Source organism: Marinobacter sp. L-46, assembly GCF_056859535.1.
In genome coordinates this window covers 1-53520 of the sequence record NZ_JBSXOP010000090.1, presented here as the reverse complement: position 1 = coordinate 53520, position 53520 = coordinate 1, and the positions used below count along the sequence as shown (strand labels likewise).

The 53520-nt window shown below is 59.0% G+C and carries 61 protein-coding genes, 4 tRNA genes and 3 other RNA genes (1 of these 68 only partly in view); 18 read left to right on the top strand and 50 right to left on the bottom strand.

Annotated elements, in window-relative coordinates; all coding sequences use genetic code 11:
• The 38 genes from AC13DJ_RS16590 to AC13DJ_RS16405 form a co-directional block, all read right to left on the bottom strand.
• A protein-coding gene (locus AC13DJ_RS16590) for a hypothetical protein (RefSeq protein WP_482933818.1) crosses the window boundary here: on the bottom strand, positions 1-2547 show its 5' portion. It extends 1062 nt beyond the left edge of the window; 2547 of the gene's 3609 nt are visible here — the first part of the coding sequence; its start codon is at positions 2545-2547; the stop codon falls past the left edge of the window.
• Positions 2548-2549: 2 nt separating this feature from the next.
• Complete coding sequence (locus tag AC13DJ_RS16585; protein ID WP_474540614.1) at positions 2550-2876, bottom strand: DUF1799 domain-containing protein; 327 nt, start codon at positions 2874-2876, stop codon at positions 2550-2552.
• A gap of 20 nt (positions 2877-2896) precedes the next feature.
• Positions 2897-3220: a hypothetical protein gene (locus AC13DJ_RS16580; RefSeq protein ID WP_482933817.1), complete on the bottom strand. Its 324-nt coding sequence runs from the start codon at positions 3218-3220 to the stop codon at positions 2897-2899.
• Positions 3221-3233: 13 nt separating this feature from the next.
• On the bottom strand, positions 3234-4169 hold the full coding sequence (locus tag AC13DJ_RS16575) for a phage tail tube protein (RefSeq protein ID WP_482933816.1): 936 nt from the start codon (positions 4167-4169) through the stop codon (positions 3234-3236).
• A 3-nt stretch (positions 4170-4172) separates the two neighbouring features.
• Positions 4173-4307 carry a hypothetical protein gene (locus AC13DJ_RS16570; protein WP_482933815.1) on the bottom strand — a complete coding sequence of 45 codons (135 nt, stop codon included), beginning with the start codon at positions 4305-4307 and terminating at the stop codon, positions 4173-4175.
• On the bottom strand, positions 4304-4771 hold the full coding sequence (locus AC13DJ_RS16565) for a phage tail terminator protein (protein WP_482933814.1): 468 nt from the start codon (positions 4769-4771) through the stop codon (positions 4304-4306). Before AC13DJ_RS16565 ends, AC13DJ_RS16570 begins: the two co-directional genes overlap by 4 nt.
• Positions 4771-5193 (bottom strand): gp436 family protein, encoded by a 423-nt coding sequence (locus AC13DJ_RS16560; RefSeq protein WP_482933813.1) that lies wholly within the window; start codon positions 5191-5193, stop codon positions 4771-4773. Before AC13DJ_RS16560 ends, AC13DJ_RS16565 begins: the two co-directional genes overlap by 1 nt.
• The gene (locus tag AC13DJ_RS16555; RefSeq protein WP_482933812.1) at positions 5190-5435 is read right to left on the bottom strand and encodes a hypothetical protein; all 246 of its coding nucleotides are present in this window, start codon (positions 5433-5435) and stop codon (positions 5190-5192) included. Before AC13DJ_RS16555 ends, AC13DJ_RS16560 begins: the two co-directional genes overlap by 4 nt.
• Positions 5436-5446: 11 nt before the next feature.
• A complete protein-coding gene (locus AC13DJ_RS16550) occupies positions 5447-6358 on the bottom strand; it encodes a Mu-like prophage major head subunit gpT family protein (protein ID WP_482933811.1) in 912 nt (303 codons plus the stop codon).
• Positions 6355-7383 (bottom strand): phage protease, encoded by a 1029-nt coding sequence (locus AC13DJ_RS16545; protein WP_482933810.1) that lies wholly within the window; start codon positions 7381-7383, stop codon positions 6355-6357. The genes AC13DJ_RS16550 and AC13DJ_RS16545 overlap by 4 nt, the downstream gene beginning before the upstream one ends.
• 240 nt (positions 7384-7623) lie before the next feature.
• The gene (locus AC13DJ_RS16540) at positions 7624-8109 is read right to left on the bottom strand and encodes a phage virion morphogenesis protein (RefSeq protein WP_482933809.1); all 486 of its coding nucleotides are present in this window, start codon (positions 8107-8109) and stop codon (positions 7624-7626) included.
• A 2-nt stretch (positions 8110-8111) separates the two neighbouring features.
• Positions 8112-9440 (bottom strand): phage head morphogenesis protein, encoded by a 1329-nt coding sequence (locus AC13DJ_RS16535; protein WP_482933808.1) that lies wholly within the window; start codon positions 9438-9440, stop codon positions 8112-8114.
• On the bottom strand, positions 9424-10995 hold the full coding sequence (locus AC13DJ_RS16530; RefSeq protein ID WP_482933807.1) for a DUF935 domain-containing protein: 1572 nt from the start codon (positions 10993-10995) through the stop codon (positions 9424-9426). The genes AC13DJ_RS16535 and AC13DJ_RS16530 overlap by 17 nt, the downstream gene beginning before the upstream one ends.
• Positions 10989-12542, bottom strand: coding sequence for a hypothetical protein (locus AC13DJ_RS16525; RefSeq protein ID WP_482933806.1), 1554 nt, complete (start codon positions 12540-12542; stop codon positions 10989-10991). The genes AC13DJ_RS16530 and AC13DJ_RS16525 overlap by 7 nt, the downstream gene beginning before the upstream one ends.
• Positions 12542-13090, bottom strand: a complete 549-nt coding sequence (locus tag AC13DJ_RS16520) for a DUF3486 family protein (RefSeq protein ID WP_482933805.1) — start codon at positions 13088-13090, stop codon at positions 12542-12544. The genes AC13DJ_RS16525 and AC13DJ_RS16520 overlap by 1 nt, the downstream gene beginning before the upstream one ends.
• Positions 13091-13092: 2 nt before the next feature.
• Positions 13093-13392 carry a VpaChn25_0724 family phage protein gene (locus AC13DJ_RS16515; protein WP_474540627.1) on the bottom strand — a complete coding sequence of 100 codons (300 nt, stop codon included), beginning with the start codon at positions 13390-13392 and terminating at the stop codon, positions 13093-13095.
• Complete coding sequence (locus tag AC13DJ_RS16510; protein ID WP_482933804.1) at positions 13389-13775, bottom strand: hypothetical protein; 387 nt, start codon at positions 13773-13775, stop codon at positions 13389-13391. Before AC13DJ_RS16510 ends, AC13DJ_RS16515 begins: the two co-directional genes overlap by 4 nt.
• Positions 13775-13999, bottom strand: a complete 225-nt coding sequence (locus AC13DJ_RS16505) for a TraR/DksA C4-type zinc finger protein (protein WP_474540629.1) — start codon at positions 13997-13999, stop codon at positions 13775-13777. The genes AC13DJ_RS16510 and AC13DJ_RS16505 overlap by 1 nt, the downstream gene beginning before the upstream one ends.
• Before the next feature lie 4 nt (positions 14000-14003).
• Entirely contained in the window at positions 14004-14501 is a 498-nt protein-coding gene (locus AC13DJ_RS16500; RefSeq protein ID WP_482933803.1) for a 3TM-type holin, read from the bottom strand.
• Positions 14501-14992: a D-Ala-D-Ala carboxypeptidase family metallohydrolase gene (locus tag AC13DJ_RS16495; RefSeq protein ID WP_482933802.1), complete on the bottom strand. Its 492-nt coding sequence runs from the start codon at positions 14990-14992 to the stop codon at positions 14501-14503. The genes AC13DJ_RS16500 and AC13DJ_RS16495 overlap by 1 nt, the downstream gene beginning before the upstream one ends.
• Before the next feature lie 125 nt (positions 14993-15117).
• Positions 15118-15603: a hypothetical protein gene (locus AC13DJ_RS16490; protein ID WP_474540632.1), complete on the bottom strand. Its 486-nt coding sequence runs from the start codon at positions 15601-15603 to the stop codon at positions 15118-15120.
• 77 nt (positions 15604-15680) lie between these two features.
• Positions 15681-15905 (bottom strand): hypothetical protein, encoded by a 225-nt coding sequence (locus AC13DJ_RS16485; RefSeq protein WP_474540634.1) that lies wholly within the window; start codon positions 15903-15905, stop codon positions 15681-15683.
• On the bottom strand, positions 15902-16288 hold the full coding sequence (locus AC13DJ_RS16480) for a Mor transcription activator family protein (RefSeq protein ID WP_474540635.1): 387 nt from the start codon (positions 16286-16288) through the stop codon (positions 15902-15904). The genes AC13DJ_RS16485 and AC13DJ_RS16480 overlap by 4 nt, the downstream gene beginning before the upstream one ends.
• Positions 16285-16788: a hypothetical protein gene (locus AC13DJ_RS16475; RefSeq protein WP_474540636.1), complete on the bottom strand. Its 504-nt coding sequence runs from the start codon at positions 16786-16788 to the stop codon at positions 16285-16287. Before AC13DJ_RS16475 ends, AC13DJ_RS16480 begins: the two co-directional genes overlap by 4 nt.
• Positions 16785-17378, bottom strand: coding sequence for a gp16 family protein (locus tag AC13DJ_RS16470; protein ID WP_482933801.1), 594 nt, complete (start codon positions 17376-17378; stop codon positions 16785-16787). The genes AC13DJ_RS16475 and AC13DJ_RS16470 overlap by 4 nt, the downstream gene beginning before the upstream one ends.
• Positions 17375-17785, bottom strand: a complete 411-nt coding sequence (locus AC13DJ_RS16465; protein WP_482933800.1) for a hypothetical protein — start codon at positions 17783-17785, stop codon at positions 17375-17377. The genes AC13DJ_RS16470 and AC13DJ_RS16465 overlap by 4 nt, the downstream gene beginning before the upstream one ends.
• Before the next feature lie 238 nt (positions 17786-18023).
• Positions 18024-18088, bottom strand: an RNA gene (locus AC13DJ_RS16460) — hammerhead ribozyme type II.
• A gap of 14 nt (positions 18089-18102) precedes the next feature.
• Positions 18103-18273 carry a hypothetical protein gene (locus AC13DJ_RS16455; RefSeq protein WP_482933799.1) on the bottom strand — a complete coding sequence of 57 codons (171 nt, stop codon included), beginning with the start codon at positions 18271-18273 and terminating at the stop codon, positions 18103-18105.
• Positions 18274-18294: 21 nt separating this feature from the next.
• Positions 18295-18357: hammerhead ribozyme type II (locus AC13DJ_RS16450), an RNA gene on the bottom strand.
• Positions 18356-18607, bottom strand: coding sequence for a hypothetical protein (locus tag AC13DJ_RS16445; RefSeq protein ID WP_482933798.1), 252 nt, complete (start codon positions 18605-18607; stop codon positions 18356-18358). The genes AC13DJ_RS16450 and AC13DJ_RS16445 overlap by 2 nt, the downstream gene beginning before the upstream one ends.
• A gap of 16 nt (positions 18608-18623) precedes the next feature.
• An RNA gene (locus tag AC13DJ_RS16440) (hammerhead ribozyme type II) lies at positions 18624-18688 on the bottom strand.
• Positions 18687-18983, bottom strand: a complete 297-nt coding sequence (locus AC13DJ_RS16435; protein WP_482933797.1) for an HU family DNA-binding protein — start codon at positions 18981-18983, stop codon at positions 18687-18689. Before AC13DJ_RS16435 ends, AC13DJ_RS16440 begins: the two co-directional genes overlap by 2 nt.
• 57 nt (positions 18984-19040) lie before the next feature.
• The gene (locus AC13DJ_RS16430) at positions 19041-19658 is read right to left on the bottom strand and encodes a DUF3164 family protein (protein WP_482933796.1); all 618 of its coding nucleotides are present in this window, start codon (positions 19656-19658) and stop codon (positions 19041-19043) included.
• Between the two features lie 11 nt (positions 19659-19669).
• Positions 19670-20017, bottom strand: a complete 348-nt coding sequence (locus tag AC13DJ_RS16425; RefSeq protein WP_482933795.1) for a hypothetical protein — start codon at positions 20015-20017, stop codon at positions 19670-19672.
• Positions 20014-20376: a hypothetical protein gene (locus tag AC13DJ_RS16420; protein WP_482933794.1), complete on the bottom strand. Its 363-nt coding sequence runs from the start codon at positions 20374-20376 to the stop codon at positions 20014-20016. Before AC13DJ_RS16420 ends, AC13DJ_RS16425 begins: the two co-directional genes overlap by 4 nt.
• A complete protein-coding gene (locus tag AC13DJ_RS16415; protein ID WP_482933793.1) occupies positions 20376-21002 on the bottom strand; it encodes a hypothetical protein in 627 nt (208 codons plus the stop codon). Before AC13DJ_RS16415 ends, AC13DJ_RS16420 begins: the two co-directional genes overlap by 1 nt.
• Before the next feature lie 2 nt (positions 21003-21004).
• Entirely contained in the window at positions 21005-21724 is a 720-nt protein-coding gene (locus AC13DJ_RS16410) for an AAA family ATPase (protein WP_482933792.1), read from the bottom strand.
• A 43-nt stretch (positions 21725-21767) separates the two neighbouring features.
• Positions 21768-23855: a Mu transposase C-terminal domain-containing protein gene (locus AC13DJ_RS16405; protein ID WP_482933791.1), complete on the bottom strand. Its 2088-nt coding sequence runs from the start codon at positions 23853-23855 to the stop codon at positions 21768-21770.
• Between the two features lie 87 nt (positions 23856-23942).
• Between AC13DJ_RS16405 and AC13DJ_RS16400 the strand changes: the two genes are divergently transcribed.
• Positions 23943-24230 (top strand): hypothetical protein, encoded by a 288-nt coding sequence (locus AC13DJ_RS16400; protein ID WP_482933790.1) that lies wholly within the window; start codon positions 23943-23945, stop codon positions 24228-24230.
• Between the two features lie 15 nt (positions 24231-24245).
• Here the strand turns inward: AC13DJ_RS16400 and AC13DJ_RS16395 are convergent, their stop codons facing one another.
• Both AC13DJ_RS16395 and AC13DJ_RS16390 read right to left on the bottom strand, forming a co-directional pair.
• Positions 24246-24683 (bottom strand): hypothetical protein, encoded by a 438-nt coding sequence (locus tag AC13DJ_RS16395; protein ID WP_482933789.1) that lies wholly within the window; start codon positions 24681-24683, stop codon positions 24246-24248.
• 2 nt (positions 24684-24685) lie between these two features.
• Positions 24686-25021: a helix-turn-helix domain-containing protein gene (locus AC13DJ_RS16390; protein ID WP_482933788.1), complete on the bottom strand. Its 336-nt coding sequence runs from the start codon at positions 25019-25021 to the stop codon at positions 24686-24688.
• Between the two features lie 162 nt (positions 25022-25183).
• Here AC13DJ_RS16390 and AC13DJ_RS16385 point away from each other — a divergent pair, with 162 nt between their 5' ends.
• Positions 25184-25903, top strand: coding sequence for an XRE family transcriptional regulator (locus AC13DJ_RS16385; RefSeq protein WP_482933787.1), 720 nt, complete (start codon positions 25184-25186; stop codon positions 25901-25903).
• Positions 25904-26110: 207 nt separating this feature from the next.
• Here the strand turns inward: AC13DJ_RS16385 and AC13DJ_RS16380 are convergent, their stop codons facing one another.
• Positions 26111-28549, bottom strand: a complete 2439-nt coding sequence (locus AC13DJ_RS16380; RefSeq protein ID WP_482933786.1) for a hypothetical protein — start codon at positions 28547-28549, stop codon at positions 26111-26113.
• 483 nt (positions 28550-29032) lie between these two features.
• Between AC13DJ_RS16380 and AC13DJ_RS16375 the strand changes: the two genes are divergently transcribed.
• The 3 genes from AC13DJ_RS16375 (at position 29033) to AC13DJ_RS16365 (ending at position 32448) form a co-directional block, all read left to right on the top strand.
• On the top strand, positions 29033-30547 hold the full coding sequence (locus AC13DJ_RS16375) for a fumarate hydratase (protein WP_482933785.1): 1515 nt from the start codon (positions 29033-29035) through the stop codon (positions 30545-30547).
• Positions 30548-30760: 213 nt separating this feature from the next.
• Entirely contained in the window at positions 30761-31519 is a 759-nt protein-coding gene (locus AC13DJ_RS16370; RefSeq protein ID WP_482933784.1) for a type IV toxin-antitoxin system AbiEi family antitoxin domain-containing protein, read from the top strand.
• Positions 31520-31527: 8 nt separating this feature from the next.
• The gene (locus AC13DJ_RS16365; protein WP_482933783.1) at positions 31528-32448 is read left to right on the top strand and encodes a nucleotidyl transferase AbiEii/AbiGii toxin family protein; all 921 of its coding nucleotides are present in this window, start codon (positions 31528-31530) and stop codon (positions 32446-32448) included.
• Between the two features lie 7 nt (positions 32449-32455).
• Here the strand turns inward: AC13DJ_RS16365 and AC13DJ_RS16360 are convergent, their stop codons facing one another.
• A complete protein-coding gene (locus tag AC13DJ_RS16360; protein WP_022989346.1) occupies positions 32456-32779 on the bottom strand; it encodes an MGMT family protein in 324 nt (107 codons plus the stop codon).
• A 23-nt stretch (positions 32780-32802) separates the two neighbouring features.
• Positions 32803-33564, bottom strand: a complete 762-nt coding sequence (locus AC13DJ_RS16355; protein WP_475422429.1) for an SDR family oxidoreductase — start codon at positions 33562-33564, stop codon at positions 32803-32805.
• A 70-nt stretch (positions 33565-33634) separates the two neighbouring features.
• Between AC13DJ_RS16355 and AC13DJ_RS16350 the strand changes: the two genes are divergently transcribed.
• The 6 genes from AC13DJ_RS16350 (at position 33635) to gspD (ending at position 40121) form a co-directional block, all read left to right on the top strand.
• Positions 33635-34105: an FxsA family protein gene (locus AC13DJ_RS16350; RefSeq protein WP_094625359.1), complete on the top strand. Its 471-nt coding sequence runs from the start codon at positions 33635-33637 to the stop codon at positions 34103-34105.
• Between the two features lie 197 nt (positions 34106-34302).
• Positions 34303-34590, top strand: coding sequence for a co-chaperone GroES (gene groES, locus AC13DJ_RS16345; RefSeq protein ID WP_022989343.1), 288 nt, complete (start codon positions 34303-34305; stop codon positions 34588-34590).
• A gap of 76 nt (positions 34591-34666) precedes the next feature.
• On the top strand, positions 34667-36319 hold the full coding sequence (gene groL / locus AC13DJ_RS16340) for a chaperonin GroEL (protein WP_058341198.1): 1653 nt from the start codon (positions 34667-34669) through the stop codon (positions 36317-36319).
• Between the two features lie 166 nt (positions 36320-36485).
• Positions 36486-37277, top strand: a complete 792-nt coding sequence (gene gspN, locus AC13DJ_RS16335) for a type II secretion system protein N (protein ID WP_273133922.1) — start codon at positions 36486-36488, stop codon at positions 37275-37277.
• A gap of 1 nt (position 37278) precedes the next feature.
• On the top strand, positions 37279-38133 hold the full coding sequence (locus AC13DJ_RS16330; RefSeq protein ID WP_482933782.1) for a type II secretion system protein N: 855 nt from the start codon (positions 37279-37281) through the stop codon (positions 38131-38133).
• A gap of 32 nt (positions 38134-38165) precedes the next feature.
• Complete coding sequence (gene gspD / locus AC13DJ_RS16325; protein WP_482933781.1) at positions 38166-40121, top strand: type II secretion system secretin GspD; 1956 nt, start codon at positions 38166-38168, stop codon at positions 40119-40121.
• A gap of 69 nt (positions 40122-40190) precedes the next feature.
• Here the strand turns inward: gspD and AC13DJ_RS16320 are convergent, their stop codons facing one another.
• The 6 genes from AC13DJ_RS16320 to purE form a co-directional block, all read right to left on the bottom strand.
• Positions 40191-42176: a M48 family metallopeptidase gene (locus AC13DJ_RS16320; RefSeq protein ID WP_482933780.1), complete on the bottom strand. Its 1986-nt coding sequence runs from the start codon at positions 42174-42176 to the stop codon at positions 40191-40193.
• Between the two features lie 10 nt (positions 42177-42186).
• The gene (locus AC13DJ_RS16315) at positions 42187-42774 is read right to left on the bottom strand and encodes a LemA family protein (protein ID WP_232903013.1); all 588 of its coding nucleotides are present in this window, start codon (positions 42772-42774) and stop codon (positions 42187-42189) included.
• Between the two features lie 29 nt (positions 42775-42803).
• Complete coding sequence (locus AC13DJ_RS16310; protein WP_482933779.1) at positions 42804-44864, bottom strand: putative bifunctional diguanylate cyclase/phosphodiesterase; 2061 nt, start codon at positions 44862-44864, stop codon at positions 42804-42806.
• 253 nt (positions 44865-45117) lie between these two features.
• Complete coding sequence (gene sodB, locus AC13DJ_RS16305) at positions 45118-45696, bottom strand: superoxide dismutase [Fe] (protein WP_022989335.1); 579 nt, start codon at positions 45694-45696, stop codon at positions 45118-45120.
• Between the two features lie 71 nt (positions 45697-45767).
• Complete coding sequence (locus tag AC13DJ_RS16300) at positions 45768-46886, bottom strand: 5-(carboxyamino)imidazole ribonucleotide synthase (RefSeq protein ID WP_482933778.1); 1119 nt, start codon at positions 46884-46886, stop codon at positions 45768-45770.
• A gap of 167 nt (positions 46887-47053) precedes the next feature.
• The gene (gene purE, locus AC13DJ_RS16295) at positions 47054-47545 is read right to left on the bottom strand and encodes a 5-(carboxyamino)imidazole ribonucleotide mutase (RefSeq protein ID WP_482933777.1); all 492 of its coding nucleotides are present in this window, start codon (positions 47543-47545) and stop codon (positions 47054-47056) included.
• A gap of 182 nt (positions 47546-47727) precedes the next feature.
• On the opposite strand from purE, the gene AC13DJ_RS16290 reads away from it, so the two are divergent.
• The 5 genes from AC13DJ_RS16290 (at position 47728) to AC13DJ_RS16270 (ending at position 50185) form a co-directional block, all read left to right on the top strand.
• Positions 47728-48681, top strand: coding sequence for a hypothetical protein (locus AC13DJ_RS16290; protein ID WP_474540357.1), 954 nt, complete (start codon positions 47728-47730; stop codon positions 48679-48681).
• Between the two features lie 126 nt (positions 48682-48807).
• Positions 48808-49689, top strand: coding sequence for a DUF2846 domain-containing protein (locus tag AC13DJ_RS16285; RefSeq protein WP_288370139.1), 882 nt, complete (start codon positions 48808-48810; stop codon positions 49687-49689).
• A gap of 206 nt (positions 49690-49895) precedes the next feature.
• Positions 49896-49971 (top strand) — tRNA-Val (locus AC13DJ_RS16280).
• Between the two features lie 50 nt (positions 49972-50021).
• Positions 50022-50098 (top strand) — tRNA-Asp (locus AC13DJ_RS16275).
• An 11-nt stretch (positions 50099-50109) separates the two neighbouring features.
• Positions 50110-50185: transfer RNA gene (locus tag AC13DJ_RS16270), tRNA-Val, on the top strand.
• A gap of 47 nt (positions 50186-50232) precedes the next feature.
• Here the strand turns inward: AC13DJ_RS16270 and AC13DJ_RS16265 are convergent.
• Positions 50233-51639, bottom strand: a complete 1407-nt coding sequence (locus tag AC13DJ_RS16265) for a 3-oxoacyl-ACP reductase (RefSeq protein ID WP_482933776.1) — start codon at positions 51637-51639, stop codon at positions 50233-50235.
• A gap of 187 nt (positions 51640-51826) precedes the next feature.
• Between AC13DJ_RS16265 and AC13DJ_RS16260 the strand changes: the two genes are divergently transcribed.
• Together AC13DJ_RS16260 and AC13DJ_RS16255 are read left to right on the top strand one after the other, a co-directional pair.
• Positions 51827-53164 (top strand): acetyl-CoA C-acetyltransferase, encoded by a 1338-nt coding sequence (locus tag AC13DJ_RS16260; RefSeq protein WP_482933775.1) that lies wholly within the window; start codon positions 51827-51829, stop codon positions 53162-53164.
• A gap of 102 nt (positions 53165-53266) precedes the next feature.
• Positions 53267-53343, top strand: a tRNA-Met gene (locus tag AC13DJ_RS16255).
• The last annotated feature ends 177 nt before the right edge of the window (positions 53344-53520 follow it).

The following is a 53520-nucleotide window of genomic DNA, read 5'->3' as shown; positions in this document are numbered from 1 at the left end:
TTCGCCCAGGCCCTCGCCAGCGCGCTGAAAATCCTCCAGGAACGGAATGGCGGCACCGGCCAGGTCATCGAATACCGTGCTGAAATAGGCCTCCAGCTCGGCCTGCTGTTCTGCGGCACTGAGATCTTCCAGGCTGATCCGCTGAGTCCGAACGGTGAAGTTTGCCAGGCGCCGGTTGGCATCAATGCCCAGGGCGCCGGCGCTCTGTTCTACAGCGTTGTAGATGGACTCGAACGCCAGCGAAAACTGATTTGTGGCAATGTTCTGGAAGCGGTCAAAACGCTTATCGCTGCTGAACCAGCCGCCATCCTCTTTAATAGTGGCGTAGGCCTGTACCAGCGTTCGGTTCACCAGATCGTTGATGTTGCCGCCAATGATCCGGATGCCTTCATCCACCACCTTCTGGTCACCACCAAACACCGAGCTGCCGATATCGGACAACAGGCCAAACGTTATGTCATCGAGAAATTCAGCCGCGTCAGTTAGAGCCCCGCCCAAAACCCCATCAATAGCCTCAAATGCCGGGGCGAGAATGTCGCCGAAAACCCCGGCGCTCCCAAACGTCACAGCCGAAGCCAGGCCGGCGGCGGATTGCTGCCCGCGGGTTAATTTCCCGGGGGCCGAAAACTCTATACCGGCCCGCTGCCGCGCAACCATATCAACCGCGCCACCAATGCCCAGCTGTAGGGTTTGTAGGGCCTGAAGCATGCCCTGGTTGATGCCTACCAGCTGGCCGATACCGCTCTCCGAGCCTTCCACGGCACGGCGAATGCTCTCTGATTTTGCGTTGATATCACCGAGTACGGTGCCGGTGCCCTGGCGCGCCTGGCGGTCTTCGGTTGGGTCCCAGTCGTCGCCGGAGAGCCAGTCGGAAATCTTGTTTACAGCAAGTCCTGCAATGCCGCCGGCAACCGCCCCGGCAATGGGGCCAAAAATCCCAGCCGCGGCTTGGCCAGCCATCTGCTCAGTCAGGGCATCCGTAACCATGCCTCCGATCGCTCCAGCTAGCGCCCCACCAATGCTGGCACCGATTCCATCCCAGTCGCCGGAGGTGATAGCGCTCTGCAAACTGCTGGCTACACGCTGGCCCGCAGCAGACATTTGCTTTTCCACTTTCTCAGCGAAATCTGCGCCGCCTTCATCGCCGGCGTCGGCCATGCCTTCCACCAGGTTGGCAATCAGAGTGTCACGATAGGACTCTGAGATATCTCCGTTTGCCGCCGCCTCGATTAGGAGCTGCTGCTTTTCGTAAACAGACTCAAACTCAGCGCCAAGAGGGTCCAGCTCGTTCACCAGGGCCATGACGGACTGCTGATATTCGCGCTGCGCGCGAGTAAGCTCCCGCTGCGCCTCCTCCTCTTTCTTGGTGGCGATCGCCGCCTGCTCGTGCTGGTAGATTTGGTCGTAGTAGGTATTGATCAGCCCGATCTTTTCTGCGCCAGCCTTTGCGTCCCGCGCAGCGGCAATGTCCACCTGGCGGTTGTACTCAATCATCTCCAGGGTGCTCTTGCCCTGGGTTTCGGCTTGTACGCGAAGCTTTCCGATCAGCTCATCAACGGCTTCAACGGCATCGCCGCCTGCGGCTCCCGCCAGATCCGAAAGCGTATCCCTTAGGAACTGGGCTCGCTCTTCTGCAGTGCGGGCAGAATCAAAGAACTCTCCAATGCTGCCAACCAGATTCTGCAGCGGATCACTCTCGCGCCCCAAAGTAGTGGAGATTTCCGCCACGGTTTGTTCGAGAACGCGGAAGTTTTCGATAACCGGGTTTGCATCTAACGTTCTCAGGGCAAGGAAGATCCGGCGTGCAGCCTCGACACCTTCATCGCCCGCAAGCCCAAGCGAGTCACGGAGATCAATGACCGCGCCACCAACTGCCCGCCCAAACGGCGCACCCTCGAAGAAGTCCGATAGGTCTGAAAAGCCAACAGTGTCGGCAATATCATCAAAAGAGTCTCGAATGGCGCGGGCTGACTGGCGGGATGCCTCCTCGGCTGCCGCCATCGCGGATACGATGCGCGCACGAGCGGCCACCTCGCTTTCCCTGGCAAGATCTCTGATCTCTCGGGTAAGCGTGGGTATGCCATCGTTATCCTCGATGGTTTCATCCAGGGACTTCATGGCTGCATCAAGGGCCTTGGTGGCATCCTCGCCCTCGCCCATAGAAGCAACTAGCGATCCACCAATAACGCTGCCGATGGCGAGCACAGCACCAAGTAACGCGCCACCGGGCCCCAGAATTCCGAGCAGCTGAGAGCCTTGCTGACCTAGCGCGACAAACGCGCTGGTGCCAGAGCCGACTTGTACAAAGAAGTCCTGAAACTGATAGCCAGCCTGCTGAAGCGAGCCCTTCTGAAGGCGGAACATCCGGTTGGCTTCTTGCCCGGCCGTGGTCAGGCCCGCCATCTGGCGAGTGTTGGCCTGGGCGGCAGTGGCGGTACCTGTCAGAGAACCCTGAAGGCCACGGACTTCCCGGGCGGTCTCCCGCACAGTGCCGCTTACACCTTTGTTGTTTGCCTTGATGGCAAGCGTCAGGTTCATCTGTTCCATGGTCAGTCCTGTTGCTCCCGGAACGCTTCCAGAGCGCCGCTTTCAATCGTCTGGAGCTGGCTGAACGTTCTGGCCGGATCGTCCAGGTCGCTCATTCGGATCACCACATCCACGGCGGTGTAATCCAGCCCCGTTCTTACGCCTGCCATCCCTGCATATCGCCACTGGGTTGCACACTTGAGAAAAGTCAAAACTGCATCCCAGTTTTCCGGCAGGACCAGGAACTCCCGATCCCCATCCCGGTGCAGCGATTCGGTGTCCACTCCCTGGATACCGAAGGCCTGCAAATCCGACTCAAGGCCGCCAGGATCTGCCTGACGACCTTGCACCCAGAACCGGCCTGCCGCCCTCAGGTTCTCGGTCGGTTCTTTTTTGTGATGGACTCCTGGTATGCGTTAACCAGGGCTGTACTCACGGAGGGGTCTGCCTTAAGCGCAGCCAGAAGTTCGTCACCCTGCAACGGCTTGCCGTCAGCCCCTGAAACCTCCACGCCATCCACGCCAACCAGCACAATGTCCAGCAGGCGCTTGTTTTCGTTCTCGGGGTGCTTCAGATCAGTGGCTGACGCCACCTTAAACTCGGCGGTGAACTGGCCGGTAACCTCCTTGTCACCGTCGAAGATCACCACGGAAACCGGGTACCGAAATGTGCGACTGGGGTTGAGCTTGAACATAAGGGAGGGCTCCTTACTTAACAGTGATCACCAGCTCATCGTTGCCGGTGTCGGGGTTGATGGTGAGCGGCAGAGACAGCATCTGTACGCCGTTCTTGTCCTGCTCGGTCGGGCTGCCAATGCCAACTGCCGGAGCGGAGATCTCAATGATATTTCCCGCCACCTTGCCGTGGGTCACGCTGAGCGCTCCGCGGGCAGATGTCTTGGCCTTTTCGTACAGGTCGATCACCGCCAGGGCCGGCTCTTCTACCACGGCGGTGCCAGTCGGCTGCCGGTCCGTGATCTGCATGGACGTTTCCCGGCCCACCAGCTGGTGCTTCACCGTCTCCACGCCGATGTCAAAGCTCAACTGGTCAAAGCTCAGGTTCGAGCCAAACAGGCTCAGCGCGGTTGTGTTCGCGTTGGTGACGGGAGCTGGCATGATCCAGCCGCTGGTGTCCGCCTGCGGGATCTGGGCGTTACTGATCGGCCCCAGGATCCCCATGAAGTTGAATGTGAAGTAGGGGATGTTGTTGGTAGACATGCTGAAGCTCACTGTGCCCCGGCCGCCCACAAACTTGTGCAGCACTCCGTCCCGGTGAATCCAGCAGGTGATGGACTCCTCGCCGCCGGTAATCGGGTTGTACGATACCGAGACGCCCACCTCTTCCGTCTCAGCAAAGCCGCAAGCGCGCAGTAAAGGCCCCCACTTGGGTGCGGTGCTGGCAGAGCCGGATCCGGCCAGCTCAACTTCCAGCTGCAGCTCCACATGCTTTTCGCCGGCAACCTCTTCGGAGTTACCAAAGTGGCCTCGAATCAGGTTGCGCTGGATGTTCTCGCCAGCCAGCGGCGTCACCTGCACGGTGCGCGCCAGGATAGCGTTAGCCGATTCGGTCGGCGCTGCATCAGTGCCGTATGTGGTCTCTACGCTTGCCAGCACCACGCGCCGGCGCATCTTGAATCCAGACATGCGTTACTCCTTCTTCCCGGAGGTCTTCTTGATTCCGTCGTCCCGGGTCTCCGGCTCGGCGGTCTTGGGTTTGGGCGCGCCACCTTTGGCCCGCTGGTACTGCCCGCCGCGTTGCGGCAACTTCACACGTTTACTCATGGCGTCCACCAATACTCCGTTCGAAATGCATCTACCCAGTACATGGCGTTGTCGCTCATAGACAGCAGCTGGCCGCCATGCCAGGCCACCTCTGTGTCATAACTCAGCACCGGAAGCGTGAAATAGTCGTACCAGCTGCGGCTGGGCGTTGATGTGCCGAACGGCGGCGGCATCCAGTCCACCAGGCGCTGCAGAACCGGCCTGCGCACTCCTGAAAGCTGATCAACCATGGGGCCGCCCAGGGGCTGGTTGCCCCGGCTAACCCCGGTAACCACCAGCACCTCAACCACAATCTTGTGCCTGGAGCCCTGCGTCATCGGCACAACGGTGACCGCCTCACGGCCAGGAACCACCACCACAGAGGGCAGCGTCCTGGATTTTCTGGCCGCATCAACGTCGGCCGCCAGTGACGCCTGCACTTCAGCGGTCGAAATCCTTTCAGCCCAGGCGGTCAAGTCCAGCATCAGATAAACCCTTTGCTGTCTGCGCGATCCCACACGCGGCCGCCAGACTGGATTTCAGCGCCATCGTTAGAAGTGGGCTCGTCGCCAGCATCACTAACGCCCAGGGAAACCCGCCCCATAGACACCTGGCGCAGCAACTCAACCGCCGCCTTATAGCGCGTCTCCACCACCTCCGGGATGTGATCGTCGTGCAGGTGGTACCGAGCCATATCGGAGCACACCCGAACCAGAACGGTCGGGGTGCTTGTAAGTGGCAACTGGTACCGCGCAGCGAGATAACCATCTATCTCGGCGGTTGCGTCAGCCAGGGCGCGATCAAGCACGACGGCATCGATCGCTCCGGCATTACTCCGATCGGTGAGCTGAACCATCTCCCGCTCACTGAACCGGCTGATCATGTCGGCCTGGCTGGCGTAACTCATGCGCGCTTCACCCTGATATGCGGGTCAGCTTCCAGCAGGGCAGCAGTTTCCTCAGAGACCGCAACGGTTTGCGGCTCCTGGGTAACCACCACGCCTGCGCGGATCCGGCGCTCCAGCCGCGTATACACCTCCAGCGTTACCTCGCCGGAGGAGGTGCCATCCTTGGCAGGCCCCCGCTCCTTGCTCTTGTCGTCAGGCTGCTTGGCGGCAGACTGGTCGGTTTGCTTTTTCGGAGTGGCCATCAATTACCTCCTCAGCTCAGCCAGGGTGTTACCAGCAGCTCCGCAGAGTTCTGGTACACGTTGGTTGCGCCGTTGGCGTCGCGCTCGGCCTTCAGCACCTCAAAGCCGGCCTGCTCAAGTGTGGGCGGCACCACCAGCAGGGTCGGGCGCACGCCCATCGGGCGGCCGCCATCAGCCTTGAAGTTCATCATGGCGGTGCGCGCTTTGGCGTAGTTCTCCTTGGTGAGCGGCTGCTGGCTCTTGTACGCCATCTGCCAGAAACCAAAGCCAACGTTGGAGCGGGCCCGCACGCCGTAGCGATATTCATCGGCGGTGAACACATGCTCGTCGTCGTTCTTGGTCATCTGCTGCAGATCCGCCGGGATGCGCTCCTGGTAGATCAGCGGCTTGATGGCGCGACTGACATCCAGCAGGTACCAGGCAGTACCAGGATCAGTTGCCGGAATATCCTGGTTGGCCACCAGGGTAGCCGCGCCAGTGCCATCCACTTCGGGGTAAACCGGGTGCTCGTTGTCGAAGAAGTTCTGGCCGTCGTAGCACAAAGTGCTGCCGCCAGAGGCCAGCAGGGCAAATACCAGCTCATCGGGGTGGATATTGGCTGCGCGGCCCATTTCCTGGAACAGCATGGCGTAGGCGCCAATGTTGTCGTCTTCGATGTCGGTGCGCGCAACACCCACCGTGGACTCAAACAGCTTGTTGGTGATCTCGTAGCCGTGAGCCTTCATGTCTTTGATGACACGATCGCCCACCCACTCACGGAAAGTCGGGAACTGGCCCAGCCAGCCGTAGGTGTTGCCCTTGGACGAACTGGTCACCCGGCTGGCCACCATGTTCCACTTGGGGTCTGCCATGGTTTGACCAGCCTGGTACTCTTTCTTGAAGCTGGTCATCAATGCGGTAAGCAGTGACGGAGTAATGATCATGCCTTGGTCTCCTCAACCTTGACGCCCTTGGCTTTGAGGAACTCCTCTGGCGTCTGATTCATGTGGCGGCACACGGCCAGCTCTTCTTCGGTCAGCTGGTTGTCGCCCTGGGGCGGCTGCTTGCCGTTGGTTTGCTGGCCTCGCAGTGCCTCAATGGGCTGGGCGCTACCCAGGAAACCGCGCAGTGCTGCAATGTCCTTTTTGCCCAGGTCTCGGGCCCAGCTCTCCAGCGAGGGCATCAGGCGGCCATCCTCCAGGCCATCACTGACCAGCTTGTCCACTTCGCCAGTAGTCAGCTGGGTAGACAGCGCTGTCACGCGGTCATGCAGGTCATCGAACGCAGCTTTGGGCACATACTTCTGCGGGTCTGGCTTGCCCGCCTGAGCGCGAAGCGCGGCCATGTCTTCATCGGTCTTTGCGGCTTTGTCCATCAGTGCCTGAACAGCCGCTCGAACCTGCTCAGGGGTGGCGTCTTCGCCCAGCCCGAGCAATTCCAGCAGTTCTTTATCCACGGGTTTGGTCTCCTCGTGTGGTTGGTGCAGGTAACGGGCAGCCGCCACATCGGCGATCCCATCAATGGCCGGGTTATTGGTCACCGCCGCCATAAGCAGCTCGGTAACCACACCGGAATTCGGGTCAAACTTGAAAACAGGGGAAAGGTAGCGGTACTCATCGCCAGTAATCAGCGCGGCGGCCCGCTCAGTCCAGCGCACATCCACGGCGTACAAGCCGTCGCCTTCGCGCCACTCCAGCGTGGTGAACCAGGCAGCGGCCGGAGCCGGGTTGCCGGAGGTCTCGGCGTAGAGGGTCTGGTGCTCGTAATCGATCACGAACGGGGTCTGGCGCTCGGTGGCCAGGGCCACCAGCCGGCGCGCGGCGTCAGCGTCCAGGCGCCAGCCTGCCACTCCCTCGGGGCGGCCGTCCCGGGCACGGAAAACGCCAGCCGGGAACAGCTGGATCTCCGATCCGGGCTTCCGGAGCCGGGTGGTGCAGGCAGCGATGTGAGTGCGGGGTGATGTTTTCATGGGGCCAGTTTGGGAGCTGGCGCGCATGGCAGGAACGCGAATGGATTCGGGCAGTGATCCGGAGGTGGGCGCGGGAGGAAAATTGCACCTGGCGACGGGGAGAATACCCCTACGGGGTGGAGCGGCTCAAGTATTGCGCGTTAGACACGCGTTAGAATCGCCGCCAGCATGCCTATCTGGTTTTACGTGCCCCGTTGGTGCTAATAAGGGTCAGAATCGATTAGAGGCGATCTGAGGCGGTCACTCAAAAGCGCCGGCAAGATGCTCGGCAGCGATCTGCAGTATATCGCGTTCATCCTCCGGCCCGATACCCAGAAACGGGCGGGCGGGGATATCGCCCCAGGGGATGGGGCCGCCACGGCTGGTGGTGCCGAACTCGCCCTGCTTGGCGCCGAAGTGGTGAGTGGGCCCGTAGACCACATTGGTGCCGATCTGGGCGAAGTCCCGGCCGTAGTCGGTATCGATGGAACTGCGCAGGCGGCCGCTGTCCTGCAGTAGGTCACCGCCCTGGCGGTACGGCCGCAGGGCCAGCGTGACCTCCGAGAGTGGATCCCAGGCCACGCCGGTGGCCGGGTCGGATTCGGTGGCGAAGGCGCGGGCGGTAGCCTCTTCCAGCACCCCGGCGATCCGCTTCATCGCCGGGGCCGGATCCTCCACGCGATTGACCAGGCGATTCAGCGCCTGGAGCACCTCATCACTGTTGTGGGTGATCTCGATACGGCTCATGACTACAGCAGCCCCTCCAGCGTTCCTTCCAGCAGTTCGTACCGGGCGCGATCCGCAAGCTCGGTAATGCGCACAACAACCGGCTGCAGGTTCGATGCCAGCGGCGCAGCAGAGGTGCTCGCCAGCGGGTAAGGGGCCCGGATAACGCTCACGGTGCTCTGTTGTGCCGCGCCAGCCACATACACCAGGGCATGATCAGCCGAATCCCACAGGACCGCCTGAGGGCGGTGCAGCAGCTGCGGGATGGCCCGCCAGAACTCCAGGGCGGTGATGCCGCCCTGAACCTGGGCGCGGCGGAGAATCTCGCCCTCGGAGAGCGCCATAAGCCGGCCCGGAGCGCTACCGGTAAGGCGAAGCACTGCATCTGCCAGGGCGTCCGGCAGCAGGCCGGCGGCGGCCCGGCCCTGGCCGGTGGTTTCGCCAGCAGCCACCTGGTCCACCCACCGGGCGAAGCTGTCGTTGCGCAAGTCGCTACTGTTGAGGTCCCGGATCACCTGGGTGCGTACCTCCGAGTTACTGATCTGGCCGAGCTTCTCGGCAATGCTTGCGTCCGTGCCGAATGCGCTGGCGCCGGGGTTGTGGCCCCAGCCCAGATCCGGGCTCATGGTGCGGCCATCCGGCAGGGTGACCACCGGGTGATTCACGGTCATCACCTCGCCGGTCTGCATGTTGGTGCCAGTCTCCCGCGTGACCATCTGAATGTAGTCCGCGCCGCTTTCGACCGTTAGACCCTCCCGCTGCAGGTTGCGCTCGGACAGATTTCTAACGCTGCAGCGACAGCCCCAGCCGTTGGGCGGGTAGATGAACTGCCAGATGGGATCATCCCACCGGAACACCTTGCCGTGCAGCGCGGCGTGGCTTGGGCGAGTGCGCGAGTCCAGGATTGCCTGGTACATCCAGTACGGGCGATCGTCCACCAGCGCCAGCTGCCGGCGGTACCGGCCGGCCATGTACGCCGTGGAGGTGTTGGCCCGGAAGATAGTCTTCAGCCGGTGCACACTCCCCAGCTGAACTTCCCGCTCATTGCCCTGGGCGTCTATCCAGGTCTCTTTCCCCCACCAGCCCTTTTTCTTCAGGGCCGGCGCCAGGCGGTTGACGAACTCGCGTTCGGTTATCCCTTCGGAGATCGCCGCATCGGTGGCCTCGCGGATATCTTCCAGGATATCCATGCGCATGGCCTTGGCCACGGTGAAGGCCTTGGCGTGAGCGGCTCCGTCCATCTCCTGCCACTGGTCAGTAATTCGAAAGCCCTTGGCACGAAAGAACGCCACAGCGTCCTTCGGCTCCATGCTGAACGCGGCCAGCAGGTCTGCCTTATTCTTCTTCGGCATCGATGCTACCCCACAGCTCTACGGCAAACATGGCGCGCCTCAGGCGCTCCTCCAGCCCAGAGGTATCCATATCCGGGTAAAGCTCGGCCAGCATGCCCAGCAGCACGTCCGGCCCTTGCTCGGCAGCCTCCATGATCGGCGCAAGCACTGGCACCATCTCATCATTCAGATCGCCAGAATCCAGTGCGTCCAGCGCTTCGTCTACCGCCTGCAAATCCGGGGCGTCATCCAGCGGGTCACGCGCCTGCGCCCGCAATGCGGCAGTGGCCTGTGCGGCCACCGGTGCTGGCGTCGCAGCCAGCCGGGGCGTAAAGTCCAGCACTTCCTCATCTGCCTCCGGCTGGGGAATGCCCAGTTTTTCGTAGGCCCAGCGGGCCGGGATTCTCAAGGCCCGCCCCAGTTTGGGCAGGGCGTCTGCATACAGCTTGATGTCTTCTGGCTGCTCAGTCTCAAACACAAACGACGGCAGTCGTCGCATGGGTGTGTTGAGTCGCGTGAGCGGATCCACCAGGTGCTGGGTGATGGAGCGCGCAATCTGGCGGGCATCACTAACCAGGATGTCGTGGCGCACCTCGTTGTGTACCTGCCCCAGAGCATAGGCTCCACCGCCACTTTCGCTGGTCTGGCTGGTGAGAGTACCGCCCAGAATAGCCTTGCTCATGCTGGCCTCTGCCCAGCGCATCATAGCCATAAAGGGCTCGGAGCTGCCTTTGGCCGCCTCCTGGAACTCAATCTCCATGCCCTGAGGGATGATGCCGGCCGCGGCATGGCCGATGTTAACCACCGCCTTCATCAGGGTGGATTTCTCGGTGTCGCTGGCGCCGGCCGGATACTTGCCCAGCCGAAGAGGCAGGCCGTGAATCTCCAGGAACTCAGCCAGATCCCTGGCGGAGTAGTTGCGGAACAGGTACGGCCAGGCGAGGATGCGGGCCAGGCCGCCCCGCGTCAGGTAGCCAGATTTTGCTTTGTGCACGTGCACCAGCCAGCCCCACTGGCGCAGCTGCTCGCCACGGCCGTCGAGCGTTCGCAGCACCAGCGTGTCTCTGTCGTTCTGGGGCGTCATAAACCAGTCTGGCTGCCGGTAGTCGGCAGATTTCAGGCGCCACTGGCCCTCAGTGCGCTCCCAGTTGTACTCCAGGCAGGCATAGCCGTAGAGGATGGCGGCAGATGCGTCATACACGATCTCCTCCCAGTCCAGGGCCCGCACAATGCGCTCAATGCGGCTGGTCCACTCCTTCTCCTGGCGCGTGGCCTCTTCCGGAGGCCGGAGGTGCCAGTTCAGCCCCAGCAAAGCGCGCCGGCGCTTGCTCAGTTCCGAGAACAGATGGGCGTCTTTCTCCTCCATGTCTTCAGCCAGGCGCGCCTGGTCTTCCAGCCGGCCGCGTTCGCCATCTTCCAAAATGCGGGACAGTTTGGCCGGGGTCAGGCCGCGGCTTGGGTGGTCTGCAAACTCGCGGTACAGATAGCCAACACTGGCAGTTTGCGGCTCCACCGTTGGGCCGTTGCGGGTTTTTCGGGGCATGGGCTCCCCGCGGTGGTCAAGTATCTCTACCATGCGCCTGTCTCCTGAATGGGCAAGTCATCGTCGTCGCCCCAGCTGTTCTCTACGGCATCCCAGCGGCTTTTGGGGCTGGGCGCTGCGGTGTACTCAATATCGACCGGATCCTGCCGGCTGGCCGCGTAGGCCAGCGCCAGGGCAATGGCAAAATCCCCATGGCGCCCATCCTTGCGAGAATTGTTTGGCACTTTCGCCACGCCGTTGATGGTCTGCACGGCGCGCAAGTCGTCTACCAGGTAACTGTCTGCCGGCATCTCCAGCATTCCGTCTTCAAAGGCAGCCTTCAGGGGCGGCATGTTCTCCCGGTACCAGCCTTCAGACAGCATCACCTCCTGCACCCGGTGGCCGCCGTATGCCTGGGCAGTCACTTCTGCCAGGTAGGCGCCGTTACCGGTCGCATCCATTGCGCCGCCCTGCAGGCGGGGCACTCTGTCCAGGATGTAGTGCAGAATCTGTCGCTGCTGCTCAAACGGCACGTTGGCCAGCTCCACCACAAAGGGCGTTCGGCGCACCAGGTCCTGGCCGATCAGCAACGGCACAATCACCGTGAGGTCCATCCGGCGGGCAAAGTCTTCGCCAAAGGCCAGCCAGAGATCCGGCGGCAGGTTCATCAGTAGCGGTTTCAGGTGCTCTTCGCACCAATCCCGGATTTCGGCCTCACGCATGGCCGTTGGCCACTGCTTGAATGCGTCGTCCAGCTTCAGGCGCAGCACTGGGATGTCTTTGCGGGTTCTGTCCTCCACCAAGGCCCTGGGCAGCCAGTTGCCAGAGCCCTCGGCAGGTATGGCGTCCAGCTCTTCGTCTGCGGCTGCGCCGTAGAAGTCGTAAACCTCTGCCACCCATGCATCCTCGGCGGCTTTGGTCCAGGGCTTGCCCAGCCGCATACACACCCGTTCATACAAGCCCTGGGCTACGGCCTCCTTGAACGTGATCCGCTGCACCGAGCCCTTACGCCGGCCGGCGCGGATGTCGTTGATCAGCAGATTGAAGGGGTTCTTGTCGCCATTGTGGGTGCTGATCACGCGGACCTTGCCGCCCCAGATCAGCAGCGCCAGTGCGGCCTTCAGCAGTTCGCCGAGCTGGTCGTGGAACGCGGCCTCATCGATGACCACCACGCCCTGCTTACCCCGAAGGTTTGCGGGGCGACTGGACAGAGCCACAATCCGGTGGCCGCTGTCGGGAAACCGGATGGTGAAGGTCTTGATGTGCTTATCGTCGCTGTCGTCTTCCCACAGGCCCTCTTCCACGGCACTGGCCGCGTGGTTAAAGACTCTGGCCCACAGGGCGCAGGCCTCCACGTATTCAATGGCCATGTCCTGGTTGTAGCCGATGTAATACACGTTCTGGCCGCCGGCGCCCTTGGCCGCCGCTGCGATCAGCACATCGTCGGCAGACTCGGCCCAGGTGAGGCCCGTTCGCCGGCTCTTTTCGCTGACTTTCAGTTGGCTGTCGTCAGCAATCCAAGCCTGCTGATAAGGCAACAACACCGGCGGCGGAGCGTCGGCGTTGGCGGCTGGAACGTTAGAAAGCGGGTTATTTGGCACTACGCAATCCCCAGTAATTCCCGGCGCAAATCGTTGACCACCTCGGCAGACAGGCCGCCTCGCTTGGCGACTTCTGCCGCTTTCTCGGCGGCCTCACGGGCCACTTCCTTGCGGACCTCCCGCGCCCACTTCTTCTGGTTGATGGTCATCCGGCCCAGATCAGCGAGGGCATGGCTAACGGTGGCCATATGCTTGGCGGCCTTCTCCGGCTCGTGCTCAGCCTTGCTGAGCGCCAGGGTGATCTGCATCAGCTGGTTTTGAACCATCTGGGAGGTGGCGCCCATCAGCGCTCCTTTTGAGTCTTCGTCAGACTCTGCCCAGGCCTTGGCCATCTCGGTGCTTTTGCGCACCGCACTCATGGCTTCGTCGAACTCTTCCTGCAGGGCGCTGCCGTAGCGGTGCACGGCGGAGCGCGAGAGCTTAAAGCCGTTCTCGGCCAGCCACTCGGTCAAGGCTTCGTAGCCCTGAAAACCGCTGGTAACCAGCCGTTCGTTCAGCTCGTCTCGCAGTTCCTGGGGCAAGTCGTACACCTTTGAGCGCGGCGGCATGCTTATACCTCCGGCCGGGGCGCAGCAACACCGGGCTGCCTGGCGCGGCCTTCCGCCACGTCATTGCCTCGGGTGGTGAGGGTGATCAGCCAGCCGGCCCGGGGCTGCTGGCACATAACCAGTCCTTGCTCTTCAAGCCAGGACAAGTCGCTGTGCAGCAGATCCTTACTGACGTGATGGCCGTAGTTGCCGGCCAGTTCGTCGTTCAGGCTGTACTCGTTGGCGGTGAACATGTTGCGCCGGGAGAGGATCCGTAAGATCCCGAGCCGGCGGCCTTCGGTCTGGAAGTCCTGGTAATTCACTGGCCCTGGCCTCCTTTGTTGTTGAGCAGGTACGTGTTAACCATCGATAACTGGTGAGAGAGGCCGCGCATCTGGCCGCCCACTGAAGATAAATCCTCCGCCACGTCGTTCAGGCGGTCGTAAACCTTGGATAGGTCGGCGTGGGTTGGCGCATTATCCATGCGACTCTCGAACACATCCTGCCGGCGCTCCGCCCGAGAGATTCGCTCTTCCAGGCGATCCTGCGAGTCTTCCAGGTCCGTGCGAACTTTGTTGATGGCGCTGGCGTTGGCCTTGGATTTACTCGTGAGGTGTTGGTATACCCCCAGCGCCACCAGGCCGCCCAGCTGGGCAATGTCCAGGGCCAGCTTGGCGTAGGAGGCATCAAACTGCGAAAGATCCATCAACGGTGCCTCCGGTCGTGGTCGTTCTGACAGTCTACGCAACGCACTGCCCGAGGGTTGGCGCTCAGCCTGGCCATGGCTATCTCGTCGCAGCAATCAAGGCAGAACCGCCGGCCGCTCATCTCCATTGGCGGCTCAAGGTGGCACTGCATGGCCTGCTCAATGCCTGCTTGGGTCAGGCGTTCGGTGAGGGCTTGCGCCTGCTCAAACTGCCTTTCATCCATGGTGTTAGCCCTTCCCTTTGACGAGCTTTTCTAACAGACCACTGCCGGTGGCGTGCTGGGTGATCTTTTCGGCAGAGCGGCCAATTACGTAGCCACCCAGGCCCAGCTTCATCAGCCCGAAGAGCGAGAGAATGGACTCTTCAGAGAGATTGGGCGGGGTGTAGCCGAACCAGTAGCCGCCGATCAGCACGCCAAACCAAAGCATTGTGAGCGGCCGCCAGTTACGCTGCAGCCAGCTTTCGCCTTTGGCTTCTGCCTGCACCACTTGGCCCCGCGTCTCGATGCGGGCTCGTTCCAGGTCTGCCTCCAGCCCCTTGAGCTTCAGCAGTGCGGCAGGATCCCGGCGCAACTCGGCCTCAATGGCGTCCGGCGATTCCTCGACGCCCAGGGCCTTGGCGATCAGGCCGCCAACGGCCCCGCCGGAAGGGCCACCCAAAGCCGCGCCCAGCATGGGCGCGGTGTTCGAAATCAGGCTTTTGACGCCATCCCAGCTCCAGCCCATCAGGCCACCATCCTCAATGCGTCTTCCACTGAGTGAATGCCATACACGTACTGAGTCCGGCCCGGTTTGCGCACGGCGGTGAGCAGTTGCCGGCGCGGCTCTGCGCCCGGTTTGGCCATGCCGACGTGTACCCACTGGCCGAACTCGTGAATGACCTGGTCAAAGGGGATTTCGCTCTCGGCAAACCACTGGGCGACCTCCAGCGGGCTGCGCCCGACCACGGAGATGTCCGCCGCGCAGCCATGCACGTGGGCGCTGGTGCGGCTGCCGCCGATGGCGGTGTTCAGAGCTTCAGGACGGTAGCCGGAGCTGATAAAGATCGGTCCGAGAGCGTCCCGGGCCGGCTGCAGCGCCACGCAAGCCAGGTGTTGAAGGTTTGTGAACACCTCGCTTCCCTCTGGCGCCTCAATCTCGATGCCAAGGCGGGCGGCCGCCTGGGAGCGGGTGAACTCGTGAAGATAGAAATTGGGAGAAAGCTGTATTTTTTTCATGCTCCCAGAGTAGGGAGCGGGCCGGGAGGCGGGAACCGGAAAGGGTTCGGGGTGTTGCTTGGGCGTGAGCAGGAGAACAATACGGCAGGCTTGAAAGGTTGGCAAGGGGCGGCGCGCGCCCCGTCTCACTCCTGAATCATGGTGAGCACGCCGCTCTCAATGAACGCGATACGATCATCAAACATGATCTGCTCCACAACCATGTCTTTGGTGATAGTGCGTTTTGTGTTGTTTGGCTTTCCCCATGCAAGGTAAACGGCTGCCTTGGGTGAGCCTATGGGAGCCTCTCCGCTAAGCAGTCGCTCCCGGCGCTCTTGGTTCATTGTCGCCATTGCTTTTTTCAGGGCGGCGATAGCAGCCTTTATCTCCGGGGTGTTGCGAGCCTTTTGGCATAGAGACTCTATATCTGCCTTTTCCTCGAACGCTCCGCCAGCAAGTGCTACGGCGCACGCATGACGAAAAGCCGGCTTATCCTTCTGGATTTTCCAGTAGAACGCATCCTCTTCGGTCATTTCTGACCAATTGATGCCGGGATCAAGGTCAGAACTCTCAGCCACGGCGTGGAAGGACAGAGCAAGCCCAAATACAAATACTGCCAAAAACTGCTTCATAGCCTTACCTCCATTGTTTGGTCTTAACGATGGCTCAAAAATCGTAACCGGTAAACCCACGACTGGGTGCGCCCATGCTACCGGCGCCTTTTGCGGTCGGCGCCGCTCAGCCGGGCTTTGTTTTTTATGGCGTTCAGTCTGCGGCGCCAATCATCTCGCTCCGCCTCATCTTCGATTCTACCGAGCCAGGCGCGGATCTCTGGCGGGCGCATGGTGCGAATCATTTGCCAGGCCCTGTGCCAGCGCTGCTTATCTTGCTCAATCTCTGCGCGCTGACTGTCTGGCATGGTGGCCAGATTCATTCAAACAGGTCTCCCTGGTTGTCGTCTTCCGGGTTGGCGTTCAAGATCTTCATCACCTGCCGATCGGTCAGCTCGTACTTCAGCGCCAGCTCGGACAGCTTGGCACCGCCATTCCGCTCCCGGCGGATAGCGCGGTTGCGGATCTCGGTCTTCAGGTGCTTGCCCCTGGGCACTTTCAGTCGCTCGCCGGCCATATACTCGCTGAGGGTTTGGGCGGCCTCTGCGCCTACGGCGTCCACCAGCGGGTGGTGGTGAGGCATTCGCTGGGGCACCCAGAACTCGGTGCCTCCAAATGCGTCCATCAGCTTCAGCACGGCAGGCAGGCCAATAACCTCCGCAAGATCGGCCATGGAGGCCGGCAGCAGTTCAGCTTCAGCGGTCATTTCTTCACCTTATACTGGTTGGGGTCTACACCAAGCCGGCGCATATGGGCTTCCCACTTGCGCTGGGCCTCCTCGGGGCTTTCCTCCATGCCCTGCTTTTTCTCCGTTACCGTCGGCCGGCCGCCATCTGCCTCGGCGGCTGGCCTGCGGGCGTCAGGTGCCACGCTGGCCAGCACCTGCTTCAGGTAGTTGTGGTTCTTGAGCGGGTGGTTTTCGCCTCTCTGGCGTTTCTCATGCAGGCTGCGGACTGTGTCCTGCAGTGCCGCCACCAGGCTGTCACGGTCGGCAATGGCCAGCGCCTCCTGGGCCAGCTTCAGGGCTCGGGCATTACTGAGGTCTGACTTTGCAGGACGAAACAGCGCCAGGTATTGCACCAGCGGCCTAGCCAGGGGCCGACCGAGGCCGGACAGCAGGCCCAGCAGCTCACTGCCGGCGTCGTCCTGGATCAGCGCATCCAGGTGCAGGTGGCTATGGCAAACGGGGCAGCGGCCTAGTTTCATATTTCCGCCCCTTTCCGGTGCTCTTCCAACCATTGGTCCGAGCCCATGTAGTGGGCACACAACCGAGCCAGCATCCTCCTGTTTCTTCGCCAGTTCTTCGGCAGGCCAGAAAACTGTTTTTCTGCGTCTTCAAGCGTTAGATTCTGATCTTTCAGACAGCGCTCTAACGCACTCAGCAGGCGGCGCTTCTCCAGCTCTACATCGAGGGCGGCAATCACGCCGGTGTGCTGCTCAACCGTTTTCAACCAGGCCACGCGCTCGATCTTGTATTGCCGTTTGGCAATCGCATCGGCGTAGCTCCAGGGTGCCTTCAGCTCTGCCAGCAGGGCCTCGATCTTCTGCAGCATGGGCTGGGCGTCCAGGTTGTGCGGCTTGCCTGGGTGCTGCGCCACGCGCTTCCGAGGCTTCGCCTTGAAGCCGCGCTCCTTCATGTGCTGCACGATCTTGTGCAGCTCGGCCACGTTGCAGTCAGAGCAGGAGCGTTTGCCGCCGGTAACGGTGGCGATCATCTGGCGGTATGTGTCTTCGTCCAGGGCCAGCTCTTTACGGGCAATGTGGATCTGGGCGAGTACGCCTTTGCGGTTGCTCATTGGCCTGCCAGCTCCTCACGCTCCATGATTTCCAGATCCGGGAAGTGCTTTTTCAAGTGTGTCACGGCGGCACCTTCGGTCCCAAAGTCCGGAACAAACCCAATCACCCTGGGCGTCACCATTCGATCAGCTTCCTTTTTCCCAAAAGCCCTTTTGAACTGGTTGTACCCCTTCCTCCTGTACATAGCGCGTTTCAACGGACGCCAGAATCGGGCCTCCGAATGAACTGGCTTGCCGTCCTTCTCCTCGGTCCACTCGCCTCTTTGGTAGTCGTCCACGTAAACCACCACAAAGATTCGTTTTCCGTCATGAACCTTTCTCAGGGTTACCTTGTGGCCGTCAGCCCTGAGATTCACAGATCCGCCCAGATGCTCCAGTCGACTCTTAATCTCGTTCCACTTATCCATAGCTCGACACCTCGGCGTTTGTCAGGGGACTAAACTCACAGTCCAAGGCGACTACGAAGTTTGCCCCGCCAAAATGGTTTTCCCCTTTGAGGGTTTTGCACCACGCCTCAAACTCGTGGTAACCGCGTATCTGGCAAACTCCCTCGAAGATGCCGCCGCGACAGTATTCATATCTGCAAATGGTTCCTACGGGCGGGAAGCGCCCTGCAATCCACTCTCTTTGACTCATGCATCCTCCGATTGGCTGCTCATCAGTACCGGGCCACCACGCCCGGCAGACGCCCCGACTGGGGCGTTTCGCTTAGTGGACTTTTCCCTCAGGTGAACATGAAGCAACTGATGGAGACGGCTACTACGGCTCCGAATGCAACGCACCAGGCGGCTTCTTTTCTGGCGAAGTACTTGCCGGCATTGAACCCACGAGCCCAGGCTTTGTCCTCCGGGGTCTTCGCCAGATCCACGCGCAGTTCGTCAATTAGTCGCTCCATGTCAGGCATCGTATTTCCTCGCTTTGGCTGCTCATCAGTACCGGGCAACCACGCCCGGCAGACGCCCCGGAGGGCGTTTCGCTTATTCTTCTTCCACCTCATCAACGCTGAAGGGCAACTTCCCAAGGGTATCCAGCGCAATCCCGACGCCAAATCGGATTCCCTTGGCAATGTCACTGTCAGGCTCGATCTCCTTGTCACCGATTTTCAGTCGAGCGTCTTTGTGGTCCAGAATCAGCTGCAGGCTTTCAACTCGCTCACCGTGCCAATCCAGAAGCTTCTGCAAAAACTCATTCAGCTGCTGCGGATCGTCGATATCCATGTTTTCAGGCATTGCATGTCCTCTCGTTATTTGGCTGCTCATCAGTGCCGGGCCACCACGCCCGGCAGACGCCCCTCGCGGGGCGTTTCGCTTAGGAGTTGAGGGCGTCCTTCAATGCCTTGGAGGGCCGCAGCTTGGCGCTGACGCTGCCCGGGATGGTGATGGTTTCGCCGGTCTGCGGGTTGCGGCCTGGGCGGGCGGCGCGCTCCACTGGTACCAGTTTGCCGACACCTGGCAACGGCACTTCGCAGCCTTCGGCCAGGCGGTCCTGGATGATTGCGCCCAGGGAATCCACCACGGCTTCCATATCGGCCTTGCTGATCTGGTTGCTTTCGCGGCGGCTGTGGTGGCCGTCAATCAGGGCATCAATCAGGCTGCTTTTGGTCATGGTTTTCTCTTCGCGCGTCATGGTTTAACACCTCTTTGGGTTGGGTTTACGGGTTGGTTAAAGGGCCGCTACGTCGAGCGGAATTTGGCGGTAAGGCCCATCAGAGCCAGAGCGCTGGTAAAAGCGCAGGTAGCTCTTGGAGCCGGTGATCTGGATGGAATCCATGATGGCCTGCATGGCCTTCTGCCACTCGTCGTCCTGAATGTTCAGGCTGCGCAGGGCTAGGATGCGGCCGGTGTTGATCTTGCCTTCCTTATCGGTCTGGAAAGCGTGCTCTACCAGCGCCTGTACCTCGCTGCGGCTGCCCGCTGTCCAGCGGTGAATGCAGTTATCAATCAGCTCCTTGGCCACCTGCAGGCGCTCATCAAAGGCGATGTGGTCCGACACGGCGCGCTTGATCTGGAACTCGCCATCAAAGCTGGCCAGGGTCACGTTGCCTTTTTTGCCGCCGTAGTGGGTGTCGTACTCCCGGGCGCTCAGCTCCAGGAAGGCTTCCACTTCGCTGGCAACGTCTGCCTTGAAGCGGGCCATTTCCTCCTGCAGCGCTTTGACCTTCTCAATGACGTTGTGCACCAGGTCATCACGCAGCCGGTCGATGTCTTTGATTTGGTCCACCGGTACCCAGTGGCCTTTTGCGTTGCGGCGGAACTTATCCGCCTGGGCTACTTCGCTCATAACTCAGAACCTCACGTGGTTTGGGGTTGCGGACGGGTGGTGCGCTTGAAACAGCTCAGCCTGCCGCGTCTTTTGGGGTGCCTCAGGTGGCGCAGGGGCTCGAACGGCCGCACATTGTTGCGCGGCAGGTCGTCCAGCTCCCGGGTGATTTCTTCGGCCCGCTCTTGCAGGATTTCTTCCCGAATGAGCCTCACGCGGACCGTGGTTTGTGCTGGCATCAGCGGGAACGGAGCGCCCAACAGGTGCTCATACCGGGCCGGATCGGCCAGATACTGGTCCAGGCTTACGCCGTGTTTGTAGAGCATGTTGGCGGCGTACTTGTCGGCGTAGTGCTCCAGATAAGCAGTGGGGTGCATCATTTCTGCTGGCCTCCGTCCGGGTTGTTTGGGCAGTTCTGGCATACGCGCCATACGCGCATGGACATGGGGTTGTGAGTGGGCGCCGGGCGATCTCTGTATTCCCGGCACTGCTCGGTGCTGATATTGATGCCCTGGGCTGGGCAATGAATGCCGTCCAACGCTGCCAGTATTCGCTTCTCCATTCGGGCGGTGCTGGGGCTTGAGTAGCGATTGGCCAGCAAAAGGGACACCGCCGTGCGGCTGATCCCGATGCGATCGCCAGCAGCTGTGCGGCTGGAAGATTCAACTTCCTTGGCCAGTAGCTGAACCCAGTGGGGCGGTTGCTCGCCCCAGTTAGAGATATCCACTTTCCTGGTCATTACTCGCCTCCCTCGGTGGTTGCGTGGCGGCGGTAAACCACCTCCCCGGTGTTGGGGTCGTACAGCTGCTTCAGGCGCTGAATCATGGGGGCGCGGGGGCCAGTCCATCGACTCTGAATGAGGCGGTAGCGCGCTGGCACTCCGGGGCTGCCGGGGCGGACCGTTGCCAGGTACTCGGCGCCAACCAGCATGATGCAGTAGTCTCTTGCAGTGCTTTCGGCCACCGGAAACTCCGGAGTAGAGGCTGCCTGAGCCAAATCCCGGGCGGTAAAGTCGCCAATGATTTTGATGGTGCGCCACATCTGTTCACGGCCTCGGCCCTGGGTAACTTCGGTGCCGTCCTTCCGGACGCGAGGGGCTTCTATTCCGCAATCCTTCACGAGCTGGTAGGTCGTTGCGTACCCTGGATCTTCATGACGCTTCTTCAGGTACCCGGCGGCCACCAAACCGGTGATGTAATCGCGCACGCGGCCTTTTGGACTGCCGCCCGACGTGAGCTGCCAAACGTCTCTCACAGTGAAGTGGCCGGCGCTTTTGTGCAGTGCGCGCATGCTTTCCCACATGAACTGCCGATCGCCTTTTGGGCCCTGAGCCTCTAAATGAACAGGCTTGCGAGTGACTGCCATGCTTACGCCCTCCGCGCCGGTGGCTGGCCGGTGTGGATGTTGCGATCGCCCCAGACTTCCAGATCAACACGCGTCCAGTTGTTTGCCAGGGCCTCGCTGTAAATGCGGTAAAGGTTAACGGCTACCCGGCGCAAGCAGCCCTTCACGCGGGTGCGCACCATGTCCAGCAGGTCGTCTGCAATTTCGATGTCGGGGTAGCTGGATTGCGCCAGTTCTTGCACGTCATCCAGGCTCGCAGCTTGGGCGGGCACCCATTCCAGAACCCGGTTGTGCAAGCGCTCAAGGCGGGCCATGGATGCGGGCACGCGCTCTTCGCCGATCAGAATCAGGGTGCCTTGGCTGGCGTTGTAGATGTCGGTCAGCACGTTAGCGGCGGTTTTGTCGATCACGTATTGAACGTCATCGATGATGATCGGGCGGCCGGAGCGGCTAAGCTGCTCGGCCACTTGGTCAACCATCTCGCTGAGGGTTTTCATAGGGATGATGCCCATCTCGCGAAGAATGGCGGTCAGGAAGGCCTTCTTCGTCCAGCTTTCGCGGCATTCCACGTAATAGGCACGATGCAGGTTGGCCGCGTATGCCGCTGCCAGGCTCTTGCCGTAACCACTGGGGCCGTACATTACCACCAGGCCGGGCAGCTCTGGTGGGCGGTTAGCCGCGCTTTCGACGGCTCGGGCCAGCAGGCCGACATTGGTCAGTGGTACAATGGTATTGACGCTCATATAACTTCCTTTCGTTTGTTGCTTGGGTGTCATGGCCATGCGCTCACATGGCCCTGCGGGCGCTAACGGTTTTGCCGTTGGCGCTCGCATCCATAACGCGCTTGATGGCGCGGTATCCGTCGGTAGTGGGGTAGCGCTCCCACCACATCTGCTCTTTCTCGCTCAGCTCTTCCCCTGCCGTTACTCGCTTATCCAGCTTCTGCCACAAGCGGTACCGGGCCATTGGGTCTTCTGGGATCACAAAGGCATCTGTTTTGGCGGCTGCCAGAAGCTTGGCCTTTGCGCGGCCGGCCTCTATCTGGCGCTGGGTGTCGTCGTCGTTAGCGACAGGTTCAAGCGTGCGGATCTCGACATCTTGGCCAGTGATGGTTTTGGCCTTGGTGCTCAGGCGTGCCAGCTGGCCCTTCTGGCGCTTGTCGGCAGCGCGCTGAAGCATGGCTGTTGGCATGGCCTGCGTTGAGTTTCCATCGAGCTTGGCTTCGCCAATAAACTCGCCATCCAAGGTGTAGGTGCCAACGCTGGATGTGTCTCTGTAGTCCCAGGCCACCTTGATTTCTTCGCCGTGGAAATCGCGCAGCGCGTCCATGAAGTAGATGCCACCGTTGATGCGCACTTCGCCGCGATGAGTTTTGCGGACCTCCTGCGGGCGGGTTAGCGAGGCCACCAGTTCTGCGTCGGCAGTGATGGCTTCAAAGCCTTCCGCCTCAGCGCTAGCCCACGCCTCCATCGGGGTTTGCCCGCGCATGCGGCCTGTTTCCATATCGCGAATCTTTCGGAGCGCGGCGTGTGGTGTGTGGTTGTATTTCTCGACTGCGCTATTCAGGCGGTCAAAGAACTCCTGAAATGTCGGAATGTGAGCTGGCTTCAGTCCGTCTTTGATGGCCTTCCGAGACAGCTTGTGGGCGCGAGTGGCAGCCTGCTTGTCCATGTCTACGCCGATGTAGCTGTCAAACTCTTTGGCCAGGCGCACCAGAATGGTTCGGTGCGGGCGCTCAATGACGCCCCGGCCCTGCGAGTTGTAGGGCAGTGCGTGGGTGATGGTTCCACCCAGGCGATCAACCACTTCATAGATGGCTTCGTTCTTGAAGCCTGCCCCGTTATCCACATAGAACACGCTGAACATGCCAGCGTTTGTGATGCCGTGGCGTAGCGCATCCAGTGTGGCTACCGTGGATTCCGCAAGGTTTAGGGCGAAGCCAACAATGCGGCGACTGAACCAGTCCAGTATCACGGTTATTTCCGGGCGGAAGGCTTGGCCGGTGATCGGGTTGATCACTTCAGCGTCAAACGTGTGTCCGTCTGAAACCCACACATCGTTCGGCCACATGTGCTCTGTGCTGCGGCGCTTGAATGGCTGCATGGCCTTCAGCTCTTGCGGGCTCATGCGGCCCTTTTCACGGGCTTCCGGGCTCAGCTTTTTAAGCCACAGGCGCACTTGATCAATGGACGGATGCGGGGGCTCGGTTTGCTCTCGCAGCTGCTCAAATGCAGCGGCTATGCTCGGCTTCTGGGGGCGCTGATAAAACGCCAGAAAGGCAGGGCCCCAGGGCGGTACGGTCATATCTGCCTTTCGGCGCTTCGGCGCCAGGGCGCGTTCGCCGTGCTTGCGGAAATCAGACAGCCAGCGCTTCAAGGTGCGCTCCGAAAGAGTGCGGGTGGCCGTCTTGCGGTCGTTGGCCCGCACCATTCTCTCCGCCAGGTAAGGCGTTAGACCACCGCTGCGGGCAGCATCCACTAACGTTTGGACGGCCTTGGTTTGAGTGGTCACCTGGGCCAGGCGCTCAATCTCCCGAACAAAGGCAACGCGGGCAGTCATCACGGCCAGCTGATCTTCGTTCAGATCTTCATACCGGGCGAGCTCCCGCTCGGTATCGGGCTGGCGTGGTTCCAGCAGTTCGCCGCCGGTACCGGCACTGGTAAGAGCTCGCGCCAGAATGGCGTCTTGCGTTACCTGGGGGAGGCTGGAGAAAGCGTATTCCGTCGCTTTGCTGCCTTGCCGTTTGCGGCATTCTGCAGCCGTCCTCTCTAACGCCTTTTTACGGCCTCTCTCGGTCCCAGGCATTCCCGGCAGTCCGTCCAGCTCCGCTGCCGTGTACCATTCCTGAACCGGCAACACATCCCGACAGCTCATGCAGCACCTCCAGTGAATAGGCGGGGGCTCACACTTTCGCTATGGTTAGAGGTGCCAACCAAACCAACCAACAGAAAAGGAGCCCCCATGGCAAACAGCGACGAAAAAACTGCATATAAAGAAGGCATGAGAGATTTGCCCCCCATGGCCCGGGCAGCGATTGACCAGCTGCGTGAGATAACCAATGCCCAGACCGATTTCATTGCGCATCTCCTGATTGCTCTGGAGCGCAGTTCAGCTCTGAGTGATGCACAGATTCGGTCGATGCTTTCGCGCTGGCATCGAAGTTACGATCCCGTTCCTGGATTTGACGAGCACGCTCAATTAGCCGCGTCAATTGAGAGCACTCTCGACGATCTGCGTGCGCTTGAATAACTGCCGGATCTAGCTTCATTCCTCATCCCCCATCAGACGCTTCAATTCCTTCATCTCGTGCTGCAGCTTGTCTTTCATCTGCTGCAGCTTTCCGTACTGGGCCGCCAGGGCTTCGCGCCCATAGGCGACCCGGCCGCCACGCATGTGAACCATCCAGTCTGTGAAGGCGTGCGTATGACAAACCTCTTCCAGCAGCGGCACCCTATATAGGGGGATGTTGTGTTCAGCGCGGGCGGGGCTGGACCAGGCATCCAGCATGTGTTTTGAGACGTCATCACCAGACAGCCGGCTCATCTGCATGGCAATCTCGTGTCGATCTTGCGGGCAGTGCTTCAGCACGGTGGCCACCAGCTCGCTTACCTGGGCGGCATAGTTGCCGCTGCCTGGTGTCGGGTGTACCGGCCGAGGAACCTCGAAGAGGTCAATCGTGGCGGTGTCTTTGGCGCGTCTCATGGTTATGCGCTCCGAGCTATTTGACAGTGCGCGATAGCGTTAGATTCGGTAGGCTTATGGCCTACCATTGGTTTGCGCTCTCCCATGTTTGGGCGCTCGCGAACCGGAGCGCCGTCCGGATGCCAGCGGTCGGGCCAGATATCCCTGGGAGCCATATCCAACTTCCGGGCAATGGCCCGCTCAACACGCGGGTACCGGACGCGCTTAACGTTAATGACAGCGTTTCTGCCGACTCCCAGCTCCCGGGCAACCAGGGCAAGGGAAGATCCGCGAACTCGGAGCTGGAACTTAATCCACTCCCAGCGCAGCTCGGGATCGGTAGGAACTTTGGTTTTCATGGCGTCACCTCGGTGGCGTTTTTTTGGGTTGTCTATCGTGTCCATGAACATAAACATATCCCAAACTTGGGATGCTTACAACCCAAATATGCTAGTTCCGATTCTCAAAATCGGACTTATCCAACCCAAAAACGAAATAATTAATTAAATACAGGCACTTATATGGAATCGGAACTTGGCAAATTTGGGAGGGACGAAGTTCCGAATCCCAAAGATGGAATCGGAACTCGCATTGCTGAGGTGGCAGCGCACTTTGAAAGCAGGAAGAAGGCCGCAGATGCCGCAGGTGTATCACCTTCGACTTTGATGCGCTGGATATCAGGTGAATCAGTGCCGGTTTTCCAGCAGCTTGGCCAATTCGTTTCAGCTGCGGGGTACTCTCTCGACTGGGTTTTCAGCGGGAGGGGCACAAAGAAACTGGGCGAGGGGTCAGGCATAGTTAGAGGCTTGGCCTCGCCTGGAGGCATGGAAGATTACGCCTTTGTGCCTTTATACGATGCCCAGTGCAGTGCAGGAGCCGGCTCGTGGAACGAGAACTCCAGGGTGCTCACACACCTGAGCTTTACCAGGTACAGCTTAAGGAAGCAGGGCTTGACGCCGGATCACCTCTCAGCGATCCGCATAGATGGCGACTCAATGGAGCCGGTGCTTAATAGTGGAGACACCGTTCTGATTGATCACACCAGGACAGCAATTGAGGGCGAGGGTATATACGTGCTGCGGTTCGATGGCCATCTGTACGCTAAGCGCCTGCAACGCAACTTCGACGGCGTGGTGATCATAAGTGAGAATAAACACTACCAGCCAGTGACGGTGCCCAGGGACAGGCTGGATGAGCTGGAGGTGATTGGAAGGGCTGTGTGGTCTGCGGGGTGGCTGTGAGTTATCCTGGGCGCTCTTGACCGGTCGTGGCGCTATGCCAAATATCTCGCCGTTTTTGACGCCAGGAGTGTTTTTCGCGTTTTTCCCGATATGCGCTACATTTGGCACCTCTTTTATCCCGGCTGGCTCGAAATCCCTTCTGCTATCTCGTTTCCGCTCATTTTATCCCATTTCTTCTCGGTTATTCTTCTGGTGCCAAAGACACTGCTAATTCACAGTGTCGATCGTAGCCTGGAAGACGTTGAAGTATGTTTCCAGGTTTGCATCGCCTTGAGCCAGGCCGGCTGCCTGCTGGAGCCCCGGCAGAATCCGCAGCGCGAAAGAGCTGGAGTTTTCCAGCATCCGAACCACACCGCCACCTGGGGTCAGCATTGCAGCTCCAGCGATGTTGTTAAAGCTGGAGGGGATTGTACCGGATGCGCCACTTACGGTGGCTGGCAGCTGGTCAGCGTTGACTGCCGCCACGAAAGGCGTACCTGTAATTGTTCCCAGAGAGTGGCCAACGAACAGTACAGGTGTGGTCGGAGCCACTGGCACGCTTGCGCCACCAGGTAGCGGAAGCGCCAGTCCGGCCAGGCTGGCGCGCAGGTTCATCTGATCAACAGCGCTCTGGCGCATGTTGTCACGGGTATTCAGGAAGTTCGTCAGGTTGATGAACAGGCTGCCAGAGTCACCCTCGGTTGAGGTCATTGGGCTGGGTACACCTGGTTGCGCGGCGTAGAAGCCGAAGTGACGTTCTTTGCCATCCTGAGCGGCGATACCTGGAACGGTGCTGCCGGCGCTAGCCACGGTATTTTGGGCCGAGGCTATGAACTTAATGCCAGCGTCAAGGCCTGCGTTCCCTGTTGTGCCGCCGGTTAGTACGGTATCGATAGTCCCTTGAGCTGTGGCAGCATCTGCACCAGTGGCTTGCATAACAAAGCCTACGTTCAGCGTGCCCGCAATCAGAGCATCAATAGTTGCGTCGTCGTTAGTGAGAGGCAGGCCTTGCTCAATGCCTGCCTTCAACAGAGTTGATGCCCAGTCTTGTTGAGCTGCCAGGTCAAAAGGTGCAACACCGTGCAGCGGCTGATCAATGGCAACAACCGCATAGCCGTTTGCTGCCATGGCGGAGCCGATGGTCAGCGCAGTGCTTCGGTCAGTGGTGATGCCATGCTGGAATATCACTACACCTTTCAGCGTTGCGGCAGCAGGGTAGAGTACTAGAACCGGTGCCTCTACATCAGCCTGCTTTTTGGGGAACGGGAAAATGTAGTTTACTGCAGTTGACTTGCTGGAATCCGCTTGGGGGATTGAGAGACCGGCACCGTCAAATGCAGTGTTCAAAGTAGATGCAAGGGTGCTGTCCGCTACCCAGGACTTGGTTACCAGATCGGCCCCGGAGGTACCCAGATAGTACGGTAGCTTAACTGTGCCCTGTGCTGCCAAGACTGTTGTGGTAGAGCCGATTGCTGTCAGGACTTGACTCGCAACTGCTGAAACAAGGCCGACTGGCTGCGGTGCGCCAAGAGTAAAGTCTGCAGCGCTGCGGTTCAGTGCTGTAGGTGTGGGCAGTACGCCTGCGGCCGCAAAGTTAGAGGCCAGCGCTACAGCCGCGCAGTCAATAGCGGCATCGCCGCCTGCAGCGACTGCTGGCTCACAGGGGGCGCCAGCGCCATAGAGGTTTGCCAGCGCAGCTGCGGCGGTGGTGTCGCCCAGCGGGATGTTCGGGAACGCAGCGTAAGCACCGTCAACAACGGCTTTAACCGATGCATGATCTTTGGCGCCACCGGCAACAGCCTGCTTGGCTGCAGAGACCTTTACGAATGTTTCCAGCTGGTCCTCAAACCACGCAGCCGGTTCTGCAATGTACTGCAAAACTTTCTCATCGTTAGAGGTGGTGAACGCGTAGGTCAGGGCAATTTGGTCTGCAGTGATCGGGGTGCCAGCAGCGTTGGCATAGGCCAGAGCCATGGGCTCCCACAGGTTGTTAACCAGGGTGCGTACGGGTGCTAACGCGGAACTTAGGAGGCCTGCGTTCGGGTTGTCAGCAGTTCCCTCAGCCGTAATATTGGCGTAAACCGGGTCTTGAACAATGGCATCGCCGTTGATGTCTTTTACGCCAGTGGTTACCAGAACGACGTAACGTTTACGCGGCTGAAGTGGCTCCAGAGGAAGAATCCGGATTGCTGAAGTGCCGCTCAGAGTCTCTACATCTGCTCGCGCGAGGACTGCGGTGCCTGCCAGTGTTGGGGGCTCCCCAATTGATAGTGCCTGTACAGGGTCTCCGCTGGCGTACTCAAGTTCAATCAGATGAACTGTTTCACCATACACAACGGTTTCAGGGTCCAGCTGGCCATTAGTCTGAACGACCGCTGGCGCCACAGTAGAGGCGCCAGAGAGTTCATTCAGCGCAGTAGTTACTGGTGGTGTGCTGTCAGCAACACCAAAGGTTCCATCGCCTTGTTCGCGGTCGAAAATCAGGTCATTCGGCAGCGGCAGTTGACTGGTAGCCGGGTTAAAAATCGGCCAGGTCTTCCCATCAATGGAAGAATCTTTGTACTTCGGATCAGGGTTAGCGTTTTTGGTGTCGCTGCCGCTGTCAAAACAGCCAGTCAACCCAAGGGAAGAAGCCACGGCAAGACTTATTAGAGTTTTCTTGAACATGGGTGGAACCTTTTCCTGTTGTTGTTTCGTTATATCCGGCTTAGACGGAACCGGTCGGCCCCTGAATTCCGCTCTTTTGCCTGTTCTGCTTGTCTGTTTGGTTGTCTGAAATTGTAGCCAGCACGTTTAGCCAATTTCTGTAGCTTTGACTATAGCGACAGAGTGGCGAGTGTTGATCAGCCAAAAGTGTGATTCTGCTTTTGGAATCCCTCCTCGCACGGTTGGAGTGGCCTTCCTGAAAAATAGTGGGCTGTGAGGGGGTTGTCGAGTGGCCGGGTGCACAGAACCGTCGCTTTTAACAATTTGTTGCGAATATGAACGTAACGGGCCATAGATTTTGCCGTTTCAGGTAATAGCGCCGTTCGCCTTCCGTCGCATCACGCGCCGGCGGGAATTTCTGGTAAACTCTCGCTTCCTTTATAAGCATGGGCTGCTTCGGCAGCTCTGCGCACTTCCGATAATCAGAAAGCTGATGAGGCGACTATGACCACCGTAATCCGCCAGGACGACCTGATCGAAAGCGTAGCCGATGCGCTGCAGTTTATTTCCTACTACCACCCGAAGGATTTCATCCAGGCCGTGTACGAGGCCTACCAGCGGGAAGAGTCCCAGGCGGCCAAGGATGCCATGGCCCAGATTCTGATCAACTCCCGCATGTGCGCCCAGGGCCATCGCCCGATCTGCCAGGACACGGGTATTGTCACCGTGTTCGTGAACATCGGTATGGATGTAAAGTTCGAGTGCGACATGGCGCTGGACGATGTGATCAACGAAGGCGTTCGTCGCGCTTATACCCATCCGGACAACGTACTGCGGGCCTCTGTGCTGGCAGACCCGGACGGCAAGCGCCAGAACACCAAGGACAACACCCCGGCCATCATCCACTACAAGATGGTGCCGGGTAACACCGTGGAAATCCACGTGGCAGCCAAGGGCGGCGGTTCTGAAGCCAAGTCCAAATTCGCCATGCTGAACCCGTCTGACTCTGTGGTGGAGTGGGTTCTGAAAATGATTCCGCAGATGGGTGCCGGCTGGTGTCCACCCGGCATGCTGGGTATTGGTATTGGTGGTACCGCCGAGAAGGCGATGGAACTGGCCAAGGAAGCCCTGCTGGACCCGATCGATATTCACGACCTGCAGGCCCGTGGCGCCTCCAACCGCGCTGAAGAGCTGCGTCTTGAGCTGTTCGAGAAGGTAAACGATCTGGGTATCGGCGCTCAGGGCCTGGGTGGTCTGACTACCGTTCTGGATGTGAAGGTAAAAGATTACCCGACCCACGCGGCCAACAAGCCGGTGGCGATCATCCCGAACTGTGCCGCTACCCGCCACGCGCACTTTGTGCTGGATGGTACTGGCCCGTCCCTGCAGACGCCGCCAAGCCTGGACGACTGGCCGGAAATCACCTGGGAAGTGGGTGAGAATGTTCGCCGCGTGAACCTGGACACCGTGACACCGGAAGACGTGAAAGACTGGCAGCCGGGTGAGACTGTTCTGCTGTCCGGCAAGATGCTGACCGGCCGTGATGCGGCCCACAAGAAGATGGTGGACATGATCGAGCGGGGCGAAGAGCTGCCGGTGGATCTGAAAGGTCGCTTCATTTATTACGTGGGCCCGGTTGATCCGGTTCGCGAAGAAGTGGTTGGCCCCGCTGGCCCCACCACGGCTACCCGTATGGACAAGTTCACCGACACCATGCTGGAGAAAACCGGCCTGACCGGCATGATCGGTAAAGCCGAGCGTGGCCAGGTTGCCATCGACGCGATCAGAAAGCACGGCGCGGTGTACCTGATGGCCGTAGGCGGAGCCGCTTACCTGGTGTCCAAGGCCATCAAGGGCGCCAAGGTTGTGGCTTTCGAAGAGCTGGGTATGGAAGCCATTTACGAGTTTGAAGTGGAAGACATGCCGGTCACCGTAGCGGTAGATTCCCGCGGCAGCTCCGTGCACCAGACCGGCCCGGTTGAGTGGCACGACAAGATCATTGCTGCGAAAGCGGTTTGATCTGAGTCTTTGTTAGTCTCGGTGGCAGCCTTGAGCGTTCGGCTCAGAGCTGCCACTGAAATCAATTTCAAGGTTTTTCCTGCACGTTTCTTCTCTCCCGTCCCTAAAGTTTCCCAATTAGAATTCGCACTATAAATATAGTCAAAGCAGATTTTTTCAGCGCGATCTACATATTTTCTTTTTGCTGATTAGATGGTGTGCTAGTTTTAGCCTATGAGCAGATTTTCACGACACCAGGTACTCAAACGTTTGCAGGCTGAACTGCCCCGAGGCGGGCCTTTCGATTTGCCTGTGCTGGCCCGGTTTGGAGTTTCACCGCAGCTGGCGGCGCAGTATGCAGAGGCCGGTTGGCTTGTCCGTTTGGGGCACGGGGTCTATGCTTTCCCCAACGACGATTTTGATATCTTCGGCGGCTTGAAGTTGTTGCAGAACCGAGTTGCAGGGTTGCACATCGGCGGAAAGAGCGCTTTGGCGCTGCAGGGGGTTCGGCATAATCTGGGCAGTACGGAGAGCTGTGTGCTGTGGGGAGATAAGCGTTATACCGTGCCAGACTGGTTTACCTCCCGTTTCCCTTCACGATACTGCCATGCGCGATTATTTGAGTGGTCGGATAACGAGCTGGCAACAAAGACTCTCACCACGCCGCCGGGATTGCCCGAGCATGTGGTTGTCGCGTGTCCGGAGCGAGCGGTTCTTGAGCTTCTTTATGAAGTCGGTGTGAAACAGAGTCTAGAGGAAGCCCGTAATCTCTTCGATGGTCTGCGCTCACCCAGAAAGCAGGTTCTCGGTGATCTGCTTTCCTGTTGCACTAGCGTTAAAGCGGTGCGCCTGTTTCTTACCTGGGCAAGAGAAATTGAATTAGTGGATGTTGATGCGTTGTTGGAGGACTTTCCAGTTCGTGCCGGCAGTTCCTCCCGCTGGATGACCAGGCTGGATGATGGCACATTACTCAGCCTCAACCCCCAAGGATAGGGATTAGTATGTACAAAACATACGCTGACACGGTGCGCCTGTTATTAACAGTGGCGCCGGAGGTGTTTGCCAACGATATATTCGCGATGAAAGGTGGCACCGCCATCAATCTGTTTCTTCGTGATATGCCCCGGTTATCGGTTGATATTGATGTTGTTTATCTTCCGCGGGAGAAAAGCCGAGATGAGGCTTTGCGAGACGTCAACCAGCAGCTGGCGGCCATCAGTGAGCGCATCTTTAAGCTCGGGCTGCATGCGCGACTGATTCCTGCCCGAAATCTTGGCGATACCAAGCTGATCGTCGAAAGCGAAACCAGTCAGGTCAAAATCGAAGTCAACGTCGTCTTTCGTGGTAGCGTGTTGCCTCCAGAGCGGCGCCGGTTGAGTGCGCGCACGAGCGATCGGTTTAGCGTTGAATTCGATCTTCCCATACTGGCGCCTGATGAGCTTTACGGGAGCAAGCTGGTCGCTGCGCTCGATCGACAGCACCCTCGGGATTTGTTTGACGTTTGGCAGCTGTATGAGTCTGGCGGCATCACCGACGGGATGGTTGAGTGCTTTGTCGTCTATCTTGCGGGGCATAACCGCCCATCCCACGAAGTGATTTTCTGTAATGAGAAAAATATCGCCCATGAGTTCGAGAGGGCCTTTGTTGGCATGAGCGAAGTTGAATGCTCGCTAGAAACCCTGACTGAGACCCGGGCTCGTTTGCAGCGAGAGCTGGTTGTGAGGTTAACGGACTCACAAAGGAAGTTTCTGATTGGCTTGGCTCGTGCTGAGCCAGATTGGTCGCTCTTGATGTGTCGTCATGCTCAAAAGCTGCCAGCATTGCGCTGGAAGCTCAGTAACCTTGAAACGTTTCGAAAGAGACGACCTGAAGATTTTGAGGCGCAGGCCAGGGCGCTTGAATCGGGCTTGGGGCAGGTCTGAGTGGTTTCTAAGGCTGCCACTGAAAGTCTTTCATTTTTACCCTTCCTTTATATACGTCCACCCCTTCCAGTCTCAGTTTCTCGGTTTGAAGCTGGCAGGTTTCTGTGCCTTCAGGAAAAGCGATCTGGCCGTTGCTGCGGATAACCCGGTGCCAGGGGATGCTGTGGCCGGCGGGCAGTTTGCCCAGCGCCCGGCCAACGAAGCGCGCCTGGCGGCCAAGGCCGGCCATGGCGGCTACCTGGCCGTAGCTGGCCACTTTCCCTTCGGGAATAGCGGCCACTACCTGCCAGATTTTCTGCTCCTTTGTCGGTTCCTTTTCGGACTCGTTCATTCAGAGCTCCGGGTTTGGCCGGGTTACAGGCGCAGGGCGCCGTCCACTTCGATCATGCGGCCGGAGACATAGTCGTTCTCCAGGATGAATGCCACCGCGGAGGCGATTTCCTCCGGCTTGCCCATGCGCTTGAGCGGAATGCCGGCGGTCATTTTCTCCAGGGCTTCCGGCTTCATGGAGGCGGTCATTTCCGTTTCGATAAAGCCCGGAGCGATGCCCATGCAGCGGATGCCGTAGCGGGCGAGTTCCTTGGCCCAAACCGGAACCAGGGCAGACACGCCGGCCTTGGCGGCAGAATAGTTGCTCTGCCCCATGTTGCCGGCGCGGGAGATGGAGGCGATGTTGATGATCGCGCCCTGGTCGCCGTTTTCGATCATGCGGGTGGCGGCTTCACGGCCACACAGGAACACGCCGGTGAGATTGACGTCGATGACGGACTGCCACTGGGCCAGCTCCATGCGCTTTTCCAGCTTGCCGTCTTTGAACTTCACCAGCAGGCCGTCGCGCAGGATGCCGGCGTTGTTCACCAGGCCGTTCAGGTGGCCGAAGTCGTTGATGATGGCCTGGAAGGTGGCTTCTACATCATCTTCTTTGGCTACGTTGCAGACGTAGGTTTTGGCATCGCCACCGGCTTTTTTGCAGGCCTCGGCAGCCTCTGCCAGTTTGTCTTCCATCAGATCGATCAGGGCGACTTTGGCGCCTTTTGCTGCCAGGTATTCGGCCATGGCTCGGCCCAGACCCTGGCCGCCGCCGGTAATTGCAATCACGGAATCTTGAATTTTCATCGTTTGCCCTAACTAAGTTCACAGGTGGTTTTACGTTCTGTGTGTCTGCGTCGTTTTTATAGGAGGCATTTTGCCCGTTTTCCTTTTGCTTTTCATTATTCTGCCGGTGGCTGAGCTGGCCGTACTGATTCAGGTAGGCAGTGTGATTGGTGTACTGAACACCGTCGGGCTGGTGTTTCTGACTGCGGTGATCGGTGCCTGGCTGTTGCGTCAGCAGGGCCTGGCAACGTTGCTGAGGGCCAATGAGCGCCTCAACAGCGGCGAGCTGCCAGCCAGGGAGGTGGCCGAGGGGCTGATTCTGGCGGTAGGTGGTGCCATGTTGCTGACCCCGGGCTTTATCACGGATACCTTCGGGTTCCTGTGTTTGTTGCCTGGCACACGCCACTGGCTGGCAGCACAGGCACTGAAGCGGATGACCGTGGCCGGGCAGGTTCACAGCCGGAGTTTTTTCTATCAATCCCGTGATGCCAATGGCGACATTATCGAGGGCGAGTACCAGGATCAGACCCGGACAGACCGCGATCGCCTCGAAAAAAAGTGAAAAATTTTTCGTTCAGGGGTGTTGAAAACGTTTCCGGCAACCCCATTAACTCACCACAGATTCGTCTCAGGCTGAAAATCACTGTCTATCAGTGGCTTGGAAGCCGAGGCAATTTGTCGGGTCCGGGTCTCCGGCCAGACATTTTTAACATGCAATTGTCATTGCCACATTAATCTGACTATTGGAGAAACAGAGCAATGAAAATTCGTCCGCTCCACGATCGTGTTGTCGTACGCCGTAAGGAAGAAGAAGAGAAAACTGCGGGTGGCATCGTGCTGCCGGGTAACGCCAAAGAGAAGCCTTCCCAGGGCGAGGTTGTTGCAGTAGGCAACGGCCGTGTTCTGGATAACGGCGAAACCCGTGCACTGGCGGTCAAGGTGGGTGACACCGTGGTCTTCGGCCAGTATGCCGGTAACACCGTTAAGGTTGACGGTGAAGAGCTGCTCATCATGAGCGAAAGCGAAATCTACGGCGTGCTTGAGTGATCGCAACCGCGATAAGCACGAACGCTCATTAACCCGATCTGATTCAACTTCGGTTTAACGAACAGGAATAGAAGACATGGCAGCAAAAGACGTTAAATTCGGTGATAGCGCCCGCAAACGCATGGTTGCAGGTGTGAATGTTCTGGCAGACGCCGTAAAGGTAACGCTGGGCCCGAAAGGCCGTAACGTGGTTCTTGAAAAGTCGTTCGGTTCTCCGACTGTCACCAAAGACGGTGTTTCCGTAGCCAAGGAAATCGAACTGAAAGACAAGTTCGAAAACATGGGCGCCCAGATGGTCAAGGAAGTTGCTTCCCAGGCCAACGAAACCGCCGGTGACGGCACTACCACCGCAACCGTTCTGGCCCAGGCCATTGTGAGTGAGGGTATCAAGGCGGTAACCGCCGGCATGAACCCGATGGACCTGAAGCGCGGCATCGACAAAGCCACCGCTGAAGCCGTAAAGGCCATCCGTGAAATGGCAACTCCTTGCGACGACAGCCGCAACATCGCCCAGGTTGGTACTATTTCTGCCAACGGCGACGAGACAATCGGCCGCATCATTGCCGACGCCATGGAGCGTGTAGGTAAAGAAGGCGTTATTACTGTTGAAGAAGGCCGTGGCCTGGAAGACGAGCTGGACGTAGTCGAAGGTATGCAGTTCGATCGCGGTTACCTGAGCCCGTACTTCATCAACAACCAGGACAACATGTCTGCTGAACTGGATGACCCGTACATCCTGCTGGTAGACAAGAAGATCTCCAACATCCGCGAACTGCTGCCGGTGCTGGAAGCTGTCGCCAAGGCAGGCAAGCCGCTGCAGATCATCGCCGAAGACATCGAAGGCGAAGCGCTGGCAACCCTGGTTGTGAACAACATGCGTGGCATCGTTAAAGTCAACGCCGTCAAGGCGCCTGGCTTTGGTGACCGTCGTAAGGAAATGCTGCAGGACATCGCCATTCTGACCGGTGGTACTGTGATTTCCGAAGAAGTAGGCCTGACTCTGGAGAACACCACTCTGGATGACCTGGGTACTGCCAAGCGTGTCAACGTAACCAAGGAAAACACCACCATTATCGGCGGTGCTGGTGCCCAGGGCGACATCGAAGCCCGCGTTGAGCAGATCCGCAAGCAGATCGAAGACAGCACTTCTGACTACGACAAAGAGAAACTGCAAGAGCGCGTAGCCAAGCTGGCTGGCGGTGTTGCCGTCATCAAGATCGGTGCCGGTTCCGAAGTGGAAATGAAGGAGAAGAAGGCTCGCGTTGAAGACGCGCTGCATTCTACCCGCGCTGCCGTTGAAGAAGGCATCGTGGCCGGTGGTGGCGTAACCCTGATCCGCGCTATCGCTGCGCTGGACAAGGTTGATGCTATCAACGAAGAGCAGAAGGCCGGTGTTAACATCCTGCGTCGTGCCATGGAAGCTCCGTTGCGTCAGATCGTATTCAACGCTGGTGGTGAGTCCTCAGTTGTTGTGGCCAAGGTAAAAGAAGGCCAGGGCGCCTACGGTTATAACGCTGCCACTGAAGAATACGGCGACATGCTGGAGATGGGTATCCTGGATCCTGCCAAGGTAACCCGCTCTGCACTGCAGGCTGCGGCTTCTGTCGCGTCTCTGATCATCACCACCGAGGCGATGGTTGCAGACGAGCCGGAAGACGAGAAAGCCGGCGGCGGCATGCCGGACATGGGTGGTATGGGCGGAATGGGAGGCATGGGCGGCATGATGTGATGCCGGCCAAGTCCCGACCAAGTCTCAGTTTCTGAGGCTTGGCCCGATCTACCCCTGAGAAACCCCGCGCTGGTTCACACTGGTGCGGGGTTTTTCGTTTTTTGTCATGAACTTGCAGGGTGGCTTTGATAGACTCGGCTACCGGTTTTTAAATGTGCAGGATGCAATGAGCGAATCCCCGAAAAAATCCTTCCTTGGCCCCGGCAAGTTTATTCTTCTGCTGCTGCTCGGCCTTGTGGTTTATGGGGTAACGCTGGTGTTCTGGGTGCCCGCCGGATGGCTTTGGCACAAGGCTTCCGGGCATATCCAGTTACCACCCCAGGTTCAGGTGCAGCAGGTTTCCGGGCAGCTCTGGAATGGCGCCGCCGGGTTGAACCTCGGAGGCTTCCCGGCAAGGGTGCACTGGCAGTTGAGTTGGCCTTCGGTCACGGAACTGGCATTGCCTGTCGAATTTTCAGTGTCTTCGTCACAATCCCGCATTGAAGGTCTTGCCAGCTTGGGCTGGCCCGCTAATTTTGAAGTAAGTGGCAAGGGTGCCGTTACCGTGGCCGAATTCAGGGACCTGATTCGCCAGAGCGGCGGTGCGATGATAGAAGGACAGGTATCGGTTGATCGTTTTCAGGTGGCCTGGGCCGATAACCGTTTGCAGCAGGCGGAAGGTTCAGGGCGCTGGCCCGGAGGGCTGGTCACCTGGCCCATGGGTAACGACACCGGCCAGGCACGGTTCCCGCCCATGCAGGCCAACCTGGATACCGTGGCAGACGGAGTCGCCCTGACCATCGCCGAGCAGGGTGCCAGCGGCCCGGCAGCCGATGCCAGCATAGGCCGCGATGGCATGATGGGGATTCGCGTGTACAAACGCATGGTGGACCTGGCAGGACAACCCTGGCCGGATTCCGCAAGTCCGGATGATGTAGTCTTCCGGGTCAGGCAGCCGCTGCTGCCCGGAGGGTTCTGAGGTGGCAGGTTTGTCGGTACAGGTTCAGGAGCGCATAGCGCGGCTGGTCGCCAATCTGTTGCTGGTGGTGTTGGTCGTGGTTCTTGGCGTTGAGCTGGCGAAGATCACCTGGTTGTTCGCCTGGAACGACCGGCCGGTTCCGGAGATATACGGCCAGGCCGGTGGACCTGCGTCAGGGCCGGCCGGTGGCGAGCTGGCTTCGGTGGCCGGGTACGAGTTTTTCGGGCGGCCGGAAGGGCAGGCTGGCGTGGCGGATGTTGTACGCCGCTCGGCGCCGGAAACCGGCCTTCGCTTGAAACTTGAAGGTGTGCTGATTGGTCCGGTGCCGGAAGAGTCCGGAGCCATTGTCGCCGGTAGTAACGGCGAAACCGAGTATTATCGGGTCGGGGATACGCTGCCGGGCAACGCGGAGTTAGCGGAAGTAGAGCCTCAAAGGATTTTGTTGCGCCGGGGGGGGCGATATGAATCCCTGGCGTTCGAGGAAGACATCGGAGTGGAGGCAATGGTTGCGGAACAGCCGCAACAGGCGGCACAGTCGCCAGACTCCTATCTTGCCGATGCTCGGGCCAGGCTGGATTCCGAAGGCGCAGCAGCGCTGGCAGCCTACGGTTTGAGCCCGGCAGGCGAGTCCGGGCAGTCGGGTTATGTGTATGATGGTTCCAACCCGATGCTGAATGCGGTCAATCTGCGCCCGGGAGATGTCATTACAGCCATTAACGGCCAGCGCCTGGGTGATGTAAAACAGGACAAGGCGTTGTTGGATGACTGGCGGAACCAGAGCCAGCTGGATATAGAAATAGAGCGTGACGGATCCATACTCACCGTCAGTTATGCCATACCCGAACAGTGGCGCTGAACGGGTAATTTACAACAGGATGATATCGCCAGATGTATAACCACAAAACCAATCTTCTCCGGACCCTTCTGTTTGTAATCCTGCTGCCGGTGATGGCGGTGGTTCAGGCCCAGGAGGAAACCTGGCGGCTTAACCTCAAGGATGCTGATATCCGTGCCTTTGTCACTCAGGTTGCCGATATAACCGGCTACAGTTTTGTGGTGGACCCCCGGGTAAAAGGCAAGGTAACGGTGTTGTCCAGCGCCCCCATGAACAAAGACGAAATTTACGACCTGTTCCTGGCCGTGCTGAACGTTCACGGTTTCACCGCCATACCCGGTGAGGAAGTGGTGAAAATTGTTCAGCAGGTAGATGCCAAGCAGTCTGCCGAGATTCTGGATCGCTTCCCTGTTACCCCTTCGGAACAGCTGATCACCCGGGTAATCCAGATCGACAACGCCAACGCCCTGGAGCTGGTGCCCATCCTGCGCCCGCTGGTGGCAAAGTATGGCCACCTGGCCGGTGTGGCGGCAGCCAATGCCCTGATTGTCAGCGACCATTCCTCCAACATTCAGCGCATTGAGCAGATTGTGCGTGAACTGGACAGCCCGTCGAAATACGAAGTCGAAGTTATCCAGCTTAAAGAGGCCTGGGTCGGTGACATGGTTAAGCTGCTGCAGGAACTGGCCCCGGATGAGCTGGGCCGCTCCGGTGGCGAAAACGTGGCGCGCAAGTATAACGTGACGGCTGATGAGCGCAGTAACCGGCTGATTCTGCGGGGCGACCAGACCTTCCGCGACAAGATGCGCGGCCTGATCCGCCAGCTGGACCAGCCCTCGGCCACGGGCGGAACCACCAGTGTGATTCGCCTGCGCCATGCCGATGCGAAGGTACTGACCGAGATTCTCAAGGGTGTAATGGGTGAAGTTGCCCGGGAAGCGCCCGGCGCCAGCGGAACCGCCGGTGGTGGGTCTGGTAGCCGCCAGTCTTCCTCGTTTTCCGTGTTTGCTGACGAAGGTCTGAACGCACTGGTGGTGCGCGGTGAGCCTTCTCTCATGCAGGAGGCGGAGCAGATCGTGGCTGCCCTGGATGTGCGTCGTGCCCAGGTGATGATTGAGGCCGCCATCGTTGAAATCAGTGACGAGCTGGGCGACCAGTTGGGCGTTCAGCTTGCGGCCGGTGATGAATCTGTTGGCTCGGTACCGGCAATCGGCACCAACCTGACCAGCGGTGATGGTATGGTGGGCCTGAACTCGGTCATCGGTGCGCTGGTGGGCGATATGATTCCCCAGCTTGGCGGCGGTATTACCATCGGTGCCGGCGAGCGGGACGAAAACGGTATTACCTGGGGCGTGTTGATTCAGGCGCTGTCGTCTTCCTCCGCTGCCAACCTGTTGTCGACCCCGAGCATCATTACCCTGGATAACCAGGAATCTGAAATCATCGTGGGCCAGAACGTTCCGTTCCGGACCGGTCAGTCTACGGTAGCCGGGGACGGCACCACCAACCCGTTCACTACCATCCAGCGCCGGGATGTGGGCCTGTCCCTGAAGGTGACGCCAACCATCAGTGCCGATGGCCTGGTACGGCTGGTGGTTGAGCAGACCACCGAAGATATCTCTACCACCAACGTGGCCGGTGCTTCTGACCTGATCACTAACAAGCGGGAAATCAAAACCACGGTGCTGGCCGATGACGGCGAAACCGTGGTGCTGGGTGGTCTGATCAAAGACGACTACCAGGTGAGCAAAAGCAAGGTGCCGCTGCTGGGGGATATCCCGCTGCTGGGCCGTTTGTTCTCCTCAGAATCCGAAACCCGCGTGAAGCGTAACCTGCTGGTGTTCCTGCGCCCGACCATCATGCTGGGTAAAGACGAGAGCGTTGCGGCAACCACCGAGAAGTTCAATCGCCTGTGGGATGTGGACCTGAGAGTGCGTGAGAAGCTTGGCTTGCCCACCCCGGACCAGCAGCCGTCTGTCGACATGCTGTTTGAAGGTCGTCGCCAGTAACAGACGCCGAATCGAAAAAGGCCAGGCTCCTTTTCAGGAACCTGGCCTTTTTATTTCGGCATGGCGAAATCAAAGTGGTGGCATCGGGCAATCCAGCTGGTCTGCCACCAGTCTCATCAGCTCGTACTCTTTTACATCTACCTTGCCGTCGTGGCTGATGCAGTAGCCACAGGCGTCGATGATGCCCGGTTTCAAGAGTGGCGACAGGCGGCTCAGCATATGCAAGGCTTCGCTCAGCTGGCGCATAGACACTTTCTGTTCTGCATCCTGCTCTGTGCCGCTGCCAAAACCGACCATGGCCTGCCGGTACAACTGTCCGGCTTGCTCGCTTGAGTCGCTGCCCGCCCGGGCAAACAGGCTCAGCACGCGGCTGATGGCCGGTAATACCTGCCGGTAGTTGCGGTATTTCACCGGAATGATCTCTTCGGCACCGGCACCCAGGTGGCGGTTCAGGAAGGTGGTCAGGGCCAGTTCGAACAGGTTCACCCGCTTGTCTGCTGCCACCAGCTTCTGAACATTGCTGATCAGCTGTTGTCGTTCGTCCGGGTCCAGCTTTCTCAGGGCAGGCATGGCGAGTTCCAGTACCGGGAAACGGGCGGAATCGCCCAGCCTTGCCAGGGTGGGCAGTAATTTGTCGAGCAGGGTCGCCTTGGGGCCCAGCAGCGAATGCTCGGGAATCAGGGCAAGCCACTCCTGCTGTTGCTGGCCCGGCAGTTCACGGATCAACAGGCCATAGCAGAGCTGAATGGCGCCGGCCCGGGTATAGAGCAGGCTGCGGAAGGTGGATGGCAGTTGCTGCAGAAGGTGGGCCGCGAAAGCCTCGCTTTGGGGGGTAATGGTGCCCACTCTCTTCGCCAGGGTGGCTGTGTTATCTCCGGTGCCGGCGGCCAGTGATGACCGCACCGGGGAAAAGCGGTTACCACCATGGCTACCGCGGGCGGGTGCGACGACCTGATTGACCAGGTCGCCAACGCGTGTGCTGGCGCTCTCTGTTGAGCTCTGGCGCAGGGCGCTGTCCGGTTCGGTATCCCTCAGCCGGCTGCGCAGGCGCGCCAGTAGCCCGGGCTGGATGGCGTTGATGCGTTCGTCGACGGGAGGATGCGAAGCCAGCAGGCTGGTGAATTTCATTCGGGCGGATTCGCCAAAACACATGTGGTTCATATCGCTGGCGTGGCTGGTGGTGTCCAGGTAGCCGCCTTTCATCCCGATTTTGAACAGTGCACCACCAATGCCTTCCGGGTTACGGGTGAACTGTACCGATGACGCGTCGGCCAGCATTTCCCGCTGGCGGGAGACCGCCGCCTGAATCAGCCGGCCGAAGAATACCCCCACATAACCGATGATCATCAGGGCCAGGCCCATCAGGCCGATCAATGCCTGGGCACGACCATCCCGGTTGCCACGGCTGCGGGCGCCACTGTAAAAACCGGCCCGCAGCAGGAAGTGGCCGATCTGGCCAATCATCAGGATACCCGCAAGCAGGGAAATAAGGCGCACGTTCAGGCGCATGTCGCCGTTGAAGATGTGGCTGAACTCGTGGCCCACTACGCCCTGAAGCTCGTCGCGGCTCAGGTGGGTGAGGGCGCCATGGGTTACCACCATGACTGCCTCACCGGGTGTGTGGCCCGCCACAAAGGCATTGATGCCGGTTTCCTGGTCCATTACATAGAGTTCCGGTACCGACACGCCGCTGGCGATGGCCATTTCTTCGACAATGTTGCGCAGCTTCCGCTCTTCCGGGTCCCGGGTGTCGGGTTCAATGAGCCGGGCACCGACCATCTTCGCTACCCGGCTGCCACCACCGGCCAGGTCCACCCAGCGGATCAGAGAGCCGATCCCGATCAGTAATACCACGGCCACGGCAGTGACCAGGCCATGGCTCGACAGCAGCCAGGTGTGGAAGGGCAGGTAGGAGGTGTCGCTGCGGGTGATGGCGTAGCCCACCAGGCATACCGCGAGGGTAATCAGGATAACAGCGGTCAGGAACAGGACCACGAGCAGGCCGGTGTTGCGCCGGGCGTGGGCCTGGCGCTGAAAGAAACCGGGGTTTGCCATGGATCAGGCCTCAGAAGCTGACTTTCGGTGCCTGGCGGGCTTCCGGGGTCTCCAGTTGCAGCTGGGCAGTTTCCTTGAAGGCGAACATGCCGGCAACAATGTTGTTGGGGAATTTCTCCCGGAAGATGTTGTAGCTCATGACACCGTCGTTGTAGGCCTGGCGTGCGAAGGCAACCCGGTTTTCGGTGCTAGACAGTTCTTCCATTAACTGCTGAACGGTTTCATTGGCTTTCAGATCCGGATAGTTCTCGGCGACCGCGTAGAAGTTGGCCAGAGCCTTGGTGAGAAGGTTTTCGGCACCACCCAGGCGCTGCATTTTGGTGTTATCGCTTGGATCCCTGGCGGCATCTTTCTGGGCGCTGACGGCGTTGTTCCGGGCTTCCATCACCTGGGTGAGGGTGGATTTTTCATGATCCATATACGCCTTGGCGGATTCCACCAGGTTGGGAATTAGGTCGTGCCGGCGCTGCAGTTGCACATCAATCTGGGCGAACCCGTTCTTGAACTGGTTGCGCAGTGATACCAGCTGGTTGTAGATAAAAACCAGGTAGAAAACGACAACGGCAATAACAACAAGGCCGATGACAGTGGTTCCCATGACGACTCCTTGGAGGGTTAACAGGTTGTTCAGGTGTTATTTTCCACGATATTCCGGTGGAATGTCTTTAAGAAGCTCTCAAAATCCCTGGGTGGTACCGGTTTACTGAAGAAATAGCCCTGTCCGATATCGCAGCCTCTGCGGGTAAGGTAAGCCTCCTGTTCCGCAGTCTCCACGCCCTCGGCAATAACCTTGAGATTCAGGCTGCGGCCCAGGTCGATGATGATGTTGGCAATGCGGGTGTCTTCCTCGTTGACCAGGAGGTCCCGGATAAACTGTTTGTCGATTTTGAGGCTGTGTACCGGCATCTTCTTCAGATAGGTCAGGGAGGAGTAGCCGGTACCAAAATCATCCACCGAGATCACAATGCCTGCCTGCTGTAACTGGTTCAGCTTTCGGATGGCGTCGGCCATGTTGGTCATGAAGCTGGTTTCTGTCACTTCCAGTTCCAGCAGGGCGGCGGGCAGGTGATGGCGATCCAGTGCACCGAGGATATCCTCCACAATAGACTCCTGCCGTAGCTGAACCGCCGAAAGGTTAACGGCCACACGCAGTGACTTGCCCTCGCTGGCCCAGCGGGCGGCCTGCCAGCAGGCCTGGTCCAGAACCCACTGGCCGATTTCCACGATGGATCCGTTGGCTTCCGCTACCGGGATGAAATAATCCGGCGGAACCAGGCCTTTCTCCGGGTGCTCCCAGCGCAGCAGGCCTTCGGCACCAATCACTTGCTTGTTGCTCAGGTTGATCTGGGGCTGGTACACCAGGTGGAATTCGTGGTTTACCAGGGCGGAGGCCAGGTCTTTCTCCAGCTGTTTGCGCTCACGGATCTGTTTGTCGATGCTGGCCACGTAAAACTGGAAGTGGTTGTGGCTGCTGCGCTTGGCCAGTGCCATGGTCTGCTCGGCGCTTTGCAGCAAGGGGTCTGCTTTCCTGGCATCTGATGGATAAAGGGCGATGCCGATGGTGGCCGTCAGTGAAATTCGGTGGTTGCCGGCATTCACCGGTGTTGCGAAGCTGGCGAGGATCTTTTCTGCGGTTTCTGCAGCCTGGAAGCCGTCTTTCAGGTTTTTCTCCACGATGACGAACTGGTCACTGCCAAGGCGCGCCACCATGAAGCGCTCGGCGGGCAGGTTGGCGGTCAGACGGCTGGCCATGGTTTGCAGGATGATGTCACCGGTGCGGAAGCCGCATTGATCGTTTACAGATTTGAAGTCATCAATGCCGCAGACCATCAATGCCAGAGTCAGGTTGTTCTTCTGGGCCGTGATTATTTCGTCCCGAAGGGATTCCAGGAAGGTATCCCGGCTTGGCAAGCCGGTGAGCTGGTCGTAGCGGGATAGCTTGTTGATCCGGTCTTCCGCCTCTCGGTGGCGTTTCTGGCTGTCTCCGATGCCAACCAGCAGGTTGTTAGTGGCGTTGACCCAGAGCCCCAGCTCATCGTTTCTGTGGCCCCTGGGCAAGGCAATCAGCCGGTCGTCGGGCTTTTCCGGGTCGACTTTCTTTACCGAATGCACAATGCGCAGCAGAGGGCGGGTCAGCAGCAGGTGGAATACCACGAACATGATCAGGCCCAGTATCAGCGCCAGGGCAATGCCGGAGGCAAAGGTAACGGCGGCCCGGGTGAGCCAGGTGGCTGCCAGCGGTGCGGTATCAAAGTGGATTTCCAGATAACCGTAGACGGTGTCGGGGCTGGCGCTGCGGCTGAGGCTTTCGCGGTACTCCTGCACAGCACCGAAAATCGGGTCGGTGATCGGTCGGAAAGCGTTATCCCTCAGGGGGCGAACCCGGCCACCCAGTTCTTCGCCCGTAGGGTGGGTGATCCTGGCCAGGTGGATAGGTTTGAGTGCAAAGAGGCCGTCGATTACCTGCCGGGCCAGGATGTCGTCAATGCTGAACACCGATTGGGTGGCGGCATCGCGGACCATGCTGATGGTTTGCGCTGCCTGGGCCTCCAGTTCCTTGGAGACTCTGCGGGCATCAAGAACCACCTGTACGGAACTCACCAGTACGCCGCAGATGACGGCTGTAGCCAGCATCCAGCGTAGAATCCGGTATCCGAGGTATTGCTCTACATCCAAGGCTCTGGGCATCCTGCAGTTTCTTGTGTTAACGGCACGGGTGTTTTTGAGGGTTTGTCACGGTTTGTCCGATCAGGACAACAGTATGGTCCAGATTTGCTGTAACTGCATGGAGTATGGACGATTTTTTCGGAGTTTTGTGATTTGCCTTGTATCTGATTGTAGCGGATTGATGGTGTTCAGAAACACAAACGCCCGCGCGGGTAACCCCGGGGCGGGCGTTTGGGGCGTCAGCAGTTTACCCGCTGATGCGCTTGGTGCCTGATCAGGCCAGGTTTTCGTTCACGAAATCCCAGTTCACCAGGTTCCAGAAGCCCTCCAGGTAGTTCGGGCGGCTGTTCCGGTAGTCGATGTAGTAGGCGTGTTCCCATACGTCGACGGTCAGTACCGGCTTGTCGGCGCCAGTCAGCGGAGTTTCCGCGTTGCTGGTGTTTACGATGGCAACGCTGCCGTCAGCCTTCTTCACCAGCCAGGTCCAGCCGGACCCGAAGTTGTTGGCGGCCTTGTCGTTGAATTCTTTCTTGAAGTCTTCGAAAGAGCCGAAAGCCTTCTCGATGGCTTCCTTGGCTGCGCCAGTGGGCTCGCCACCGCCGTTCGGGCTCAGGCAGTTCCAGAAGAACGTGTGGTTCCATACCTGGGCGGCGTTGTTGAACAGCGGGCCGCTGGCGCTCTTGATGATGTCTTCCAGGGACTTGCTGGCATTATCGGTGCCGTCAACCAGACCGTTCAGCTTGGTTACGTAGGTCTGGTGGTGCTTGCCGTAATGGTATTCCAGGGTTTCCTGGGACATGTGCGGCTCGAGTGCATTCTTTTCGTAAGGCAGTGCGGGAAGTTCAAATGCCATGAGGTCGTTCTCCCTGTCTCTCTGTGTTTGTGGATGTACGTTCAAGCAATATAAGGGCGGTTTGAGTTAAATCAACCCTTTGCCGTTAATGAACCTTTAAACTCCGGGCAGCCCGGCAGGAACTGGGCGCAGGTGCGCACCCGCCATACCAGTTCTTCGTAGCTGTCTGCCAGGATGTTCACATGGCCCAGCTTGCGCCCCGCCCGTTCGCCTTTGTTGTAAAGGTGCACATGAGCGTAGGGCAGTTCCAGTATCCGTTCAATGTCGCCATGCTCGCCGATGATGTTGATCATGCAGCTCAGGCCACGGGGTTCCACGCTGCCGAGCGGGTGGCCGCTGACGGCACGGATGTGGTTCTCGAACTGACTGGTCATGGCGCCTTCGATGCTCCAGTGGCCGGAGTTGTGCACTCTGGGTGCCATTTCATTGGCTACCAGTCCTTCCGGTGTTTCGAATAGTTCGAGGGTTAATACGCCCACATAGTTCAATTCGTTCAGCAAGGCCTTGATGTAGCGCTCGGCGTCTTTCTGGACGTGGGCCTGAAGGCCGGGTGCCGGGGCGATGGAGTAACGCAGGATGCCTTCGTGGTGGGTGTTCTCGGCAATGGGGTAGAAAGCAACGTCACCGTCTTCGGCCCGTACCGCAATGATGGAGACTTCGCGGCTGAAATTGACGAATTTCTCTACGATAACCTGTGGGTGGCCGATCATATCCCAGGCATCATCGGCCTGGTCCGGGCTTTTCAGTACAGCCTGGCCTTTGCCGTCGTAGCCTTCGGTAATGGATTTCGCGACAACCGGGCAACCGAGTTTCTCAGCAGCAGCCTTGAGGGAATCTGCGCTGTCGGCCACTTTCCATTTTGGGGTCGGAATGCCCAGCTGGCCGAACAGGGTTTTCTCGGCGACGCGGTTCTGGCAGACCTGCAGGGCGCGGGGGCTGGGGTTTACCGGTTTGTGTTTGGCGAGTTTTTCGGCAACGTCTACGGGAAGGTGCTCGAATTCGTAGGTTACGCGGTCGACTTTGGACAGGAAGTCGTCCAGGTATTTGCCGTCGAGGTCTACGATGGTCTCGCCCAGGCCTGCGCTTGGGCTGCCGGACATGTCATAGAAAACGAAGTCTTTGGCCAGCGGGTATCCGGCCAGGGCGAGCATGCGCCCGAGTTGGCCAGCGCCTAGTACACCGATTCTCATTCGAGCTCTCCTGCCTTTCAAGCTTTGGGAGTGTGATCAGGTCAGGCAGCGCTTTCCAAAACACGCTCCTGCGGCACTTCCCTGTGACGCTTGGGCTCCGCCATCCATGGCTCCGCACAGTTTTGGAAAGCGCTGCCTGACCTGATCAGCAGGTTCTGGAGTTGGTTTCACTGATCCTGGGGATCAGGGTTATCCAGGATCGTTTGTGTTTGGGTTGCCCTGAATTCGTCTACGGCCTTTCGCACGCTGTCATCGTGCGTGCCGATAATCTGGGCAGCCAGCAGGCCGGCGTTGGTGGCGCCGGCTTTACCGATGGCCAGGGTGCCTACGGCGATGCCGCCGGGCATTTGTACGATGGATAGTAGTGAGTCCAGGCCGTTCAGGGCCTTTGATTGTACGGGTACACCCAGTACCGGCAAAGAGGTTTGCGAGGCAACCATGCCGGGTAGGTGTGCGGCCCCGCCGGCGCCTGCGATGATTACCTTTAAACCGCGGTCTGAGGCGGTTTTGGCGTAGTCGAAGAGCAGGTCTGGGGTGCGGTGGGCGGAGACTACCCGGGTTTCGTAGGCTACGCCGAGTTTTTCGAGCATTTCGGCGGCGTGTTCCATGGTGGGCCAGTCGGATTTCGAGCCCATGATGAGTCCTACAAGCGGCTGCATGTGCAACTGTCCTGTGATAATTGGAAAGCCGGCCATTGTATGTTTTGGCTACTTACCATGCAACTTCTGCTTTGTTGTAGGATCCGTCCGGCTAAACCTTTATAAGCTGTCATTTTAAGAGTCACGTAACAGCGGGTATTATCGAGACCATTATTGTTAATACCCATTTTTCAGGAGCTGTAATGGAACCTATCCGCCCGGATGATGACGAGCTGATTGCTGACGAGCCTTTTGGTGCCGCAGAGCCCAGGGAAACTGCGCCCGGAAAGCAGAAGCCGGTGAAGGCGGATAAGCCTAAGCAGAAGGCTGAGAAGCCGCCAAAACCACCCAGGCCGCCGAAGCAGGATAAGGCCGGGGGTTCGGGTGGTGGTTCCGGGTTGGTCTGGTTGTTGTTGCTGGTGGTTGCCGCGGGTGCCGGGGCGGGCTGGTATTTTCAGGAGCAGCGGATTCAGGCCCTGGAGGGGCAGCTGGAGGAGGCTGATTACTGGGCGCGGCAGAGTGAGCTGGCGCTGGCGCGGTTTGAGGGTGAGCTGTCGGAGACCGGAGAATCTTTGCAGGAGCGGGGCGCTTCCCTTGAAGAGCAGTTGGCGGCTAATAAGAAGCAGATTGATGCGGCCGACAGCGAGATCCGCAAACTCTGGGCGATTGCCAATGAACGCAACAAGAAGCGGCTGGACGAGCACCAGGAGCGGCTGGCTTCGATAGATGGCAAGCTCGTTGAGGCCGAGAAGGCAATTGCCGGGGTGGGCGAACAGGTTGAGCAGGTCCGGGCTGGGTTGGCTTCGGATGTGGACGCGGTGGAAACCCGGGTGGCCGAGCTGGCCAAGGCGGGTGAAGCGCTGCAAGGGGAACTTGCGGAGGTATCTGAGCAGGTGGCCGGGGTTGATGAGCTGGTTGATGGTCGTATTCGCCGGTTCCAGCAGGAACAGAAGCTGACACTGGATGGCATCGAAAGCCGGATTGGGTCTTTGGAGAAAGCCGCAGACAGCAGTGCCGGCGATGCGGAGGTGAGGGCGTTGCGTAATGAGCTGGCCCAGCTGAAGAAAACCGTAGAGGCGATAGACGCTTCCCGTTCGCAGCTGACCTCTCGCCTGGTTCGTTTGTCTGAGGAGGTCAACCAGTTGCGCGCCCAGTAAGTTCTGGCAGGTGCTTTTCCGGCGGTGTGTAACGGTTTGTAGTCATCCCTTGCGGTAGCTCTCATTTCTTGGAGTTGGCAGTTGTTATGATCAGCCAACTCGATAAGGGATGAAGAGCACACAACAATGAAAATCCGAGTACCTTTCCTGAGGCCGGCTGCGGTGCCTGCGAAGCCAGTGGCCGTGCTGCTTTGTGTGGTGATGTTGTCCGGCTGTACGGTTTACCAGTCGATCGGTAAAAGCGTGGGGGCATTTCTGCACCCGGTTTCCGGCCACGACTTTGTGCATATCGACAACGACCAGTGGGACCAGAACAACGCCCTGTTGTATTTCTACCGGACCCACTCCCAATGGGCGGCCGATGAGATCGAGTCGCCCAGTGTCTATATTGATGACCATCATTACTTCAATATCCGCAACAACAGCTACACCTGGCTTGAGGTAAAACCGGGTGAGCGGCATATTGCCATGCGCCGGCCACTTTTGGGGTTGGAGGGTCTGAACTCCTTCAGCCTGAGCCTGATTGCCGATGCTACGCTGGAAGTTAAGCCGGGGCAGATTTACTACCTTCGCTATAACGAACTGACCGAGCCGGAACAGCCGAACCCGGGCCTGGACCCGGAGCATCCGCTGGCGTCCGGCGATTTGCAGCTGGTGACCCGTGACTACGCCATGCAGGCAGACCAGATTGTGTCTACGCTGTTTCTGAACAGCGATCTGTTGGCGCCGAACCATGCGGCTACTTCCATTGTTGAAGTGAATGAGGATGAAGATTACGAAAAGCGCAAAGCCGCACTGGAAGAAGAGAGAGAGATCGAAATCGAACGCCTGAAGGAGGAAGGCAGGTACGAGTCTGCCTCCTGGTACTGGCCCTTCGGTGGTGGCCCAACCGTGCCGCTTAAGGCGGATCGCAAAATGGAGGAGCTTGAGCGGGAATATGCCATGCTCGAGCGTGAGCGCGAACGCAGGCGTGAAGAGGAATCCGGCGGGGGATGGTGGATCTTTTAGCGCTCAAGCTTATGATTTTGATCAACAAATGGTCAATATGGCGGGTGTCGGAAAAAATTTAAGAAATTTTCGGGAAAACATTTGACACTGTGAGCGAAATGCTTAAAATGCGCGTCTCACTTGGTTGAGACAGCAACGCTGAATCAGCAAGCGCCAAGCGCAGCAAGTGACCGCTTTAAGCCTGAAGAACAGTAAGGCTACGAAGTGGGTGGTTAGCTCAGCTGGGAGAGCATCGCCCTTACAAGGCGAGGGTCGCAGGTTCGATCCCTGCACCACCCACCACTTTTAAAGCGGATTGCCGGTTTAGCTTTTTGATAAAGTTGGATCGTTGCGGAGCGGTAGTTCAGTTGGTTAGAATACCGGCCTGTCACGCCGGGGGTCGCGGGTTCGAGTCCCGTCCGCTCCGCCAACCTTTTTCCCGGGTGGTTAGCTCAGCTGGGAGAGCATCGCCCTTACAAGGCGAGGGTCGCAGGTTCGATCCCTGCACCACCCACCAGTTTTGAAAAAAAGCAGATCCAAGCGGATCTGCTTTTTTTTTGCTTTTTATTTGCCAATCAGTGACTGCCCGCATACCCGCACGATGTTGCCGTTTACACCTGCAGAGGCCGGGTTGCAGTACCAGGCGATAGCTTCAGCGACATCCACCGGATGGCCGCCCTGAGACAGGCTGTTCATGCGCCGGCCCGCTTCACGAATCGTAAACGGCATGGCCGCAGTCATCTGGGTTTCGATAAAGCCCGGGGCGATGGCGTTAATGGTAATGCCGTTTTTCAGGTGCTTCGCCATAGACTCCACATAGCCGATCACGCCGCTCTTGGCGCAGGAGTAGTTGGTCTGGCCGAAGTTGCCGGCAATGCCGCTGATGGAGGAAATGCACACAATCCGGCCGTTGTCGCGCATCAGGTTACGCTCAGCCAGTTCCTCGTCGATCAGCTCCTCGGCAGTCAGGTTTACCGCGATGGTCATATCCCAGAAGTGCTCCGGCATATTACCGAGTGTTTTGTCGCGGGTGATACCTGCGTTATGGACGACAAAGTCCACGCCACCGGTTTCCTTTTCGATGAAATCAGCAATCAGCTTGGGTGCTTGTTCATCGGTAATATCGCAAGCCAGTGCCTTGCCTTTGATGGCGCCGGTAACCTTCTGCAGTTCTTCCATGGCCGGGGGGATGTCCAGGCCGATTACGGTGGCACCGTCCCGGGCCAGGGTTTCGGCGATGGCTGCACCAATGCCGCGGGAAGCTCCTGTAACCAGGGCAACCTTGCCGGTAAGTGGGGCAACCGGGTTGGTGGCCTTGGCTTCCTCAGCCTTGCCGATGCGAACGACCTGGCCGGACACATAGGCAGACCGGGCCGACAGGAAGAAGCGCACGGTAGAGTCCAGCTGGTTCTCGGCGTTTGGCGCAATCCATGCCAGGTTAGCCGTAGAGCCTTTCTTGCCGATTTCCTTGCCAACGGCCCGCACAAAACCTTCCAGTGCTTGTTGAGCGGCGGCGTTCGGGGCCTTGCGGCAGGTGTGGGGATCCTGGCCGATCACCAGCACCCGGCCATTGGCGGCCAGTTTGCGGATGGTCGGGTGGAAGAAGTCGTACAGGGCCCGCAGATCCTGCGGGGTTTTCAGGCCGGTGGCATCAAACACCAGGGCGGAAAATTTACCTTCACTGTTGGCGCCCACCTCAAAAGGCTTGGCCTTGTTGCCGGCCTGGGAAGATTCCGCCAGGGTGTCCGGGCCGGTGGCGTGGAACAGGTTGGCCGGGCTGGCGCCAAGAACAGAGCCGAGGGTTGCGATGGCTTTGGCGCCGTTACCGGCACCAATCAGCACATCGCCTTCAATAAAAGGCTGATCCACACGCTTCAGGCGTTTTAGCGGAGCCGGCGAGGGCAGGCCAAGGGATTGGGCAGCCGTTTTGCCGACAGGGGTGTTTACGATTTTCAGGTAGAGGTCAGACATGGTTTCTTCCTTGTTGATGCGGTTGAGTGCAATTTAGGCTAAAGGGTAAAGATTCTGCCGGCTAATGGATTGACTCAACGCAGGGACCGCGTTGTCAGACTTGCCAATGAGCCCGGGGCGTCAATCGCTAGACTTTGCTGTAACCTCAGATTATCTGAATCCGTACTTATTGAAAGGGAAGACTGCAATGGCCCAGGCAAAGAAAACCACCCAAGGCGCTACTAGCACCGCGGGCAGCACCAAGGGAAACACCCAGACCGTTCGCCGTGTTGCGGTGATCGGCGGCAACCGGATCCCGTTTGCCCGTTCCAATACCGCCTACAGCAAAATCAGCAACCAGGAGTTGCTCACCTCAGCACTGCGTGGCCTGGTCGACCGCTACAACCTGCAGGGCATGCGTATGGGCGAAGTGGTTGCCGGTGCAGTGATCAAGCATTCCCGGGACTTCAACCTGACCCGGGAATCGGTGCTCAGCTCCGGACTGGCCCCGGAAACTCCGGCCTACGATATCCAGCAGGCCTGTGGCACGGGCCTGGAGGCTGCGATTCTGGTGGCCAACAAGATTGCCCTGGGGCAGATTGAATGCGGCATTGCCGGCGGCACAGACACCACTTCCGATGCGCCTATCGGCGTAGGTGAAGGTCTGCGCGAGATTCTGCTGGATCTTAACCGCGCGAAAACGACCAAGGAACGCCTGAAAATTCTGGGCCGGTTCCGCCCGGGCCACCTGGTGCCGGAAATTCCGGAGAACGGCGAACCCCGCACGGGTATGTCGATGGGTGATCACTGCCAGGTAACCGCAAAGGAATGGAACATCGCCCGGGAAGATCAGGACCGGCTGGCCTGGGAAAGCCATCAGAAGCTGGCTAAAGCCTATGAAGAAGGCTTTTTCGACGACCTTGTAACGCCTATGGCCGGGCTGGAGAAAGACAACATCCTGCGCCCGGACACTACGATGGAAAAACTGGCCACCCTGAAGCCCTGCTTTGATCGTGAGAACGGCACCATGACCGCCGCCAACAGCACCGCGCTGACGGATGGCTCATCCTGTGTGCTGCTGGCCAGCGAGGAGTGGGCCAGGGCCAACAATATGGAAGTAAAAGCCTGGCTGACTTTCTCGGAAGTGGCTGCCGTAGACTTTGTCGACAAGAAAGAAGGCCTCCTGATGGCGCCGGCCTACGCCGTGCCCCGTATGCTCGAGAAAGCGGGTCTGACCCTGCAGGACTTCGATTTCTACGAAATCCACGAAGCCTTTGCCGCACAGGTGCTGTCTACCCTGAAAGCCTGGGAAGATCCTGCCTTCTGCAAGGAGCGGCTGGGCCTGGATAAACCACTGGGCAGCATCGACAAGGCGAAACTAAACGTGAAAGGCTCCAGCCTGGCCACCGGCCACCCGTTCGCGGCAACCGGCGGCCGTATTGTCGCGACGCTGGCGAAATTGCTGGAGGAAAAGGGCAGTGGCCGGGGGCTGATCTCCATCTGTGCGGCCGGTGGTCAGGGCGTAACAGCGATCCTGGAGCGCTAAGTTACGGGAAAACCGTAATAACCTTTGACAGGCAGCATTCCAGCCCGTATTATTCGCGCCACGTTGATCGGGGCTGGCCCCCGAAGCCAACAACCAGTTTGATGCGGGGTGGAGCAGTCTGGTAGCTCGTCGGGCTCATAACCCGAAGGTCGTAGGTTCGAATCCTGCCCCCGCTACCATAAAAAAGAAAGGCAGATCAGTTAGTTACTGATCTGCCTTTTTTGTTTGCCCGGCGAAGCCGGCAAACCCGGCCATCTGAAAGAAGATGGCGTCACCCCGACTGAGGGGAAGACAATCCGACTGGCAAGGGCGTCACTGGCCAACGGTGGGGTCTGAAGGAAGCCATAGGAAGTTAA

Excerpts from the sequence above, each read along its gene's own strand:
- AC13DJ_RS16265 (WP_482933776.1), bottom strand. The coding sequence starts at position 51,639 with ATGTCTGACCTCTACCTGAAAATCGTAAACACCCCTGTCGGCAAAACG.
- AC13DJ_RS16410 (WP_482933792.1), bottom strand. The coding sequence starts at position 21,724 with ATGAGCGTCAATACCATTGTACCACTGACCAATGTCGGCCTGCTGGCC.
- AC13DJ_RS16480 (WP_474540635.1), bottom strand. The coding sequence starts at position 16,288 with ATGACCGCTGAAGCTGAACTGCTGCCGGCCTCCATGGCCGATCTTGCG.
- AC13DJ_RS16405 (WP_482933791.1), bottom strand. The coding sequence starts at position 23,855 with ATGAGCTGTCGGGATGTGTTGCCGGTTCAGGAATGGTACACGGCAGCG.
- AC13DJ_RS16285 (WP_288370139.1), top strand. The coding sequence starts at position 48,808 with ATGAAAATCCGAGTACCTTTCCTGAGGCCGGCTGCGGTGCCTGCGAAG.
- AC13DJ_RS16445 (WP_482933798.1), bottom strand. The coding sequence starts at position 18,607 with ATGCCTGAAAACATGGATATCGACGATCCGCAGCAGCTGAATGAGTTT.
- AC13DJ_RS16520 (WP_482933805.1), bottom strand. The coding sequence starts at position 13,090 with ATGCCGCCGCGCTCAAAGGTGTACGACTTGCCCCAGGAACTGCGAGAC.
- AC13DJ_RS16375 (WP_482933785.1), top strand. The coding sequence starts at position 29,033 with ATGACCACCGTAATCCGCCAGGACGACCTGATCGAAAGCGTAGCCGAT.
- AC13DJ_RS16565 (WP_482933814.1), bottom strand. The coding sequence starts at position 4,771 with ATGCTGGACTTGACCGCCTGGGCTGAAAGGATTTCGACCGCTGAAGTG.
- AC13DJ_RS16425 (WP_482933795.1), bottom strand. The coding sequence starts at position 20,017 with ATGATGCACCCCACTGCTTATCTGGAGCACTACGCCGACAAGTACGCC.
- AC13DJ_RS16545 (WP_482933810.1), bottom strand. The coding sequence starts at position 7,383 with ATGAAAACATCACCCCGCACTCACATCGCTGCCTGCACCACCCGGCTC.
- AC13DJ_RS16470 (WP_482933801.1), bottom strand. The coding sequence starts at position 17,378 with ATGAGCAACCGCAAAGGCGTACTCGCCCAGATCCACATTGCCCGTAAA.
- AC13DJ_RS16390 (WP_482933788.1), bottom strand. The coding sequence starts at position 25,021 with ATGAAAACCAAAGTTCCTACCGATCCCGAGCTGCGCTGGGAGTGGATT.
- AC13DJ_RS16495 (WP_482933802.1), bottom strand. The coding sequence starts at position 14,992 with ATGAAAAAAATACAGCTTTCTCCCAATTTCTATCTTCACGAGTTCACC.
- AC13DJ_RS16535 (WP_482933808.1), bottom strand. The coding sequence starts at position 9,440 with ATGCCGAAGAAGAATAAGGCAGACCTGCTGGCCGCGTTCAGCATGGAG.
- AC13DJ_RS16400 (WP_482933790.1), top strand. The coding sequence starts at position 23,943 with ATGGCAAACAGCGACGAAAAAACTGCATATAAAGAAGGCATGAGAGAT.
- AC13DJ_RS16475 (WP_474540636.1), bottom strand. The coding sequence starts at position 16,788 with ATGAAACTAGGCCGCTGCCCCGTTTGCCATAGCCACCTGCACCTGGAT.
- AC13DJ_RS16510 (WP_482933804.1), bottom strand. The coding sequence starts at position 13,775 with ATGGATCTTTCGCAGTTTGATGCCTCCTACGCCAAGCTGGCCCTGGAC.
- AC13DJ_RS16290 (WP_474540357.1), top strand. The coding sequence starts at position 47,728 with ATGGAACCTATCCGCCCGGATGATGACGAGCTGATTGCTGACGAGCCT.
- AC13DJ_RS16260 (WP_482933775.1), top strand. The coding sequence starts at position 51,827 with ATGGCCCAGGCAAAGAAAACCACCCAAGGCGCTACTAGCACCGCGGGC.
- AC13DJ_RS16485 (WP_474540634.1), bottom strand. The coding sequence starts at position 15,905 with ATGAATCTGGCCACCATGCCAGACAGTCAGCGCGCAGAGATTGAGCAA.
- AC13DJ_RS16395 (WP_482933789.1), bottom strand. The coding sequence starts at position 24,683 with ATGAGACGCGCCAAAGACACCGCCACGATTGACCTCTTCGAGGTTCCT.
- AC13DJ_RS16455 (WP_482933799.1), bottom strand. The coding sequence starts at position 18,273 with ATGGAGCGACTAATTGACGAACTGCGCGTGGATCTGGCGAAGACCCCG.
- AC13DJ_RS16355 (WP_475422429.1), bottom strand. The coding sequence starts at position 33,564 with ATGAAAATTCAAGATTCCGTGATTGCAATTACCGGCGGCGGCCAGGGT.
- AC13DJ_RS16490 (WP_474540632.1), bottom strand. The coding sequence starts at position 15,603 with ATGAAGCAGTTTTTGGCAGTATTTGTATTTGGGCTTGCTCTGTCCTTC.
- gspD (WP_482933781.1), top strand. The coding sequence starts at position 38,166 with ATGTATAACCACAAAACCAATCTTCTCCGGACCCTTCTGTTTGTAATC.
- AC13DJ_RS16360 (WP_022989346.1), bottom strand. The coding sequence starts at position 32,779 with ATGAACGAGTCCGAAAAGGAACCGACAAAGGAGCAGAAAATCTGGCAG.
- AC13DJ_RS16370 (WP_482933784.1), top strand. The coding sequence starts at position 30,761 with ATGAGCAGATTTTCACGACACCAGGTACTCAAACGTTTGCAGGCTGAA.
- AC13DJ_RS16310 (WP_482933779.1), bottom strand. The coding sequence starts at position 44,864 with ATGCCCAGAGCCTTGGATGTAGAGCAATACCTCGGATACCGGATTCTA.
- AC13DJ_RS16435 (WP_482933797.1), bottom strand. The coding sequence starts at position 18,983 with ATGACCAAAAGCAGCCTGATTGATGCCCTGATTGACGGCCACCACAGC.
- groES (WP_022989343.1), top strand. The coding sequence starts at position 34,303 with ATGAAAATTCGTCCGCTCCACGATCGTGTTGTCGTACGCCGTAAGGAA.
- AC13DJ_RS16415 (WP_482933793.1), bottom strand. The coding sequence starts at position 21,002 with ATGGCAGTCACTCGCAAGCCTGTTCATTTAGAGGCTCAGGGCCCAAAA.
- AC13DJ_RS16540 (WP_482933809.1), bottom strand. The coding sequence starts at position 8,109 with ATGAGCCGTATCGAGATCACCCACAACAGTGATGAGGTGCTCCAGGCG.
- AC13DJ_RS16555 (WP_482933812.1), bottom strand. The coding sequence starts at position 5,435 with ATGGCCACTCCGAAAAAGCAAACCGACCAGTCTGCCGCCAAGCAGCCT.
- AC13DJ_RS16380 (WP_482933786.1), bottom strand. The coding sequence starts at position 28,549 with ATGTTCAAGAAAACTCTAATAAGTCTTGCCGTGGCTTCTTCCCTTGGG.
- AC13DJ_RS16560 (WP_482933813.1), bottom strand. The coding sequence starts at position 5,193 with ATGAGTTACGCCAGCCAGGCCGACATGATCAGCCGGTTCAGTGAGCGG.
- groL (WP_058341198.1), top strand. The coding sequence starts at position 34,667 with ATGGCAGCAAAAGACGTTAAATTCGGTGATAGCGCCCGCAAACGCATG.
- AC13DJ_RS16315 (WP_232903013.1), bottom strand. The coding sequence starts at position 42,774 with ATGGGAACCACTGTCATCGGCCTTGTTGTTATTGCCGTTGTCGTTTTC.
- gspN (WP_273133922.1), top strand. The coding sequence starts at position 36,486 with ATGAGCGAATCCCCGAAAAAATCCTTCCTTGGCCCCGGCAAGTTTATT.
- purE (WP_482933777.1), bottom strand. The coding sequence starts at position 47,545 with ATGCAGCCGCTTGTAGGACTCATCATGGGCTCGAAATCCGACTGGCCC.
- AC13DJ_RS16365 (WP_482933783.1), top strand. The coding sequence starts at position 31,528 with ATGTACAAAACATACGCTGACACGGTGCGCCTGTTATTAACAGTGGCG.
- AC13DJ_RS16580 (WP_482933817.1), bottom strand. The coding sequence starts at position 3,220 with ATGTTCAAGCTCAACCCCAGTCGCACATTTCGGTACCCGGTTTCCGTG.
- AC13DJ_RS16420 (WP_482933794.1), bottom strand. The coding sequence starts at position 20,376 with ATGACCAGGAAAGTGGATATCTCTAACTGGGGCGAGCAACCGCCCCAC.
- AC13DJ_RS16300 (WP_482933778.1), bottom strand. The coding sequence starts at position 46,886 with ATGAGAATCGGTGTACTAGGCGCTGGCCAACTCGGGCGCATGCTCGCC.
- AC13DJ_RS16320 (WP_482933780.1), bottom strand. The coding sequence starts at position 42,176 with ATGGCAAACCCCGGTTTCTTTCAGCGCCAGGCCCACGCCCGGCGCAAC.
- AC13DJ_RS16430 (WP_482933796.1), bottom strand. The coding sequence starts at position 19,658 with ATGAGCGAAGTAGCCCAGGCGGATAAGTTCCGCCGCAACGCAAAAGGC.
- AC13DJ_RS16500 (WP_482933803.1), bottom strand. The coding sequence starts at position 14,501 with ATGGGCTGGAGCTGGGATGGCGTCAAAAGCCTGATTTCGAACACCGCG.
- sodB (WP_022989335.1), bottom strand. The coding sequence starts at position 45,696 with ATGGCATTTGAACTTCCCGCACTGCCTTACGAAAAGAATGCACTCGAG.
- AC13DJ_RS16530 (WP_482933807.1), bottom strand. The coding sequence starts at position 10,995 with ATGGTAGAGATACTTGACCACCGCGGGGAGCCCATGCCCCGAAAAACC.
- AC13DJ_RS16550 (WP_482933811.1), bottom strand. The coding sequence starts at position 6,358 with ATGATCATTACTCCGTCACTGCTTACCGCATTGATGACCAGCTTCAAG.
- AC13DJ_RS16385 (WP_482933787.1), top strand. The coding sequence starts at position 25,184 with ATGGAATCGGAACTTGGCAAATTTGGGAGGGACGAAGTTCCGAATCCC.
- AC13DJ_RS16505 (WP_474540629.1), bottom strand. The coding sequence starts at position 13,999 with ATGGATGAAAGGCAGTTTGAGCAGGCGCAAGCCCTCACCGAACGCCTG.
- AC13DJ_RS16570 (WP_482933815.1), bottom strand. The coding sequence starts at position 4,307 with ATGAGTAAACGTGTGAAGTTGCCGCAACGCGGCGGGCAGTACCAGCGG.
- AC13DJ_RS16465 (WP_482933800.1), bottom strand. The coding sequence starts at position 17,785 with ATGGATAAGTGGAACGAGATTAAGAGTCGACTGGAGCATCTGGGCGGA.
- AC13DJ_RS16575 (WP_482933816.1), bottom strand. The coding sequence starts at position 4,169 with ATGTCTGGATTCAAGATGCGCCGGCGCGTGGTGCTGGCAAGCGTAGAG.